The organism is Rhizobium atlanticum (assembly GCF_030182485.1).
Classification (GTDB): Bacteria; Pseudomonadota; Alphaproteobacteria; order Rhizobiales; family Rhizobiaceae; genus Rhizobium.
In genome coordinates this window covers 170,898-225,984 of sequence record NZ_JAQJCJ010000012.1, presented here as the reverse complement: position 1 = coordinate 225,984, position 55,087 = coordinate 170,898, and the positions used below count along the sequence as shown (strand labels likewise).

General features: G+C 58.4%; 55 protein-coding genes and 2 pseudogenes (1 of these 57 running past the window's edge). 32 read left to right on the top strand and 25 right to left on the bottom strand.

The window, feature by feature from the left end; genetic code table 11:
• Nucleotides 1–298 (top strand): integrase core domain-containing protein (locus tag PH551_RS19025; RefSeq protein WP_285194367.1); only part of this gene is annotated, 298 nt, incomplete at its 5' end.
• Between the two features lie 18 nt (nucleotides 299–316).
• Here the strand turns inward: PH551_RS19025 and PH551_RS19020 are convergent.
• A pseudogene (locus PH551_RS19020) lies at nucleotides 317–669 on the bottom strand (hypothetical protein).
• A gap of 204 nt (nucleotides 670–873) precedes the next feature.
• On the opposite strand from PH551_RS19020, the gene PH551_RS19015 reads away from it, so the two are divergent.
• From PH551_RS19015 to PH551_RS18945, 15 genes are all read left to right on the top strand, one after another.
• Nucleotides 874–1,947 (top strand): endo-1,4-beta-xylanase, encoded by a 1,074-nt coding sequence (locus PH551_RS19015; RefSeq protein ID WP_285194366.1) that lies wholly within the window; start codon nucleotides 874–876, stop codon nucleotides 1,945–1,947.
• A gap of 32 nt (nucleotides 1,948–1,979) precedes the next feature.
• Nucleotides 1,980–3,131, top strand: coding sequence for a glycosyltransferase (locus PH551_RS19010; RefSeq protein ID WP_285194365.1), 1,152 nt, complete (start codon nucleotides 1,980–1,982; stop codon nucleotides 3,129–3,131).
• Nucleotides 3,131–3,637: an acyltransferase gene (locus tag PH551_RS19005; RefSeq protein ID WP_085779104.1), complete on the top strand. Its 507-nt coding sequence runs from the start codon at nucleotides 3,131–3,133 to the stop codon at nucleotides 3,635–3,637. The genes PH551_RS19010 and PH551_RS19005 overlap by 1 nt, the downstream gene beginning before the upstream one ends.
• Nucleotides 3,634–4,536 carry an exopolysaccharide glucosyl ketal-pyruvate-transferase gene (gene pssM, locus PH551_RS19000; RefSeq protein WP_085779105.1) on the top strand — a complete coding sequence of 301 codons (903 nt, stop codon included), beginning with the start codon at nucleotides 3,634–3,636 and terminating at the stop codon, nucleotides 4,534–4,536. Before PH551_RS19005 ends, pssM begins: the two co-directional genes overlap by 4 nt.
• 99 nt (nucleotides 4,537–4,635) lie before the next feature.
• Nucleotides 4,636–6,138 carry a lipopolysaccharide biosynthesis protein gene (locus tag PH551_RS18995; RefSeq protein ID WP_085779106.1) on the top strand — a complete coding sequence of 501 codons (1,503 nt, stop codon included), beginning with the start codon at nucleotides 4,636–4,638 and terminating at the stop codon, nucleotides 6,136–6,138.
• Nucleotides 6,139–6,168: 30 nt separating this feature from the next.
• The gene (locus tag PH551_RS18990) at nucleotides 6,169–7,200 is read left to right on the top strand and encodes a polysaccharide pyruvyl transferase family protein (RefSeq protein ID WP_285194364.1); all 1,032 of its coding nucleotides are present in this window, start codon (nucleotides 6,169–6,171) and stop codon (nucleotides 7,198–7,200) included.
• Between the two features lie 10 nt (nucleotides 7,201–7,210).
• A complete protein-coding gene (locus PH551_RS18985) occupies nucleotides 7,211–8,032 on the top strand; it encodes a galactosyl transferase (protein ID WP_285194363.1) in 822 nt (273 codons plus the stop codon).
• Between the two features lie 76 nt (nucleotides 8,033–8,108).
• Nucleotides 8,109–9,053 (top strand): glycosyltransferase family 2 protein, encoded by a 945-nt coding sequence (locus PH551_RS18980; RefSeq protein ID WP_285194362.1) that lies wholly within the window; start codon nucleotides 8,109–8,111, stop codon nucleotides 9,051–9,053.
• A gap of 171 nt (nucleotides 9,054–9,224) precedes the next feature.
• Nucleotides 9,225–10,193, top strand: coding sequence for a glycosyltransferase (locus tag PH551_RS18975; protein WP_285194361.1), 969 nt, complete (start codon nucleotides 9,225–9,227; stop codon nucleotides 10,191–10,193).
• Between the two features lie 88 nt (nucleotides 10,194–10,281).
• Nucleotides 10,282–11,259, top strand: a complete 978-nt coding sequence (locus tag PH551_RS18970; protein WP_285194360.1) for a glycosyltransferase family 2 protein — start codon at nucleotides 10,282–10,284, stop codon at nucleotides 11,257–11,259.
• Nucleotides 11,256–12,137: a glycosyltransferase family 2 protein gene (locus tag PH551_RS18965; RefSeq protein ID WP_285194359.1), complete on the top strand. Its 882-nt coding sequence runs from the start codon at nucleotides 11,256–11,258 to the stop codon at nucleotides 12,135–12,137. Before PH551_RS18970 ends, PH551_RS18965 begins: the two co-directional genes overlap by 4 nt.
• Nucleotides 12,137–13,111 (top strand): glycosyltransferase family A protein, encoded by a 975-nt coding sequence (locus PH551_RS18960; protein ID WP_085779113.1) that lies wholly within the window; start codon nucleotides 12,137–12,139, stop codon nucleotides 13,109–13,111. The genes PH551_RS18965 and PH551_RS18960 overlap by 1 nt, the downstream gene beginning before the upstream one ends.
• 24 nt (nucleotides 13,112–13,135) lie before the next feature.
• On the top strand, nucleotides 13,136–14,509 hold the full coding sequence (locus tag PH551_RS18955; protein WP_085779114.1) for an O-antigen ligase family protein: 1,374 nt from the start codon (nucleotides 13,136–13,138) through the stop codon (nucleotides 14,507–14,509).
• Nucleotides 14,510–14,620: 111 nt separating this feature from the next.
• The gene (locus tag PH551_RS18950; protein WP_085779115.1) at nucleotides 14,621–15,079 is read left to right on the top strand and encodes a glucuronosyltransferase; all 459 of its coding nucleotides are present in this window, start codon (nucleotides 14,621–14,623) and stop codon (nucleotides 15,077–15,079) included.
• Entirely contained in the window at nucleotides 15,076–15,552 is a 477-nt protein-coding gene (locus PH551_RS18945) for a glycosyltransferase (RefSeq protein WP_085779116.1), read from the top strand. The genes PH551_RS18950 and PH551_RS18945 overlap by 4 nt, the downstream gene beginning before the upstream one ends.
• Nucleotides 15,553–15,591: 39 nt before the next feature.
• Here PH551_RS18945 and PH551_RS18940 read toward each other — a convergent pair whose 3' ends face one another.
• The 4 genes from PH551_RS18940 to PH551_RS18925 all read right to left on the bottom strand — a co-directional run bounded on the left by PH551_RS18940 (nucleotide 15,592) and on the right by PH551_RS18925 (nucleotide 21,642).
• Nucleotides 15,592–16,287, bottom strand: a complete 696-nt coding sequence (locus PH551_RS18940) for an SGNH/GDSL hydrolase family protein (RefSeq protein WP_285194377.1) — start codon at nucleotides 16,285–16,287, stop codon at nucleotides 15,592–15,594.
• Between the two features lie 209 nt (nucleotides 16,288–16,496).
• Nucleotides 16,497–17,804, bottom strand: a complete 1,308-nt coding sequence (locus tag PH551_RS18935; protein WP_085779117.1) for an HlyD family type I secretion periplasmic adaptor subunit — start codon at nucleotides 17,802–17,804, stop codon at nucleotides 16,497–16,499.
• Nucleotides 17,805–17,819: 15 nt separating this feature from the next.
• Nucleotides 17,820–19,583, bottom strand: a complete 1,764-nt coding sequence (locus tag PH551_RS18930) for a type I secretion system permease/ATPase (RefSeq protein ID WP_285194358.1) — start codon at nucleotides 19,581–19,583, stop codon at nucleotides 17,820–17,822.
• Nucleotides 19,584–20,067: 484 nt separating this feature from the next.
• Nucleotides 20,068–21,642: a right-handed parallel beta-helix repeat-containing protein gene (locus PH551_RS18925; protein ID WP_285194357.1), complete on the bottom strand. Its 1,575-nt coding sequence runs from the start codon at nucleotides 21,640–21,642 to the stop codon at nucleotides 20,068–20,070.
• Between the two features lie 688 nt (nucleotides 21,643–22,330).
• Between PH551_RS18925 and rapA2 the strand changes: the two genes are divergently transcribed.
• The gene (rapA2, locus tag PH551_RS18920; RefSeq protein WP_285194356.1) at nucleotides 22,331–23,035 is read left to right on the top strand and encodes a calcium-binding lectin RapA2; all 705 of its coding nucleotides are present in this window, start codon (nucleotides 22,331–22,333) and stop codon (nucleotides 23,033–23,035) included.
• Between the two features lie 211 nt (nucleotides 23,036–23,246).
• Here the strand turns inward: rapA2 and PH551_RS18915 are convergent, their stop codons facing one another.
• From PH551_RS18915 to PH551_RS18895, 5 genes are all read right to left on the bottom strand, one after another.
• On the bottom strand, nucleotides 23,247–23,951 hold the full coding sequence (locus PH551_RS18915) for a hypothetical protein (RefSeq protein WP_285194355.1): 705 nt from the start codon (nucleotides 23,949–23,951) through the stop codon (nucleotides 23,247–23,249).
• Entirely contained in the window at nucleotides 23,951–26,227 is a 2,277-nt protein-coding gene (locus tag PH551_RS18910; RefSeq protein ID WP_285194354.1) for a polysaccharide biosynthesis tyrosine autokinase, read from the bottom strand. The genes PH551_RS18915 and PH551_RS18910 overlap by 1 nt, the downstream gene beginning before the upstream one ends.
• A gap of 51 nt (nucleotides 26,228–26,278) precedes the next feature.
• Nucleotides 26,279–26,998, bottom strand: coding sequence for a sugar transporter (locus PH551_RS18905; RefSeq protein WP_285194353.1), 720 nt, complete (start codon nucleotides 26,996–26,998; stop codon nucleotides 26,279–26,281).
• Between the two features lie 84 nt (nucleotides 26,999–27,082).
• Nucleotides 27,083–28,294, bottom strand: coding sequence for a polysaccharide biosynthesis/export family protein (locus PH551_RS18900; protein ID WP_183699205.1), 1,212 nt, complete (start codon nucleotides 28,292–28,294; stop codon nucleotides 27,083–27,085).
• A 303-nt stretch (nucleotides 28,295–28,597) separates the two neighbouring features.
• Nucleotides 28,598–30,007 carry an O-antigen ligase family protein gene (locus PH551_RS18895; protein ID WP_285194351.1) on the bottom strand — a complete coding sequence of 470 codons (1,410 nt, stop codon included), beginning with the start codon at nucleotides 30,005–30,007 and terminating at the stop codon, nucleotides 28,598–28,600.
• 302 nt (nucleotides 30,008–30,309) lie between these two features.
• Between PH551_RS18895 and PH551_RS18890 the strand changes: the two genes are divergently transcribed.
• Both PH551_RS18890 and PH551_RS18885 read left to right on the top strand, forming a co-directional pair.
• Nucleotides 30,310–30,909: a transglutaminase-like cysteine peptidase gene (locus PH551_RS18890; RefSeq protein WP_285194350.1), complete on the top strand. Its 600-nt coding sequence runs from the start codon at nucleotides 30,310–30,312 to the stop codon at nucleotides 30,907–30,909.
• 268 nt (nucleotides 30,910–31,177) lie between these two features.
• Nucleotides 31,178–32,497 carry a UDP-glucose dehydrogenase family protein gene (locus PH551_RS18885; protein ID WP_285194348.1) on the top strand — a complete coding sequence of 440 codons (1,320 nt, stop codon included), beginning with the start codon at nucleotides 31,178–31,180 and terminating at the stop codon, nucleotides 32,495–32,497.
• Nucleotides 32,498–32,675: 178 nt separating this feature from the next.
• Here PH551_RS18885 and PH551_RS18880 read toward each other — a convergent pair whose 3' ends face one another.
• The gene (locus tag PH551_RS18880; protein ID WP_097597114.1) at nucleotides 32,676–33,467 is read right to left on the bottom strand and encodes a metallophosphoesterase; all 792 of its coding nucleotides are present in this window, start codon (nucleotides 33,465–33,467) and stop codon (nucleotides 32,676–32,678) included.
• A pseudogene (locus tag PH551_RS18875) lies at nucleotides 33,451–33,744 on the bottom strand (hypothetical protein); the annotation flags it as partial. The gene PH551_RS18880 and the pseudogene PH551_RS18875, both read right to left, overlap by 17 nt.
• A 378-nt stretch (nucleotides 33,745–34,122) precedes the next feature.
• Between PH551_RS18875 and PH551_RS18870 the strand changes: the two are divergent.
• Nucleotides 34,123–34,365 carry a KTSC domain-containing protein gene (locus tag PH551_RS18870; protein WP_064804427.1) on the top strand — a complete coding sequence of 81 codons (243 nt, stop codon included), beginning with the start codon at nucleotides 34,123–34,125 and terminating at the stop codon, nucleotides 34,363–34,365.
• A 203-nt stretch (nucleotides 34,366–34,568) separates the two neighbouring features.
• On the opposite strand, the gene PH551_RS18865 is transcribed toward PH551_RS18870, so the two are convergent.
• The 3 genes from PH551_RS18865 to ung all read right to left on the bottom strand — a co-directional run bounded on the left by PH551_RS18865 (nucleotide 34,569) and on the right by ung (nucleotide 36,954).
• Nucleotides 34,569–35,174: an alpha/beta hydrolase gene (locus PH551_RS18865; protein WP_285194345.1), complete on the bottom strand. Its 606-nt coding sequence runs from the start codon at nucleotides 35,172–35,174 to the stop codon at nucleotides 34,569–34,571.
• Between the two features lie 10 nt (nucleotides 35,175–35,184).
• Entirely contained in the window at nucleotides 35,185–36,117 is a 933-nt protein-coding gene (locus PH551_RS18860) for a VOC family protein (protein WP_285194344.1), read from the bottom strand.
• Between the two features lie 135 nt (nucleotides 36,118–36,252).
• Nucleotides 36,253–36,954 (bottom strand): uracil-DNA glycosylase, encoded by a 702-nt coding sequence (gene ung, locus PH551_RS18855; RefSeq protein WP_097597117.1) that lies wholly within the window; start codon nucleotides 36,952–36,954, stop codon nucleotides 36,253–36,255.
• A gap of 230 nt (nucleotides 36,955–37,184) precedes the next feature.
• Here ung and PH551_RS18850 point away from each other — a divergent pair, with 230 nt between their 5' ends.
• The 3 genes from PH551_RS18850 (at nucleotide 37,185) to PH551_RS18840 (ending at nucleotide 40,517) form a co-directional block, all read left to right on the top strand.
• Nucleotides 37,185–38,609: a phosphomannomutase gene (locus PH551_RS18850; protein ID WP_285194343.1), complete on the top strand. Its 1,425-nt coding sequence runs from the start codon at nucleotides 37,185–37,187 to the stop codon at nucleotides 38,607–38,609.
• 40 nt (nucleotides 38,610–38,649) lie between these two features.
• Nucleotides 38,650–40,077, top strand: coding sequence for a mannose-1-phosphate guanylyltransferase/mannose-6-phosphate isomerase (locus PH551_RS18845; RefSeq protein ID WP_285194342.1), 1,428 nt, complete (start codon nucleotides 38,650–38,652; stop codon nucleotides 40,075–40,077).
• A gap of 134 nt (nucleotides 40,078–40,211) precedes the next feature.
• Nucleotides 40,212–40,517, top strand: a complete 306-nt coding sequence (locus PH551_RS18840; protein ID WP_097597120.1) for a hypothetical protein — start codon at nucleotides 40,212–40,214, stop codon at nucleotides 40,515–40,517.
• Between the two features lie 24 nt (nucleotides 40,518–40,541).
• On the opposite strand, the gene PH551_RS18835 is transcribed toward PH551_RS18840, so the two are convergent.
• Nucleotides 40,542–41,498: an endonuclease/exonuclease/phosphatase family protein gene (locus PH551_RS18835; protein WP_285194341.1), complete on the bottom strand. Its 957-nt coding sequence runs from the start codon at nucleotides 41,496–41,498 to the stop codon at nucleotides 40,542–40,544.
• Nucleotides 41,499–41,756: 258 nt separating this feature from the next.
• Between PH551_RS18835 and PH551_RS18830 the strand changes: the two genes are divergently transcribed.
• A complete protein-coding gene (locus PH551_RS18830) occupies nucleotides 41,757–42,773 on the top strand; it encodes an NAD-dependent epimerase/dehydratase family protein (RefSeq protein WP_285194340.1) in 1,017 nt (338 codons plus the stop codon).
• 18 nt (nucleotides 42,774–42,791) lie between these two features.
• On the opposite strand, the gene PH551_RS18825 is transcribed toward PH551_RS18830, so the two are convergent.
• Together PH551_RS18825 and PH551_RS18820 are read right to left on the bottom strand one after the other, a co-directional pair.
• A complete protein-coding gene (locus PH551_RS18825) occupies nucleotides 42,792–43,178 on the bottom strand; it encodes a hypothetical protein (protein WP_285194339.1) in 387 nt (128 codons plus the stop codon).
• Between the two features lie 166 nt (nucleotides 43,179–43,344).
• The gene (locus tag PH551_RS18820; RefSeq protein WP_285194338.1) at nucleotides 43,345–43,626 is read right to left on the bottom strand and encodes a hypothetical protein; all 282 of its coding nucleotides are present in this window, start codon (nucleotides 43,624–43,626) and stop codon (nucleotides 43,345–43,347) included.
• A 214-nt stretch (nucleotides 43,627–43,840) separates the two neighbouring features.
• Here PH551_RS18820 and PH551_RS18815 point away from each other — a divergent pair, with 214 nt between their 5' ends.
• The 6 genes from PH551_RS18815 (at nucleotide 43,841) to PH551_RS18790 (ending at nucleotide 50,062) form a co-directional block, all read left to right on the top strand.
• Entirely contained in the window at nucleotides 43,841–44,545 is a 705-nt protein-coding gene (locus tag PH551_RS18815; protein ID WP_285194337.1) for a CerR family C-terminal domain-containing protein, read from the top strand.
• Entirely contained in the window at nucleotides 44,542–45,555 is a 1,014-nt protein-coding gene (gene hlyD, locus PH551_RS18810) for a secretion protein HlyD (RefSeq protein ID WP_285194336.1), read from the top strand. Before PH551_RS18815 ends, hlyD begins: the two co-directional genes overlap by 4 nt.
• A complete protein-coding gene (locus tag PH551_RS18805) occupies nucleotides 45,552–47,297 on the top strand; it encodes an ATP-binding cassette domain-containing protein (protein ID WP_285194335.1) in 1,746 nt (581 codons plus the stop codon). Before hlyD ends, PH551_RS18805 begins: the two co-directional genes overlap by 4 nt.
• On the top strand, nucleotides 47,294–48,421 hold the full coding sequence (locus PH551_RS18800) for an ABC transporter permease (protein WP_221113527.1): 1,128 nt from the start codon (nucleotides 47,294–47,296) through the stop codon (nucleotides 48,419–48,421). Before PH551_RS18805 ends, PH551_RS18800 begins: the two co-directional genes overlap by 4 nt.
• Nucleotide 48,422: 1 nt before the next feature.
• Entirely contained in the window at nucleotides 48,423–49,535 is a 1,113-nt protein-coding gene (locus PH551_RS18795) for an ABC transporter permease (protein ID WP_285194334.1), read from the top strand.
• A 131-nt stretch (nucleotides 49,536–49,666) separates the two neighbouring features.
• Nucleotides 49,667–50,062, top strand: a complete 396-nt coding sequence (locus tag PH551_RS18790; RefSeq protein ID WP_064705948.1) for a DUF1236 domain-containing protein — start codon at nucleotides 49,667–49,669, stop codon at nucleotides 50,060–50,062.
• 149 nt (nucleotides 50,063–50,211) lie between these two features.
• On the opposite strand, the gene PH551_RS18785 is transcribed toward PH551_RS18790, so the two are convergent.
• The 4 genes from PH551_RS18785 to PH551_RS18770 form a co-directional block, all read right to left on the bottom strand.
• Entirely contained in the window at nucleotides 50,212–51,255 is a 1,044-nt protein-coding gene (locus tag PH551_RS18785) for a Gfo/Idh/MocA family protein (RefSeq protein WP_097601836.1), read from the bottom strand.
• A 9-nt stretch (nucleotides 51,256–51,264) separates the two neighbouring features.
• Complete coding sequence (locus PH551_RS18780) at nucleotides 51,265–52,050, bottom strand: ThuA domain-containing protein (RefSeq protein ID WP_285194331.1); 786 nt, start codon at nucleotides 52,048–52,050, stop codon at nucleotides 51,265–51,267.
• Between the two features lie 193 nt (nucleotides 52,051–52,243).
• Entirely contained in the window at nucleotides 52,244–52,570 is a 327-nt protein-coding gene (locus tag PH551_RS18775) for a DMT family transporter (RefSeq protein ID WP_483315431.1), read from the bottom strand.
• A 34-nt stretch (nucleotides 52,571–52,604) separates the two neighbouring features.
• Complete coding sequence (locus PH551_RS18770; RefSeq protein WP_221113531.1) at nucleotides 52,605–53,168, bottom strand: TetR/AcrR family transcriptional regulator; 564 nt, start codon at nucleotides 53,166–53,168, stop codon at nucleotides 52,605–52,607.
• Between the two features lie 166 nt (nucleotides 53,169–53,334).
• On the opposite strand from PH551_RS18770, the gene PH551_RS18765 reads away from it, so the two are divergent.
• Together PH551_RS18765 and PH551_RS18760 are read left to right on the top strand one after the other, a co-directional pair.
• Nucleotides 53,335–53,724: a group II truncated hemoglobin gene (locus PH551_RS18765; RefSeq protein WP_285194376.1), complete on the top strand. Its 390-nt coding sequence runs from the start codon at nucleotides 53,335–53,337 to the stop codon at nucleotides 53,722–53,724.
• A 2-nt stretch (nucleotides 53,725–53,726) separates the two neighbouring features.
• On the top strand, nucleotides 53,727–54,098 hold the full coding sequence (locus PH551_RS18760) for a DUF423 domain-containing protein (RefSeq protein WP_285194330.1): 372 nt from the start codon (nucleotides 53,727–53,729) through the stop codon (nucleotides 54,096–54,098).
• A 302-nt stretch (nucleotides 54,099–54,400) separates the two neighbouring features.
• On the opposite strand, the gene hmuQ is transcribed toward PH551_RS18760, so the two are convergent.
• The 3 genes in view from hmuQ to PH551_RS18745 are tightly spaced (at most 9 nt apart) and all read right to left on the bottom strand, a layout consistent with a single transcriptional unit that may run on beyond the window.
• On the bottom strand, nucleotides 54,401–54,670 hold the full coding sequence (hmuQ, locus tag PH551_RS18755; protein WP_285194329.1) for a heme-degrading protein HmuQ: 270 nt from the start codon (nucleotides 54,668–54,670) through the stop codon (nucleotides 54,401–54,403).
• Nucleotides 54,671–54,679: 9 nt separating this feature from the next.
• A complete protein-coding gene (locus PH551_RS18750) occupies nucleotides 54,680–54,952 on the bottom strand; it encodes a hypothetical protein (protein WP_285194328.1) in 273 nt (90 codons plus the stop codon).
• A protein-coding gene (locus PH551_RS18745; protein ID WP_285194327.1) for a DUF2325 domain-containing protein crosses the window boundary here: on the bottom strand, nucleotides 54,949–55,087 show its 3' end. 269 nt of this gene lie beyond the right edge of the window; 139 of the gene's 408 nt are visible here — the last part of the coding sequence; the start codon falls outside the window, past its right edge; its stop codon occupies nucleotides 54,949–54,951. Before PH551_RS18745 ends, PH551_RS18750 begins: the two co-directional genes overlap by 4 nt.

Here is a 55,087-nt window from a genome sequence, read left to right as displayed (position 1 = left end):
TGGTCCCTGCTACACATCAAAGCCATTCGGCCAAGCTTGTCGCGACAACGGCCTCAAGCACGTTCGCACCAGACCATATACGCCTAAAACCAACGGAAAGGCCGAACGCTTCATCCAGACCGCCCTCAGAGAGTGGGCCTACGCCGTCGCCTATCCCAACTCGGACATGCGCGCCGCCGAACTGCCACGATGGCTTCATCGCTACAATTGGCACAGGCCTCACGGAAGTCTAAACTCAAAACCACCAATCACTAGGCTCGCTCTTACCCAGGACAACCTGTTGAGGCTCCACATCTAGAGCCGCATGCAGCGCACCTCAGGCAATGCGACTTGCATCACCGTGATGCCGGGACAGGATCCTGTAAAGCTCCGTCAAGCTGTCTGGACCTGGCCGTTCGGCCCCTTCACCACCGGCCAGACGCCAGAGACGCTCCACATTGAGGTCCTGAGTAGCTTGCGCAAGTTCGTCGTTGAGCGAGCGAACGACGTGTGCCGATTGACGCATCGCAACGAGGTTCTGACGAGCGCGCCGAAGAGGAGGAGAATGATGCCGACAACGCCGAGAGCAAACGCCGCGAACTGACGATCATCAAGAAGGAATACGCCGCTGCGAACAGTCGCCATAAAAAAAGCGGCATAGCTCATCAGATAGTTAAGCCAATCTTCCATAGCGAGCTCTCTCCCGCAGCGGCTCAATATCTTGGCTTATGCAAAGAAATCTAGAAATTGCCGTCGTTATCAACGCCGCTGAAAATACGTCGGAATTTGTACCGATCTATTAATTAAGGTCGAAGCCGCGATGGATCGTAATCCGCAAGTTTGGCCCTTCGATTCCGCCGAAGACGTTAAACACAGCCAACAGTGAGAGAAAGAATGAATAGAAGACGCTTCCTCGCCTCCGTTCCGCTCGCCCTGTTATACGCGCGCGCGGGTCAGGCTTTGGCGCAGGTGCCGCCGTCCGCGGGGCTGCGCGCCCTTGCCGACAGAAAATCGTTTCGATTCGGTTCGGCGATCGACCCGGCGGATGTCGGCAGTCCGATTGCGTCGCAGATATACATCGATAACGTCAATTCGATAACGCCGCGAAACCAGCTGAAGTGGAAGGCAACGGAAAAGATGCCAGGCGCCTTTTCCTTCGGCCCTGCCGATCAAATCGTTGCGTTTGCGCGCAAAAACAACATGCGGGTTTATGGACACACGCTTGTCTGGTATCGCACGCCCGACTGGGTGTCCGCCATCACCGATGCTGAGACCATTCGGGCGGCGATGAACCGTCATATAAAACAGGTTGTCGGTCGCTATAAGGCGTCGATCGATGCGTGGGATGTGGTGAACGAGCCGTTGGAATATGATGTGCCGGATCTGCGGGACTGCGTTTTCCGACGCCTTCTTGGCGACGACTATATCCGCATGAGCTTCGACATGGCACACGAAGCCAATCCCGACGCGATGCTGGTTCTCAATGAGACGCACCTGGAGAAAAAATCCGACGTGTTCGAACAGAAGCGTGCACGCATCCTGAAAATTGTCGAGGATCTCGTCGCCAGAAAGACGCCGATCGGCGCCGTCGGGCTGCAATCGCATTTCCGCCCCGGTCTCGATCGGATCGATCCGGAGGGAATGGGCCGATTCTGTGCAACGCTGAAGGATATGGGTATCGGGGTTTTTATCACCGAACTCGATGCGTCCTGCCATTTCCTCAATCGCGACAAGAGTTCCACGCCGGTCTCCTATGCGGAGATTTTCGGTGACGTGATCACCGTCGCAGCCGAGCGTGGTGACTTGAAAGGCGCCACCGTTTGGGGCATGTCGGAGAGATATGGCGGGCTTGACGAGAAGGACACCAACCCCGGCGCGGCATGCACGAAGCGCGTTAATCTTTACGACGATAACAACGATCCGAGAAGTTCGATTGACGGCATCAAGCGGGCAATAGAGGCAATGTGATCGCCAAAGACAGTGGAGACGCGAACAGATTCATGAGAAAAGCCGTTATTTATGTGGAAAAATTCTTGCCTGCCAGCCAGGCATTTGTTCTCAATCAGGCCGTGGCATTTCGTTCCTTCGAAGCTGAAATTCTTGCCGGTTCGCGAATCTCTTCCGCCCATACGAAAAAATCGACTGTCCCGGTTCATGACATTCGTCGGTCTCCCGTTGCGCGGGCCGGTGAACTGCTTCTGAAAATCCCGCAGGTCGGCCTGCCTTTTCTCTTTCCCGCGATCAGCCAAGCCGATCTTGTCCATGCCCATTTCGGCAAGAACGGCTATGTCATCGGTCCGCTCGCGCGCGCCGCCGGCAAACCGCTCGTCACGACATTTCACGGCTTTGACGCCACCTATCGCGGCGATCCGAAAAAACCGGGCGGCTTCAATCAGGTGCGTTTCTTCGCCAAGGGCCGGAGCGAGATGGCCGGCTGGAACAGCTGGAACATCGCCGTTTCCGATTTTATCCGGGAGCGGTTGCTGGCGCTCGGTTTCCGCGCCGACCGCGTCTTTCGCCATCACATCGGTATCGATCTCGATCTCTTCAAAATGGAACCGCGTCCACGAAAAAAGGGGTTGGTGGTTTCCATTGCCCGTTTCGTCGACTATAAGGGCCACCGCTTCATGATCGACGCGCTCTCACGCGTGGCGGCCGCCGGCACCCCGGTTGAATTCGTCATGGTCGGACAGGGACCACTGAAGGAGGAAATCGAAGCCATGGCGCGTCGTTCCTTGCCAAGCGTCACGATCCATGAAAATCTGTCGCAGACAGAGATAAGGGATCTGCTCGCCAGTGCGGAACTCTATCTTCATGGCAGCGTGACCCTCGACAATGGTCACGCGGAAGCCTTCGGCCTCGCCAATCTGGAGGCCGAAGCCGTCGGTACTCCGGTCGTCGCATTCCGCTCGGGAGGCGTGGGCGAAGCGATCGAAGAGGGGAAAACTGGTTATCTCGTGGAGGAGCGGGATGTCGCGGGCATGGCGGAAGCGGTTGGAAAGCTGCTCAACGACCAGGCCCGGTGGACAGCCTTCAGCGCGCGGGCACCGCTTTTGGTGGCCGAGCGTTTCGACATACGTCGTCAAACGGGGATGCTAGAGGACTATTACAGTTCCGTTCTAGACGAATTTGCCAGCCGGGGTCGGACTTGATGGTGCATACAGGAAAGAAGCCGAAGTGGGGACTGAACGTATTTCGGCCGCTGCGGAACGGGATCGTAAAGGCCAAATGGCTCTATTACACGAAATTCTGGGGTATGGACATCGATCCGACTGCCAGCTTTTCGTTGAGCGTGCGCTTCGACAAGACCAACCCGAAGGGACTGCATATCGGCGCCGAAACCTATGTCGCCTTTGAGGCGGCGATCCTGACCCACGACCTGACACGCGGGCTCTATCTTCACACCAGAATCGGCAAACGCTGCTTCATCGGCGCCCGCAGCATCATCCTGCCCGGCGTGGAGATCGGCGACGAATGCGTCATCGGCTCCGGCTCGGTGGTGACCAAGAGCGTGCCGCCGCGATCGCTCGTGGCCGGCAACCCGGCAAAGATAATCCGCAGCGACATCAAGATCATTTCGCGTTACGGACGCATGGCCCGCGAGGACGAAACCGTCACGCAGCTCGTGACGCACTTGCCGACTGGAGAAGCACGATGAAGATGTTTGCCTATCGCGGGAAACATGAAAATTTTGGCGACGAGCTGAACCATTGGCTCTGGGAACGTCTGCTGCCCGGCTTCTTCGACGACGATGAAAGCCAGCTCTTTCTCGGCATCGGGTCCATCCTCTACGACAATTTCGACCCGAACATACAGAAGATCGTCTTCGGCTCGGGTTATGGCGGTTACACCAACGCGCCGAAGGTCGACGGTAACTGGACCTTCTATTTCGTGCGCGGAAAAAAGACCGCCGAGGCCCTCGGCATCGATCCGAGCTACGCCATCGGCGATTCGGGCATCCTGACGCGCAGTTGCTGGGATGCAAAAAGCGTTGAGAAGCGCTACCCCGTCTCTTTCATGCCGCACTACGAAAGCGCCATGTACGGCAGCTGGGACAAGGTCTGCGACCTTGCCGGCATCCATTATATCGATCCGCGCTGGTCGGTGGAAAAGGTTCTGACCGAACTCAGCGCATCGCACAAGGTCGTTTCCGAGGCAATGCATGGCTGCATCATCTCCGATGCGCTGCGCGTTCCTTGGCGCGCGATCCGGCCGATTGCGCCGGGCAATCGCGCCAAGTGGTACGACTGGGCGAGTGCGCTCGATCTGGAGATCGATTTCGACCCGATCGGCCCGTCCAACCTCGTCGAAGCAGGCGCAGCTTTGGTGCGCAAAAACACATATCTGTTGAAGAACATAACGTTCCGTCACCGCCGCATCCGGCAACTGACCGGCAACTTTGTCTTCGGCTCGACTGTCAAGACGCTGCAGCGGGTGGCCGAAAAGCCGGGACAGCTCAGCTCCGACGAGGCTATCGTGAGGGCGCACGAAAAAATGCTGGTCCAGCTGGATCGGCTGAAACAGGATTTTTCCAACAAGACGGCCAGCGCCCTTTGATGATCCCGTGACGAGGCAATAAGGCATGATGCTTTCTAATTCCGCCGATACCGACTTGCTGAAATGGTCAATGTTATCGACCTCAGGAGCCGTTCGCCCATGAGCAGTGTTACCGACCGGCTGATTCAGGGCAGCATGTGGCTGAGTTTGTCCCGCGCCATCGTCAACGGGCTCTCGGCGCTCAGCACCTTCGTGCTTGCCTGGTATCTGGTGCCGGCCGATTTCGGTCTCGTCGCCATTGCAACGACGATCCAGGTGATCCTGAGTTCGGTCACCGAACTCTCCCTCAATCAGGCGCTTATCCGCCACGAGTCGCCAAGCGAAACGCACTTCAGCGCGGTCTGGACCTTGAGCGTGACGAGAAGCGCGATATTGGCGCTGCTGTTTGCCGCCGCGTCCTATCCAATCGCCGAATTCTATAACGAGCCGCGGCTGACGAGCGTGATGCTTGCCTTGAGTTTCAGCCTGCTCCTGAGCGGGCTCGCCAATCCGCGCCGCGTCATGCTCCAGCGCGATCTGATCTTCTGGCAGGAATTCGTCCTCAACGTCTCGCAAAAGCTGGTCGGATTTATCGTCACGGTGGGAATTGCGGCCGTCTATCATAGCTATTGGGCGCTCGTGATCGGCACCCTCGCCTATCAGGTGACCAATATCATCGTTTCCTACACCGTCCTGCCGTTCTGGCCGCGCATCACCTTTCGGCACGCGCGCGAATTGTTTTCGTTCTCGGTGTGGCTGACGGCCGGTCAGATCGTCAACACGCTGAACTGGCGGATCGAATATCTGCTGATCGGCAAGATGCTGGGCGCCACGCAGCTTGGCCACTATACTGTCGGCAACACCCTTTCGACGCTGCCGACGCGCGAAGCCACGGCGCCCTTGAACCAGACGATTTATCCAGGCTTTTCGAAAGTCCGCAATGATCCGATCCGGCTGATCGCAGCTTATCAGCGTGCCCAGGCGCTGCTGGCGGCCGTGGCGCTCCCGGCCGGGATCGGTATGGCCGTGGTGGCCGAGCCGATGATGAGGCTTGCCTTGGGTGAGAAGTGGGTCCCGGCAATCTTCATCGTCCAGGCGCTAGCATCGGTCTTCGCCTTGCAAACGCTGGGTTCGCTCGTTCAGCCGCTCGGCATGGCGAAGGGCCATACCAAGATGCTGTTCATCCGCGACACGCAAATGCTGGTGGTCCGCATTCCGATTATCATCGCCGGTCTGATGCTGTACGGGCTGCCGGGCGTGGTCTATGCGCGCGTGTTGACGGGTCTGATTTCCACCGTGGTCAACATGCTTCTGGTCAAGCGCCTGATCAATCTGCCGTTCTTCCAGCAGCTCGCAGCGAACTTCCGCGCGCTTGCCAGCGTCGCCTTGATGGCGGCCGGCGTGTGGGGATTGTCGCATATGGTCAGCATGCCTGCCGACAAGCTGCACTTGGCCGTGTATCTTGCCTTCCTCGTCATTACGGGCGGCATCATTTATCTCGGATCGAGCTTTGTTCTTTGGGTCGCTATGAAGAAGCCCAACGGCCCGGAAACCGAAGTCCACCGCATCATTGTCAAGTTCCTGTCAAAAGCAAAACGTATTGCCGTACCTAAGTCGGCCTGAAGTTAAACGAACACCAACAAGAGAGGCAGAATGACCAGCCAATCCAGATCGGAGCTGATCGCAAAACTCAACGGCATGATCCATGATTGCCTGAAGGACTATGTCTCGCGCGATGAACCGCTTGCGATTCTCGATTTTCCTGACATTCGCAATTGCGGCGACTCGGCGATCTGGCTGGGTGAGATGGCCTATCTCCGTGATCGCTTCGGCAAGCGTCCGGACTATGTTTCCAGGCTTCACGACTTCTCCGTCGAAGAACTGAAACGGCGGGTTCCCACAGGCCCGATCTTCATTCACGGCGGCGGCAATTTCGGCGATATCTGGGTCGCCCACCAGGATTTCCGCGAGATGATCATGGAACGTTTCCCGGATCGGCAGATCATCCAGTTTCCGCAGTCGATCCACTACAGTTCGGCTGAGCGCATCGAGCAGTCGAAGCGGGCCATCGGGCGCCACAAGAATTTCGTGCTGCTGGTGCGCGACGAAGAATCGAAGGAGTTTTCCGAGAAGCACTTTGACTGCACCGTGCGGCTATGCCCGGACATGGCTTTCGCCATCGGTCCGCTGCCGGAAAGGGCAACGCAGATCCCCGTCCTCGCCATGTTGCGCGAGGATGCGGAACGGGTTGGCGGCGGTGATCGCAAGATTCCTTCCGATATTCCTGTGGAAGACTGGATCACCGAATCGAAGCGTAAGGTAAATATCGCCAAGAAACTGGGCGTAGCTTCGGCTTATTTCGCATTGAAGCCGAGCGAAGTTGCCTTGCGCCGACTGGACGCTGCGGCTCATAACCGCTTCGAGCGCGGCATCAGCCAGATCTCCCGTGCCCGCGCGATTGTGACCGATCGCCTGCACGTCCATATCTGCTCGCTGCTGCTCGGCCGTCCGCATGCGGTACTGGACAACAGCTATGGAAAGATCCGCCGCTTCATGAATGCATTCTCCGGCGGAACCGACCTTTCCTATAAGGCGACATCGCTCGAAGACGGGATCGAGTGGGCGCGTCAGCAGGCTGGCCAGGACCGCGCCGCTGAGAAAGAAGCTGTGGGCCTGCGGGCTTAAGGGGAATTCGATGCCACTTGTCACCTTCATCATCCCGGTCCGACATCAGGACAACGCGCGCGATTGGAGCAAGCTGAAGGCAAATCTCGGCCAGACCGTGGCCTCCATTTCCAATCAGACCAATGGAGATTGGCGCGGCATCATCGTAGCCAACGAAGGCGCCGATCTACCTGATCTGCCGGAGAAATTTTCCGCCGTTCGCGTGACCTTTCCCCCTAACGACATGCATGAACTCGGCAAAGGCAGCAAGGAAGACTTCCTTGATGCGTTCCGCGCCGACAAGGGCCGGCGCGTACTGAGCGGGATGCTGGCCGCCGCCGACAGCCGTTTCTTCATGATTGTCGACGATGATGATTTCGTTAGCTCCCGTATCGTCCAGCATGCTGCGGAAAATCAGAACGCCAACGGCTGGACGATTGACCATGGTTACATCTGGGACGACGGCGGTAATTTCCTGCTTGGTCATGATGACTTCAGCCATCTCTGCGGGACGTCGCTGATCATTCGCGCCGATCTTTATGAATTGCCGCAGCGGTTCGAGGACGCTTCGCTTGACTGGATCAAGTCGATGCTCGGCAGCCATGTGCGCATTGCAGATATTCTCGCCCAACGCGGAGCGCCGCTCGCCAAACTCCCCTTTCGCGGGGCGGTCTACCGGGTCGCCCATGGCGGATCGCATAGTCGGGCGCCGAGTCTGATGCGGCAGTATTTTCTCAATCGCGGCGTGCTTCTGAAGCCGCGACGCTTGTTGCGCAATTTTCGCAGGCTGAGGGTTCTCGGCCAGGGTTATCGGCGCGAATTTTTCGGCGGGGCGCGGTCGAATCCTGCATAGACTCCGATGCACATAGCGAAGGCAACTAAATTATGAGGCTTTTCTCGTTCGATTTCACCAAAAGGGTTGGTTAAAGATGGCGAATCTTCTCGTCAGCGTGCTCTTTTCATCTTACAACGGCGCCAGCCGCCGGCTGCGCCATACTCTGGACTCCCTGGTGCGCCAGGAGCTTCCCCACGATCAGTGGGAACTGATTGCTGTTGACAACAACAGCAATGACCGCACGTTTGATCTTTTGAAATCCTATTGCGACAAACTTCCCATCACCATCCTCCAACAGCACAAGCCAGGAAAGTCCGGTGCGCTGAACATGGCCCTGGACCGGGTTAAGGGGGATCTCATCGTCTTTACGGATGACGATGTCCGCGCCGAACCAAACTGGCTGAAAGCAATCGTCGACTGCGCCGCAGCCCATCCGAGTTATGGCATCTTCGGCGGCAGAATTGTTCCTGATTGGGAGAAAGAGCCAAAAGACCGATTTATCCAGTGGATTCCGATGGGTTCCACCTTTGCGATCGTCGACGAAACACAAAGCGGGCCCTGTGACCCGACAAAAGTCTGGGGTCCGAACACAATCGTCAGACGAGAACTGCTCGGAACAAGCGTGCGCTACCGAGAGGATATAGGTCCCCTTCCCGGAAAGATATTTGCCATGGGTGAAGATGCCGAGATCGTCATTCGCTTGGCAGCCAATGGCGCCAAATCCTATCGATGCGCCGAGGCCGTCGTCCATCACTGGATTCCAGCGTCGAGCGTGACGGAGGATTGGGTACAGAAAAGAGGGGAGCGGCTTGGCTACGGCATGCCGGCGCTCTTTCCCGACGAGGTACCTGGAGGGCTGAGGTTAAGCGGAGTTCCGCTTCCGACCTGGATCGAAAGCGCGCAATGGGCTTTCCGGGCAGCAATGCTCTATCTCCTGCCGCAATCGAAGAAACGTTTCTGGGCGATCTGGAAATATTACTACATGCGTGGCTATCGCGCCGGAATTCGCCGGTACGTGTCTCAAACGGTGGTACAGTGATCGATTGCCCAGGAGGCAGGAATTTGAGACTATCAGTGCCCATCAGTCATTTTTGGCAGTATTTGCGTCCACGCATCGACAGCGTTCTATCGGAGGCCCAAGTCACCGGCAAGGCGTGAGCTGAAGCCGTACTGTGAGGCGATCCGACCGAAATGGGGTCCGGAGCAGCAAATGAGCAAAGTCAAGGTAACAATACTTTTCTCGACTTACAATGGAGAGAAGACCCTGCCAACGATGCTTGACGCACTCTGCGCTGCCACCATACCGAAAAAAGAATGGAAAATCGTCGCGGTCGATAACAACAGCAGCGACAACACTGCAGCAGTCCTGAATTCCTATAAGGAGCGGCTTCCGCTGGAAGTTTATTTCGAGCCAAAACAAGGCAAGCAACATGCATTGACTTTGGGCTTCCGCCACCTGGAGGGGGAACTCGTCATTTTAACTGATGACGATGTCATCCCCGCGCCGGATTGGATCGAGCAGTTTCTGATCTTGGCGGAGGAGCAACCTCAGTTTTCCATTTTCGGGGGCTTGATCACGCCCGAATGGGAGGAAAAGCCGGCACCGTGGTTGATCAAGTATGGGCACCTGGGAATTCTTTATGCTCTCAATGGCGATCTTCCCGAGGGTCCGATTTCGGCGGCATTAATCTCAGGACCGAATTCCGCCTTCCGCCGTTCCATATTGGGGACTGGTTATATCGTACACGACGGCCTCGGCCCGGATGCCACTATCGCTCAGTTCCCCATGGGTGAGGATACGGCTTTTGCCCTGCGGTTGGAGAAGAATGGAGCCAAGGCGTTTCATTCGCGGCATCCCGGCGTTCGGCACATTGTAAGGAAGGGCTATGTGAAAGAAGGCTGGATTCTGCGACGCGGCGAACGTTATGGCATGGGTCTGGTTATCGTTCGGCCGGACCTGTTCGAGAGCAAAACGAAAATCGCCGGTATGCCGGTCGTCAGCGCCCTGAAATGGCTTCTGATGGCGCCGGCCAGTGTCATCATCAAGCGATTCCCCTTAAGCGGCCCTCGCTTCAAATTGCTGTGGGCGCAGTCGGTGAGACAGGGAATCCTGCGCCAATTTCTGAAGCAGCGGTCTGCGACGAATAAGGCGATCTATTCTCAGGTTGGCGCTAAATGATGTCAGTCCTAAACCACGGCATCAACAGGAAGCGCTCCAACTGCGGAGGCAGGGGGCCGGATTTTCGCACCTCAGGAGGCGAGCGGGTTTGACGACGGATTTAAAAATTAGTGTCATCTTTTCGTCCTTCAACGGCGCTACTAGACGGCTTCAGCAGATGCTGGATTCGATGCTGGGCCAAAACCTTCCGGCTGAACAATGGGAACTGATTGCCGTCAACAACAACAGTGAAGACGGAACACAGCAGCTTCTCGATCGATATGCGGAGAAGCTTCCAATGGTTGTTGTCAATCATGCCCGGCCAGGAAAATCAGGAGCTATGAACGCCGCTCTGGCGATAGCTCGAGGAGCGTTGATCGTTTTTACGGACGACGATATCGAGGCGGATGCGAATTGGTTGAGTTCGATTGCGGCGTGCGCAGAGGCGAATCCGGATTATGGCGTTATCGGCGGTCGGATTCTTCCAAATTGGGAGCATTATCCTCATGGAGATCCGCTGTTGGATTGGATTCCCATGGGATCAACCTTCGCCATAGCGGACCAGGAATCGAGCGGCTCGTGCGACCCGACAAAAATTTGGGGTCCGAACACGACCGTGCGTCGTGAACTGCTTGGCAGCACTATACGGTTCCGCGAGGACATCGGGCCTCTTCCAGGAGGTCTTTTCGCGATGGGAGAGGATACGGAAATTGTTACCCGCCTATCCCGAAACGGCGTGAAGACATATCGGTGCGCTGAGGCCACCGTTCATCATTGGATTCCCGCCTCGAGCGTGACAGAGGCTTGGGTCCAGAAACGTGCGGAACGTCTTGGCTATGGAATGCCTGCGCTCTTCGCCGAGGACATTCCCAAAGGTGTAAGGATCGGCGGGGTGCCCTTGCGGACCTGGATCGAAAGTGCCAACTGGGCGGTTCGGGCGGCGCTTCTTTATCCTTTCCCCCGATCAAAGAAGAGGTTCTGGGCCATTTGGAAGTACTACTACATGCGTGGCTACCGCGCCGGGCTGCGCCGATACGCACCGGCAGGAAATCATTCTGGTCGACTGGTGCAGGAGGTCGTGCGGTGAAATTATCGGTGCTCATCAACAATTTCAATTACGGCCAGTATCTGCGTCCCTGCATCAACAGTGTTCTGTCGCAGGCCTATCCGGATTTCGAAGTGATCGTCGTCGACGATGGCTCCACTGATGATTCCCGAGAAATCCTTGCTTCATACGGCGAGCGGATCCTGACCGTATTGAAAGAGAATGGCGGCCAGGCCTCAAGCTTCAATGCCGGTTTTGCGGCCGCAAGCGGCGATATCCTTTTTCTCCTCGACGCCGATGATGCGTTTCTGCCCAGCAAACTCATGCGCGTCGCCGAGATCTACGACCGCAACGAGATCGACTGGTGCTTCGACCGCGTCACGACCGATGAGGGCGACCAGCCTCCCGCGGACCTGCAAGTGACGCTGTTCGACAAGCGGGACACTCTGCGCAGAGGCGGTTTCCCCTCGCTCCCCGTGCCGACTTCAGGCTTGACCTTCCGCCGCGAACTGCTGTCCCAGATCCTGCCGATGTCCGTCGCGAAAGACGTCGTCCTCAGCGACAATTACATCAAGTTTGCGGCCGCCTATCTGGGTCGCGGCGCCATCGTCGAAACACCGCTGACCTTTCAGCGCATTCATGCTTCGAACCGCTATACGGGCACGAGCAGGGCGAAAACACTGCGCCCGCGGATCATGATCGCCACAGGATTGGAACTGGCACGTCGCTATGATGGGCTGCATGCGCTCGGCAAGAGCCTGGTGGCCGGCGGCATCGCCGAAACGACGTCGCTCCTGAAGCTGAGGAGCGAAGCTCGAAGCACGGTGGCAGGTGGTCCGTTTGGTGATGACGCCGTAAACGAAGTGGCCCTGATGGCCGCGCGCAAGCGTTTGGGCGCTATGCTGCGGAGAGGACAGTGATGGACCAGCAAGAGACCTTGGCGCCTTCATCTGATCGGCAAGGCGCGTCGCCGTTGAACATCGCCGTCGGCGTGCTGACCTATCGGCGGCTGGATGGCATCGCCAAGCTGCTCGACGTGATGACACGCCAGACCAAGCATTCGGATCGTCCCTATCATCTGACGATGGTGATCGTCGACAATGATGCCGCTGGCAGCGCAAGAGCCACGGTAGAGGGCTTCGGCCAAACGGGCGCCTATGATCTTATCTATGTCGTCGAACCCAACCAGGGCATACCCTTTGCGCGCAACCGCGCGCTCGATTCGGCCCCTGCCGGCACGGACCTCTTCTGCTTTCTCGATGATGACGAATGGCCGGTCGACGGCTGGCTCGATGCGATGCTGGAGACCCGGGAGAAAAACCGCGCCGATTGCGTCTACGGTCCGGTCCAGCCGGTCTATCCCGAGAACCCGCCGGAATATTTCATCAAGGCAAGGGTTTTCGAGCGCAAGAAGAACAAGGACGGTCAGCGCATTTCCTATGCGGCTTCGAACAATGTCATGTTCGATTATCCCCTCATCCGCTCATGGAATCTGCGTTTCGAGGAGAAAATGCGCTTCACCGGGGGCACTGACTATCTCTTCTTCAATCAGGCAATTCGTCGTGGCATGCAGGTTTTCTGGGCTGACAAGGCGCTCGTCTATGATATCGTTCCTGCCAGCCGAATGACTTGGAAGTGGGTGTTGCAGCGGCAATACCGGCTTGGCAACACTTTCGCCGTCAGCGAGGTCCTGCACGGCAACCTCAAGCGCCGGCTCTATCGCGCGGCCTATGGCGCCACGAGAGTAATGCTCGGGGTGGCCATGCTGCCGGCGATTCTGATTTCACCCTATTGGGGCATGCGGGCGCTCACTCATGTTTTGCGCGGCGCAGGCATGGTCAACGGGATCCTTGGGCATGCCTACCAGGAATACAGACCCAATGCCGCCCTCTGATACTGTTTGCAGGAGCGCTCTCGGATGAGTTTCGGCCCTACTTACGTTCCGAACGGGAACATCAGCTTGACGCGGCAAGCGGCGCGATCGCGACCACGTCATGGCATCGAGAAAGAAACCTTGGTCCGTTGGCTCCTCACGGTCATGCTTTATATCACGCTCTTGCGTGCAACCGGAATGTGGTACGGTTATCCCTCGAACTTCGATGACGGGATATCTGTGGATCCGCTTCCGCAGAAGCTGATGCTCTATTCCCTGATTCCGATGATGGGCGTTTACTTCATCCTGGAGCCAAACCGGTTTCTGTCCTATTTTCGAAGGATTCCGGTTCTCGTCATCGTTGTGGCTGGCTTTTCGCTCATATCCCTCGCTCTATCGATCAGCTTTGGCGCATCCGCGCGCGGTGTCGCCGCCGTGACGGTGCTGACAATCGCGCCGCTGCTCTACCGACGTCGCTACGGCAGCGTCGAGACATTCAGGCTACTTACAAACTTCGCGATTTTTGCAGCCTTTGCCAACGTCCTGTATACGGTCGCCTTCCCGCGTTTTGCTATCATGGGCGGTTCTTATGCCGGCATGGTCAAAGGGCTTTTTTACCATAAGAACACGATGGGGCAATTTTTTGCGGTCGCGTTCGTCGTCGTGGTTTCCATCGGCTTGCCATCCGCCAAGCTTCGATATCGGACGTTGCTGCGCTGGACCGCTTTGTTGTTGATGCTTTTGTTGATCGCCGTCTCGCGATCGTCGACGGCCGTCGTCATGTTGGCAATGGGGCTTGCGACACTCGCGGGTCTGAAGATGATGTTCAAGATCGGAAATTCCGGCGTTCGATCGTTCTTTCTGTTCTTTCTCTGTCTTATCCTCGGCTTTGTCGGCGCGTCGGCCTATCTCGGCGCCGCGCAACTGATCGCGGATGCCTTCGGCAAGGATTTGACGTTCTCCGGCCGAACGAACATCTGGGAGCAACTGATTCCGCTTGTCTACGACAAACCGATTTTCGGATATGGGTTCGCTCTGTTTCGACAACCCGAGATCATGGAACAGTTTGTCCGTGTGACGTTTGATGCGAGATCGACGCACAACACCTATCTGGAGCTCGCGCTCAACATTGGCGTGCCCGGGACAATCGCCTGGGTTGCATTCTTGTTCAAACGGCTTGGAGAACGCATAACGACGGTATCGTCGGGCGCCGCGCTAAACGAAGTTCAGGCGAAGGAAGTCGCAGTCATGCTGATGATCATGATCGGCGCGATGATGGAGGCTGGTTTGATGTTGGCACCGGTCGTGCTTTGGCCGCTTATGGTCGTGTGCTTGCCAAAGGATTCTTCGCCGAGTTCCTTCAGGCGCAAGCCACGAAAACCGATTATGCCGAATTCTGGTCGAAGACCAGCAGTATGAGTTCATATTAAGAGCTGGTATCCGACCCGAAATGTAGAGTATCGAAACAATACACGGCGGTCCGCTTCAATGCGGACCACTTTAGCGCAATTCTCAATACGAGGTCTCTCTATGGCTGAGAAAAAGTTGAAAGTCCTCGCCGCCTCCTCCGGCGGCGGTCACTGGGAGCAGCTGATGGCCATGCGCGGCGCATTCGAAGGCTGCGATATCGTCTTTGCAACGACAATCCCGGGACTGCTCGCCAAATACGACATCAAGGATGGACTGGTGCTTCCCGATTGCAGCCGCGACTCGATCACAATGTCCATCCGCTGCTTTTTCAGCGCCTTCTCCATTGTCATCAAACACAGGCCGGACGTTGTCATTTCGACAGGTGCAGCACCTGGGCTTTTCTGCCTGCTTGCCGGCAAGTTGACGGGCAAGCGGACGATCTGGATCGATAGCGTCGCCAATGTGGAGAAACTGTCCCTCTCCGGAAAACTGGCTGGCCATATTGCGACTCTCTGGCTGACGCAATGGCAACATCTTTCGCGGCCGGATGGCCCACATTACGCAGGAGCTGTCCTTTGATCCTTGTCACCGTTGGAACGCAGCTGCCCTTTGATCGCCTCATCAAGGCTGTCGACAGTTTCGCACAGGGATTGACTAGGCCGGTTCTGGCGCAGATCGGCAAGGGCACCTACACGCCACAGAACATGAAATGGATCAAGAATATCGAGCCTGCGGACTTCGATAGGGTCTTCCGCGATGCGACTGTCATCGTCTCTCACGCGGGGATCGGCACCGTCCTCACGGCGAAACGTTTCGGCAAACCGATCATTCTCGTTCCACGGAAGGCGGCTCTTGGCGAGCACCGAAACGATCACCAGCTTGCCACGGTCAGCCAGCTTGTCGGCCGGCCAGGCATCTATGTCGCCCAGAATGACGACGAACTCAAAGACTATCTCCTCCAGGACCTGGAGAGCCCCTCTCATCAAGACGTGTCCGATGCCGGCCGGACGTCGCTGGTCAACTATTTGAAGGGTTATCTCGGAGCAGGTTGATCCCGTCGACAGGTGCAGACATCCTCAGGCGGGGGAGATTCATTCTCCGCAATCGTGGTCGGCTATGTGCCGGACGAGTTGGGGCACAATGATTTTAGAAGCGACTTCGGGTCGCGGATGTGCGCCGTCAGGAATTGCAGCGGCCAGATCGTCAGGGGTCAGACTCTCCCAAACGGGGCGGTGGTCGATAAACTCCAGGCCCCGTTTCCGTGCCTCCGCCTGATGAGCCGAGATATAGCTACCGACAAAAGGACGGATCAGCCCCCGCAGTCCTGAAAATGGATTCATCGCCATGAGAATGATCCGTGCCCGCGGCAGGCGTTGATGAAGCTGATCGAGAATATCGGCAATATTCTTTCGGCTTTGCGCCAGGGACACGAACCGATGCAATGTCGAGTCATTGGCGTAGAGCTCGATCAGAATAATATCCGGCTGCTCGGCAACGACCCGGTCCAGCTGGGTCAAAGCCCACTCCGACGTCTCGCCGCTCTTTGCGACGCTCTCGACTTTCACGGATCTCTGCAGGCAGGCAGAAAGCCTTGTTTGGAGGTCGGGCTGCCATCCCCCGCGCGCTGTCAGCGATGTTCCGAAAGCCACTATTTTCAGCGGTGGAAGGTTCTCGGCATCACTGTTTTCAGTCATCAAAACCATCACGAGGCAGGCTAAAAGCAGAACCAGACCCGATACCGGTCGCCTCTCGGTCGGCGCCGCTCGCCAAAGCCGCAAACATATCATGACAAAAACCATATCTCGGCAAGAGCTATACGTCACCCGGCAGGAGAACCTTGTGGAACGGCTGGCAGGCCCTTGAAGCCAAACTTGCAGCAGGCTTGAGACTCATCAAGCACAGATAGTCACGCCCGCTTCAGTGCGCAAATCAGCCTTACATCCAACCGGGGATAGCAGCTGCCTCGACACGCCGCAACGGTGCCGAGGAGCGCCAATCACTCCTCACGAAATACGTGCTGCATCTGATCGGTCAGCGGTTTTGTGAGATAAGAGATGACGGTGCGGTCGCCGATCTTGATAAAGACTTCGGCCGGCATGCCGGGATAGAGCTTTATCGATTTCAGCTTCGCGATACTTTGAGCCTCCGGCTTGACGCGCACAGGATAATAGCTGATCCCCGTCCGCTCATCCTTGACGATATCAGGCGCAATTGAGGTGATCACCGCCTGCACATCGGGCGTCGTGCGCTGATCAAAAGCGCTGAAACGCACATCGACGGATTGGCCGACATGGACCTGATCGATATCGCGGGTGGCGATTTTCGCCTGGACGGTAAGATCGTCGTTTTCCGGAACAACGAGCCCCAGCGTCTGACCCGCTTCGATAACGCCATTGACGGTGTGCACCGACAATTCGTGAACGCGGCCGCTGAGCGGCGCGGTGATGTCGAGACGGCGGAGTTGATCGAGCGCAGTGCCGCGGCGCTCCTCATTCTCGGCGATCTGAGCTTCGACATCGGTCAGGTCCTTTGCGATCTCCGAACGACGATCCTCATCCAGCTGAATCGACTGCCGGTCGATTTCGATCGCCTTGCCTTCGGCCTCCGCCTTTGCAGCGATTTCCTGACCGCTGTTACCCTGGAGATCGGCGCGGGCTCGCTTGAGCGTATTCAAACGCTGAAGCGTCACCAGACCCTTCTTGTAGAGAACATCGACGGCTTCGAGCTCCTGTTCGATCAAACCAAGGGAATCGCCGGTGGCGTTGATCTGAACGACCAAGCCTTTGATCTGCTCTCCCAATTGATCCTTGCGCGACGCCAGCTGACTCTTCATTCCAATCAGCGCTGACCTGCGGCTGTCGAACAACTTCCGCTCGCCGTCGAGCAGCTGCTGCGCCGCGGTGCTGGATGTCAGATCGCTGAGGTTTTCGTCGACTTCGAACGACTCGGCGCCGACCCGCTCCGCCTTGAGACGGGCGCGGCGCGCATAAAGCTGAGCAAGCGTGCTCTCGACAATCGACAGCTGTGCTCTTGTCGCCGTTCCATCAAGCCGTATCAAAACCTGTCCGGCCGACACATGCTCGTTTTCAGAGACCAGAAGTTCCGAGACGATACCGCCCGTCAGATGCTGGATCTTCTTGACGTCGCCGTCGACGACAACGACGCCTTCGCCGATGACGGCGCTCGAAAGTTCCGTCGTCGCCGCCCACCCGCCGATGCCGCAAACCAACGCAATGGACAGCGCGCCGACAACCGCCACATGGCGATTGAGGGAGCGTTTGGATTCACTAATAACTTTGCTCACGATCTTCCTTCCGGCCTATTCCGCCGCATTCCCGTCGACCACGACCTTAAGCTGAGCCACGCGCTCGGCAATTGGAGTGCGCGCTGCCTCGGTCCGGCTGACCCGCGCCAGAACTTCTTCCTTAGGACCGAATGCGATCATCCTGCCCTCCTGCATCATCAGCACGAAGTCGCACACTGCCAGAACGCCGGAACGATGCGCGATGACAACGACGATGCCGCCACGTGCACGCACGCTCATGATCGCAGCACTCAGCGCCCGCTCGCCTTCCTCATCGAGATTGGAATTCGGTTCATCGAGCACGACGAGGAATGGTTCGCCGTAAAGCGCTCTCGCAAGCGCGATACGCTGTCTCTGCCCGGCTGAAAGCGCAGCACCGCCCTCGCCGATTTCGGTCTCGTAACCGTTCGGCAGACGCAGAATGAGGTCGTGAACGCGCGCCGCCCTCGCTGCGGTAACCACCGCTTCCGGCGACATCTCTTTCGCGAAGCGGCAGATATTCTGCGCGACCGTGCCTGAGAAGAGCTCCACATCCTGTGGAAGATAACCGATATGCCGGCCAAGTGCGTCGCCATCCCATTGGTCGAGCGCCGCGCCATCCAGACGAATGGACCCTCTGACCGTCGGCCAGATGCCTATCATCGCCCGCGCCAGCGACGACTTGCCCGAGGCGCTGTAGCCGATGACCCCGAGCGCGCTCCCTGCTCTCAGGCCGAAGCTGATATCGGAGATGACCAACCGCTGGCCGGCCGGCGGTCCGCTGGCGACGCCTTCGACCGTCACCTGCTTGGAAGGTGCGGCCAGCGCGAGAGGGGCTGGAATCTCCGGAATTGTCTTCAGGAGGTTCGCAAGCCGCGCCCAGCTTTGCTGGGCGGAAACGAAACCGCGCCAATTTCCAATCGCCGCCTCTACAGGCGCCAGAGCGCGGGACGTCAGGATGGAACCGGCGATGATAATACCTGAAGAGGCTTGACCTTGAATGACTAGGATCGCGCCTGTTGCCAGCGTTCCCGATTGCAGGGCGATACGGAAAATCTTCGAGAGGGTCGCATAACCATTGCCGACATCCGATGACTGCCGGGTGATGTTCCGGTATTCGCCGTTTTTGCGATCCCAGATCTCAGCCATCGTGCCTGCCATGCCCATGGCATGAATGACCTCGGAGTTGCGGATCGAGCTCTGCGCAAATCCGTTGCGCATGTTGGCGGCTTCCGATTGCCGCTTGGAGAGCGTACGCGTGCCCTGGTTGGTCAGGAACGTCAGCATGGCGAGAACGAGCGATCCGCCGATGGCGATATATCCAATAGCCGGATGGAACAAGAAACAGATGACGAGATAGAAAGGGAGCCAGGGCAGATCGAACATTGCCGTCGGGCCCATGCCGGACAGGAACGTTCTTATCTGATCGAAATCCCGCAGGGGCTGAAGCCCGTCGCCGCCAATCTTGACCTTCAGCGGCGCTTTGATCAACGCCCGAAACACCCGCCCATTCACCATCTCGTCAAGCGCACCGGCAACGCGAACGAGCATTCTGCTCCTGAGAACTTCGAACGCGCCCTGGAAAGCATAAAGAGTCAACGCAAGTATTGCCAAGGCGGCCAGCGTCGGTATGCTTTTGCTTGGAATGACTCGATCATAAACCTCAAGCATAAAAAATGAACTTGTGAGGTAGAGGATGTTGATAAGTGCGCTTGCTATGCCAATAAAGATCAGGCCCCCTTTGCATTTCCGCAATGCTTTGGACGGTTCATTGACGTCAGCTGTCGAACTTTGAAACACGAAGCAATCCTCTCTTACCGCATCGCTAACCCGGCGAAGCCGCGGATACACATTGCAGTTGCGGGCTTATCAAGCCCAATCATTGACATGCTGCCTTCGGAGCCGGCACCGGTGCCGCCCCCGCTTGCAGCCTATAACTTAGCTCATGAGTGCCACTGAAAAATGACCGAAAATACAAATTTATCACGAACAATTTCAGAGGCTCTAACATTAACGCTACGATAATCATACCGGCCGAAGCAAGAGATAATCGCAATCCGCCCAATAACGGCTCAAAGCGGCGAACATGTGGCGCACTTATATCGATATTTACTAGGATGTTAACTATAAATGCAATCTATAGTTAACTTTTATGAGTGCCTGTGGAACATTTCCATAATCACCGCGTGACTTCAGCGTCCGCCGATAGCGACGACCTTCGCGACCCTTGAAAGTTGAAGCATTTCCGCCACGCGCGGGAAACGCTTCGGGATCCGCTGCAGTTTCAAGCCAGCATTTGTGAGACGTGACTGCCGTGGAATGCGTCGACGTTGATGGAGACGCTCAAGCTGTCGGTATCGATATGCGAAGCGCCATCGGAGATCTTGTATTGGAAGGTCTCGCTAACTTTTCCGCTCAAACCCGCGATTTTCGCAGCGTCGACCGTGTAGGTGTAATCGCCATCACTCTCAACATGGATGACGCCGTATTTTCCGGTCAGCGTCAGGCCATGCTTGTCAACTGCGCTATCACCGAAGCGGCGAAGCCATACGATCCCGTTGCTCGCGCTGTCGTTTTCCAGCAGATTGCCATGATAACCGCTGCCGGTATCGGCCGAAATCTTCAGGGTGTCATGCACTGCGACAATTTTGGGAATGACTGCATCTGTGGTGGGAGCAGGTGTTACCGTGGTCGTGGGCGGAGGCATCACTTCAGGCTCGGCGACAGCCGGCGAGGTGTTGTCGCCCGTGCCGCCTACAGCGCTGTCCAACTCTGCCTGCGCCTGCTCGAGGGTTTTGTTCTCTCCGATGGAGAACGTGTTTTGGGCGGCAATTGTCGCCGGCATCGTGAGCGTCGGTACATCGCTGTCGATGATATTGTTGTAGAAGGAGCCTGATGCCGGTTTGTCCACTTTCAATGCGGACGAGGAAAGTTCGTCGAAGACGTTGTCGTGGACAGTGATATTCTCGCGAATATAGCCAGGGTTGCCTACGGCGCTGACCAAAACGCCGTAGACGCCGTCATGCAGATAGTTTCCGCTGATGTCGTAGTTCTTCGCATCGCCTTGGTCACCGAGACCGATACCGTAAGACCAGCTATAGCCGCCATATCCTGAGATATCATTGTCGTGGATGGCGATATTCGTACCCGCCTGCGCGCTCAGTCCAAAGCCGCCACCGAGCAGAGTGTTGCCCTCGACCACGGCATTGGTCGCCCGGATCAGCACCAGAACACCCTTGGCGCTATTCGTGGCCGTCTGCTCAAGGTGGTTGTCCGCGACCAATATATTGCTGCTGTCGTTGAGCTGGATCGCGTCTGCGGCGCTGCCCAGACTGTTGGTGACGGTATTGTTGATGAGGGTGACGCCGTTGACCTTATCCATCCAGATCCCGTCGGAATGCACGCCGGTCAGCGTACAGTTCTCGATGGTGATGTTCTGGCTGCTCTGGAAGCTGACCGAACCAGGTTTACCGGACAGGCCGGTATTCGACACTTCGACATTGCGCACGATCCAGTTTGAAACATTGCCGGCATAGATCGCGTTGGCGCCGGTATCGGCGATCTTGATGTTCTCGATAATGATGTTCGAAGCCTTGGAGCCGTGGATCCCGTCATTGCTGCTGTGAATGACCGGCGCGTCACCGATGCCATAGCTGCCGATGGTGATCGGAGCGTTGGCAGTCCCGGAATATCTCAGATCGAATTGTTCGTTAAAGACGCTTCCGGCAGCAAGCAACACGCTGTCGCCGGGGTTCAGCTTCAAGGCTTCCACGGCGGATAACGTCGCGAATGCCGAACTCTCGCTGGTTCCGCTGTTATTGTTGGATCCTGTCGCCGAATTCACATAATAAACAGTCATGCGTGATCTCCCTCGATGTTAGGAGATCTTTTAATGGCGGACCTCTCTCCGCCTGCTAAAATGAAACACTAAAATGCATTCTATCTCGCGATATTCTTGAGAAAGTGATCATTAATATTTGCTGATGACAAACATTTGCTGCATTGCAAAACACTTCCCGAACAAAATGTGGTTGTATATTTAAACAAGACAACAACCACCGCGAACTCCCCTATCGGAGATAAAGGCCTTCGCAGGTAACAAAACGAAGGCTAATTTCACGCAGAACAACTACTCGCCGCCACCTAGCGCAAAAGCGCTTGTTTGCGTTGAGTACCCACAACAGGTAAGCATGAATAACAAAAGGCACAGATCAGATAGATGATCATAAGGGATTATAATTGGTGTTTCTACCTTTTTCATATTTCTGTCGTACGACACGGGCTTCACGACGGATAAATAAACTTCGCCTGAGAAGATATGAGCGTTATAACGGGCAACAACCATAATCAATTATTATTAACGCAAAATCTTCAACTATTTCATCCTCTTATGCACATTTTACGCGTGAAATTAATAAAGAACGCACCTATGAATGTTTAATTTTTGTTAAGCATATGCTTGACTATTTCTATTAAGCTATCCTTAATCGGGCCGCTCGTTGAAGTTCAAACATGACCAGCGAACAATATTTCAAGGAGAGACCCCGATGGCTATTCACGCAACAGACGATTCTGCGACATTCCTGGAAACCGACGTTATCTCAGGAAATCTGCTGACCAATGATACATCTGATGGCAATCTATTCTTGCGCGCTTTTGATCACCAGAGTGTAGGCGCCAAGCAACCCGGCCAGATTACCGAAATTCACGGCGATTATGGTACTTTCTACGTCAAGGCGGACGGCAGCTATACCTATGTGCTGAGTGATGCCGCGAAGATCGGCTTCATCAACGGCGAAACGCTTCAGGAGAAAGTCTCCTACAAGATTTCCGACGGGGCCGGCCACACCGATTTCGGCCTGTTCACCCTCAATATTCAGGGCGTCACGCAGGTTAAGCCGATCGCAGTGGACGATCATTACAGCTTCAACGAAGGCGATTCCATCGGCGGCAACGTTCTGGACAATGATATTGCCGGCGACAATGGTCACCTCTTCCTCCGCCAATTTGACGGTACGAACGTCAACGCCGAGAGCGGCGCCGTAACCGATGTACTCGGTACTTATGGCACCTTTCATGTCCAGGCGAACGGCGAATTCAGCTATGAGCTGACGTCCGATATCGCCCCGGGCGACCATGTCACCGAAACCGTTCAATACTACAAGATTTCCGACGGCGAAGGTCACACCGATGTCGGCATTCTGACGCTCAACATTACGGGCACGGATGTCGTCTCCGGCCCCATCGTCTGATCGACGACAAGCATCGCACCCCGTTTCCTATGCAAACGGGGTGCCAATAAAAGGCCCGTCACACAATCGGCGGGCCTTGTCACATGGGGAGAGCGCAAGATAGCGCATCGGTGCGAAAATCGGAGTTCGGAAAGCACGATGGTAGATTCATGGTGTCAGGGCGTCCGTGCGAAAGGACGCACGGCGCTCCAAGGAAGAGCTCCACCCCTAATCACTTGCTGCAGCGTTGCCGGAAACGCGCTGTCGCTCCGTCTCCTGCCTTCTCCCAGTTTCTGTCGAAGATCGGGCGGAGTTGCGGGCTGATTTGCTTCATGACGGCTTTGACCCTGCAACGATCCCCAAGCTTCAGCATGGTCATGAGATCGCTGTCGAGCGCGTGGCCCGCCGCCAGGAGCGTTGTATCGGTAAAACCGTTCCAGAAATAAAACCGCGTCAGAATCATCGACTCATCGTAGGGCGCCAGAGCGACCGAACGCTTCATCATGCCAGCGCTCGACAGCGGCTCTTCCGCAATCTTCGACTCGACCGCCGCAAGACGCAGCCAGAAATTACTGTTCGTCGGCATGCATGATAATGCATGTTGCAGATAATGACGTGCACTGGCGGCCGCGGCAACCCAGGCGTCGTAATCGATATTGACGTTCTGTCGATCGAGCTGCGTCAGAACGAGCGTCAGGCCGGCGGCAACAATGTCAGATCGGCAATAGTGTCCGTCGATTCGTTCAATAGCGCGCGCCGCGTATCTGGCCGCGACATTGTTCCCGACAGTTTCGCCGCGTTCTATCCTCTCGGCGACAATCGAAATGCTGGCCGTCCTGATCGAAGCATAGAGCTCGCGGCTGGCCAGCGCCGTAAAGGCCACGGCGACGATGAAGAAAACGATTCTCGTGCGCGAAACGTGCCGAATGCCGAACATCAGCTTTCGGTATAGTATCGGGAATAGCGCTTGTAATAATATTCGCTCGAACCAAATGTCCGGTAGAGCTTCATCTGGGCCGGATCGACCTTGGTTAGTATGGCTCCGACGCACTTCGTATAGAGATCCGGCTCGGACAACAATGTCGATTGGACCACCTTCCGCGAAGTCTTGCCCCACTCGATCACGAACACGACCGCATCGAGCTTCGGGTTAATGGCGCGTGCATCCACCACCGGAGCCAGAGGAGGCAAGTCGACGATAATGTAATCGAAACTTTGACGCGCAATCTCGAGAAGCTGATCCATACCGCGCGACGCGAGCAGCTCCGACGAATGCGGAACGCGATAGCGTGCCACCGTCGGGAGGAATGCGAGCTTTGTCTTGGGGTCGAGGAGAATGAGATCCTTCAGCGGGCGATTGTCGACGATTGCTTCAAGCAAGCCGGCTTCCGCGTGGCGGCCGATCGCCCGCGTCGCTCCGGGATTGCGCATATCGCCGTCGATAAGCAGGCACCGTGCCCCTTGCATGGCCAAGAGCTTGGCAAAATTGATTGCCGTCGTCGACTTGCCTTCACCGGGCAAGCTCGACACCACACCGATGACTTTGCAGCGCTGGTCGGAGGCACTGATATCGATCGCGATTTTCGCGCTTCGAAGCGTCTCCGCGAATGCCGACAGGGGATGCTCCTCGACATAAGTCGTGGTCTTGCCGCCCCTGGCGATGCTTCGCGGGTTCCCGGGATCGACCAGCGTCGGATCATCGACATTGTTCTCGATCAGCGGCATGACGCCAAGGGATTCGACATCGAGCATATCCCTGACATCGTCACCGGTGCGGAAGAAGCGATCGCGGAATTCACGGAAAGCTCCGATGCCGCTACCGAACGCGCATCCCAGGAACATGGCGAAAGCGATAACGAGGCTTCTTTTCGGCGCACTCGGCTTCGTTGGCGTCTCCGCAGTCGTGATGATACGTGCGGCGGTAATTGGGAAGCTCTGCTGCTGGATCGCCTCTTGATAGCGCGCCAAGAAGCTCTGATAGAGGTTCTTATAAGTATCCCGTGTCCGCTCGAGCTCGCGGAGCTGAACCTGCGTCTCGCCCGCCGTTGCGGCCACACCCGTTGCCTTATCAACGCTGTCACGCAGCGATTTTTCGCGGGACTGCGCAACCGTGAGCTCGCTCTGATAGCTCTCGGCGATGCGATTCAGCTCGTCGAACATGAGCCGTTCGTATTCGGCCATCTCGGCGCGCAGCCGGACGGCCTGGACGTGGTCGGGACCAAGCCGCGCCTCGATTTCGGCCTCGAGCTTCGAAGCTTCGAGATATTTCTTGCGGAGGTCGTTTGAAATCGAGCTGTCGAGCACGTCGGTCACGATCGCATCGGTCTGCTTGGCTTCGATGATCGACTTGATGCGGGTATATTTCGCTTCGGCCTGAGCGGTTTCGGCCTGAGCCTTGATCAACTGGCTGTTCAGCTCGGAAAGCTGCTGCTCGCTGAGCAAGTTGCCCTGCCCCGCCTCGACGAGCCCATGCTCACTTCGGAACTTCTGCACTGCAAGGTCGGTGTCCAACGCCTGCTGCCGGAGTTCTTCGATACGCTCCTGCAGCCACTCGCCGGCCCGCCTAGTCGCGTCATATTTCGAATTGAGCTTATCGACCAGATAAACATCGGCAATGGCGGCGGCGATTACTCGGGCCAGATCCGGAGACTGCGAGGTGTAGGTGACGTCGAGAACGTAGGATTTGCCGACACGCTCGACATCGATATTTCCGGCGACGGTTTCCGCGGCCCATCGCCGCTTCATCTCCAGATCGGGAGCGATGGCCGCGTCGTCGGCAAACCAGGAGCGAAAATTCAGCAGAGATTTCAGCGTCCCGACAGAAAAGAGTGAGTTCTTCTGTGCGTTGAACACCGGATCGTCGACAAGTTTCAGCTTGTCGACGACGGCATAGGCGATCGTATCGGACTTCAACAGCTCGACCTGGCTGAGGACCGTACCCTCGTCATCGTCCAACTGGCCAAAAGCCGCCAGCTGGTTAATCATCTGATTGTCGCTGCGGTCGATCAGCACTTTGGTCTCGGCTGTATAGACCGGCACCGCCGTCAGGACATAGACGACACCGAGAATGCCAAAGGCGAAAGCGCATACCGCTACGATCCGCCACTGGCGACGGACGATTGCGATAAGCTTGTCGAAATCGATGAAATCAGCTTCGTTTCCCGTATCGCGGGAAGGGTCGATACGCGGCGTAAGTTTATCTGGCGACAGCAATTTCGATCTCCAACAATGGCGTCAAGCGCTAAGATCTACAGGCAATTCCAGCTATTGTGTGACGGGGATGCTCTGACTGGCCGACTCCGTCGTATCAGAGGACGACTGCCCCGCTCCTCCCGCGCTGACGACTATTGTCGTCGAGGTCGTCGAACTCGTGGACGAGCTTTCCTCATCGTTCGTATCCGAAACCCTCAGCGTGCCGGCAGTCGTGGTGGTGCCGTCAAACGGCGTACCGTCATCCGACCCGGGACCCGTCTGCCCGATCGAACCGGTGTTGCCAATACCGGATGCTGCGGCTGGCGCACCTGTGCCCGGACCGAGCGCCGCCGTCCCGCCTTCAGCCAGAACCTTTGCAAAGGCTGTCAGCAGCGGCGCAAGATTGGGATCGGCGCTGGCCGCCTCGGCAACAGCTTTTTCGATCGCCAGTTTGAACTGCGGATCCGAGACTTGGCAACTGTTTGCGGCTCGCCCGAGACCGGATCCGATCGCCGCCATCTGTGCGGCATTAGCCTTCTTGGCCTGCTCGAGTACCGGCAATAGGGCGTCGTTGCTGCTCCCTACCAGCGCTCGGACACGCGATGACAGAACCAGGGGATCGGACATGTCGAGCAGAACGGCAGGATTGGCGGTAAATCCGCCGACGTCTGCGGGTGTGAGATTTGCAGGACCCAGGCAAGCAGCCGCAAAGGCGCTCGAAGTCATGCCGACAAAAATCCCCGCGGCAATTCCGCTATATGCAAGTTTACGATAAACACTAAACCTTGCCATAAAAGTGGCTTCCTTCATCAAATCCGCTATCGCAAACAGACCACCAGCACCGATCGTTTACGATCGGCGCCGGCTACTCCCCACTTAGTTTCCGAGGTCTTGGACCGCATTACGGGTATCGCGTGCGTCGTCCGTGACGCCGGCAACAGTGGACGATACCGAGTTTACGATGTCAAGGAACTTGACCAGTTCGATAGAGTCCGAATTGGAAATATAGATAATATCCTTGTCTTCCATCTTGAATTGCTGAGCGGCAAACAGGGTTGCCGGATCACGAAGATTGGCGCGGATAATCACCGGAACCGTCTCGCCGGCAAACCGCGTCGTATCTACATGCATCGCTGCCAGCGTCTTCTTCGGGACAAGGCGATAGAGCAGGACCTGGGCTGGATCCGCACGGTCGTCACGCAGACCGCCCGCCTTGGCGATGGCCTCTCCGAGGGTCAGGTCCGACTCCTCGAAATCGAACCGGCCGCTCACGCCGGCGGCGCCGAGCGCCAGGAACGTGCGGCGCTCGTGATCGACGGAGATCGTGTCATCCGGCGCCACATAGATATTCTCCGCCGGGTTTTTCAGCAGCGTATTGTAGGCGACCGTCGCCGTTCTGCCGCGTCGCTGCAGCGTCACATTCGTTTCGATGTTATTCGTCGTCAAACCACCCGCGGCGGAAATGACGTCGAGAATGCGCTCACCGGCAGGGCTGATCTGAACGCGCTGAGGATTGTTGACGTCACCCAGCACGGCTACCTGACTGGAGCGGTTGGTCGTCGTTGTGATAACAACCTGCGGCTCGATTGCGCGGCTAGCCAGACGATCTTCGACGTCCTGCTCTACAGTCTCCTTCAGGCGACCGGCAGCCGGAACGCGACCCGCATAGGGGATCGTGATCGTTCCGTTTCTATCGATGGTCTGCTCTGGCAGAGAGATATAATTGCCAGGCCGGCTACCGGCGTCGGACGGAATGAAGAGACCACCGGACTGGGCTTCGAAAATCGCAACCTGAACGACGTCGCCATAACCAAGGGGGATTTCGGGCGCGCCACCGCGCCCACCGCCAAAACCCTTGAACGAGGTCGGCTGCGGAGTCGTGAAATAGGCCAAGACGTTCTTGCTGAGATCAACCAGGGCGTAGTCGATACCGACCCGACGCTCCTTCGTCGTTACCTTTACCGCGGCGTTTCGATCAACATCCTTGTGATCGGGGCCGGACCTTGGCAAGGACGTGCAGCTTGCCAATATACTCGTTAGCGCTACAACAATGGCGACGCGTGTACTACCAACAGGAAAACAACCCATAGACTAACCCGTGTTGACGCCCTTGAAGCTACTGCTCCGCAATCGGACAAATTACAAGACAATCCCTGATCAATAATTACCGAATGCCGTTTATCATTCTCTAACTGTGGCAGCCCGGCAACGCCGCGCCCTTCAGCAAACATACGGCCTCAGCCCGGCTCTCTGACGCCGGCAATAATCTAAAGGCTGGGTCCGCTATAAAATTTCTTAGGTTTAAGAGTCAACCCGCAGCCCTGAATCAATCCGGCATCTTCGAAAAACCTTCATAAATTCCATTCATTTAAGCCATTGCGCATGCACGGGTCACCCATATTGGCGATCCGTCTCGCGGTGACTGCGGCCGAGGCTGACTGCAACAACGGCGCTCAGGAATGCGGAAAAAAATACTGCGAAACCGGGGATTTGCAGCGAGAAATCGACCGCAGCATGAAGAGCGACCAGAACCGTCGCCGCTATGCCGAGCAGAACATAATGTCGCAGGCGCCGCCTCTCGGAGAGCCCGCGCCAGAAAACCCTCGCGAGCACTGCGAAAGCAAGAAACGTCGCAACTGGAAACGCTACCCCCAAGCCCAGAAATCCTTCGAGGTAGAAATTATGTGCACGGTCAAAAATCCCGAAGATGCCGCAGGCCGGATCACGATAGGCCGAAAAAACGGTGCGAAAGGTCCCGAGGCCCGTTCCGGTTAACCAGTGATCCGAAATGGCGCGCCATATGCCGGGCAGAATACAGAAACGATCATCATCCTCGAGCCGCCGTTCCTGCGCGCGTAAGATCGCTTGCCCTGCAAATATGCTTAGCAAGAGGACGACGAAAATCACTGCCGCGAGAAGCTTTAACACCGAATGCCATTTCGGTGCCGGTATTAAATATCGCCTTGAGCTGTTCCAATTGAGGACCAGCCAGGGAAAATAGAGGAGCGCGGCAACAAAAGTCGCGAATATTCCGGCGCGTGAGCGGCTCAGCATCAACGCGGTGAAACATGCGCATAAGAGCAGAATATAGATCCACGTTCTCAAGAGCAGAAGGTTTCGTCCTGGTTCGCCGGGCGGGTGGGTTGAATAGGAACGGGTAATGTCCCTGACCAGCGTCAGCATGAGCAACGTTCCCAGCCCGAGGAAAGTGGCGGCGGTATTGCGGTTGACGAAGACGGCCGTCAGGCTGTCGAGGTAGGCGTGTTTATCTATGACGATCAGGATGTGGGGAAACATCGAAAATTGCAGCAACCCGAAAGCGGCGATGCCGCCCGCCGCGAGCCCCAGGCTGGCCAGCACCTTCCGCGCTCGTTGATCGGTATCGCACAAGATAAGTCCGGTCAGAAACGTCACCAAAGGCAGGGCCACCCAGAGTAACGAGGCAAGCGTGTCGGCCGGTTCGACGGAGATCGCCGCATATTGGACGCCCGCCAGATCGCGCGCAGCGCTCCAGGCAGGGTTTGCCAGCAAATTGGCCGGCAGCTCGATCGTTTGGATAAATGTCCAGCTCGTCAGCACGACGAGCAAAAGCAAGGCGATCTTGAACACCCACCTGCTTTGTCTTGGCTCCGCAAACAGCAATACCGAAACGATGGCAAGAGCAAACATTCCGATTGCGGCGAAGGCGAAGGGCAAAGGTGTGACACTTCCAAAAGGAATGAGCGTCAATATCACCAGGCCAATGAAGGCAACGAGAATCGCTTCCCGCAAGACCTGCCTGTTGATGAGGTTGGATAACATTTGACTTCACTCACCAGCACCCAAAACGAGGCAATCACAACCAGTACGGTTAATATACTCGTACTAACATAAGTTGCAGATCAAGCGCTTGCGTGTTAAAGTGCAACAGAATTCCACATCGTTAAAATTGTCGCGAATGGCTTAAGCCAATCGAGACAGGACCCCGCTTATGCTCCTTCAAGCAGCAGAAACGGGATAGACGTTCTGTGCCCAATACTTGGCAGATCACTAAATCGCCATGCCATTGACTGAGCCAAAAGGCAAGCCTGATCTCAATCGCTTGCCCTGACGGGGATTAAGAGATGAAGAAAACCTTCGTTACACTTCTGGCACTGGCTTTTACAGCGGGGAATGCCTGCTCTGCATTCGCGGCCGGCCCCGCAGGTTTCGCCCGCGGCCTGACCAACGAGTCGGAGGTCAGCTATATCTCCGAAAAGGGAAAGATCGTTCCGCCCTTCGCCCAGGTGCTGTTCTGCGCCCAGAACCCTGCCGAATGCCGCGACAATAACGGACTGTCGGTCATCGCACTGACGGACAAAGAAATGCTGCAGCTGAAGAATGTGAACAACACCGTCAATCGTACCATGATCGGCCGCAACGATTCCCGCAACGAGCTGAACGGCGATGTCTGGAAGGTGAATGTGCGCAGCGGCGACTGCGAAGATTTTGCGTTGACCAAGCGCAGCCGCCTGATAGCGATGGGCTGGTCATCGCGCGCCTTGCGGATCGCAACAGCCTATACACCCTCCGGCGAAGGGCACGCCGTCCTCGTGGTCAGAACCGACAAGGGCGACCTGGTGCTCGACAACAGGCAAAGCAGCATCAAGAACTGGCGCGATACAGATCTGCGCTGGGACAAGATCCAATCGGGAACGGACCCCTACGTCTGGTACCGGCTGTAGCCGCCGAGGCAGCCGATAGAGCAATTCGTCTCATTCCCGGATTGAAGTCGAGCCGGCGCTCACGAACGGCTCGACTTGTCATATCGCCCACATAAACCTATGTTTTTGCCGTCGAGCGGGTGCCCGGCAGCAAACAGCGGCACCCTCGATACGACTTCCGATGTGGGTATTAAGCGATCTTCGATATTGTCTTTTGGCCCAGATTCAGTATGACGAACGCCATGCTGCGACGCAGCATGACGTTCTACTCTAATGATTTGAGGGAAATATGCGCATCACGATGATTGGATCAGGCTATGTCGGCCTCGTTTCAGGCGTTTGCTTTGCGGATTTCGGCCACGACGTCATCTGCGTCGACAAGGATCTGAGTAAGATCGAGGCCCTTCGCGAGGGCCGTATTCCGATCTACGAACCGGGTCTCGATCAGCTGGTTGCTGAAAATACCAGCACCGGCCGCCTCTCGTTTTCGACGGATGTCGGCGAAAGCGTTCGTGGCGCCGACGTCGTGTTCATCGCCGTCGGCACACCGTCCCGTCGCGGCGACGGCCATGCCGATCTCTCCTACGTCTATGCCGCTGCGCGCGAGATTGCCACCTATGTTGAGGGCTTCACCGTCATCGTCACCAAGTCGACGGTGCCGGTTGGCACCGGCGATGAGGTTGAGCGCATCGTGCGGGAAACCAATCCTTCGGCTGACGTCGCCGTCGTCTCCAATCCCGAATTCCTGCGCGAAGGCGCGGCGATCGAGGATTTCAAGCGTCCGGATCGGATCGTCGTTGGGCTGAATGACGACCGGGCACGCGAGACCATGACTGAAGTCTATCGTCCGCTCTACCTCAACCAGGCTCCCCTGGTCTTCACGAGCCGCCGCACCTCCGAGCTCATCAAATATGCGGCCAACGCCTTCCTGGCCATGAAGATCACCTTCATCAACGAGATCGCCGATCTCTGCGAAAGGGTCGACGCAAACGTCCAGGACGTTTCACGCGGCATCGGCCTCGATGGCCGTATCGGCTCCAAGTTCCTGCATGCCGGTCCGGGTTACGGCGGTTCATGCTTCCCCAAGGATACGCTTGCCCTTGCCAAGACGGCGCAGGATTATGACGCACCGGTCCGTCTGATCGAAACGACGATCTCGATCAACGACAACCGCAAGCGGGCGATGGGCCGCAAGGTCATTTCGGCCGTCGGCGGGGACATTCGCGGCAAGAAAGTCGCCATCCTCGGACTGACCTTCAAGCCGAACACCGACGACATGCGCGACAGCCCGGCCATTGCCATCATCCAGACCCTGCAGGACGCCGGCGCCCAGGTCGTCGGCTATGATCCCGAGGGTATGGACAATGCCCGCAAGGTCATCGAGAACATCGAATATGCGAACGGCCCTTACGAAGCCGCTGCCGACGCCGATGCCCTCGTCATCGTCACTGAATGGAACCAGTTCCGCGCACTCGATTTCAACCGCCTGAAGCAGTCGATGCGCGCTCCGGTCCTGGTCGATCTGCGCAACATCTACCGCAGTGACGAGATCCGCAGACACGGCTTTACCTATACCGGTATCGGCACCAACCTTTACCAGGACGCCTGACGAGCCTGGCAACTATGTGAACCTTCTGGCGCCGCGGGCACAAGTCCGCGGCGATTGTTTTTGAAGCGTGCCCCACGCTCTCTTCGCCCAGCGCATCGGCTTAAAGATCGGAATCGATTTTCGAAAAGGACGACAGAGGGATTCAGAGGGAAGCGCGTCCTTGGAGCGTCCAAAGACTCTAAAGCAGCCCTACCCGCGTCCCCTTGATCGTCAGTACGGTCAGCCGGCCCGTCGCCGAAACGGCGGTGTCGATGCCGATGCGTTGCGGACCGAATGTCGGGGCTCGTCCCGGAGTATGTCCGTGGATCACGAGGACAGGAAGCTGCGGTCCCTCGTCCAGGAAGGGCTGCCGGATCCACATGAGGTCGCTGTCTTTTTGTTTCTCAAGATCGATGCCGGGTCTGACGCCTGCATGCACAAACACCACCCTGCCCATTCGCACCATGATCGGCAGCGATTCGAGGAACTGGATATGCCGCTCGGGTATCATATTGCGAATGACGCGGGCGATCGTTTCGTTTCCGGCCGCCGACTGCAGGAGATGCTCGATATCGATGCCGTATGAGTGCAGCGTCTCCGTCCCGGCGAAACCCAGCCATTCGAGAATACCCGCCGGTTTGCGATAGAGCTTCACCAACTCAGCATCGTGATTGCCGCAAAGGACCAAGCGCTGAAATCCTGGCGGCGGGTTCTTGCTCAGGAACTCCAGAACCGCGCTTGAATCCGGTCCACGGTCGACATAATCGCCGAGCATGACGATGAGTTTCGGCCCCTGGATGCGTGCTGCGTCCTCTTCGATACGGCGATGTACGTCGAGGAGTTCGTTGTAACATCCGTGAACATCGCTCATGGCGTAGACCGCAGCGAAGTCGCCTTCGGCAAAGGTCAGCCGAGCGCGCTGCTTACGATTGCCGGCCAGCATCGGTATCTGTTGTCGCCACCGTCCTAGATAATTAGACATGTAACCCATTTATGAGACCCGACCGCGTGGCGGGTTGATCGATTTCCCATCTATCGCTGCAATGGCACGAATCGCAGTGTTCATAAGAAGTTGGCCTGATCGCGGCGTCGACAATGTAGCCGCAACCTCTTGCCATATTCGGAACGACATGATCCTTCGCGGTTTGCTGAACCGCGCGCGCCAGGCTCGCCTGCGCGGCCGCTACAGAACGCTGCGCTCCCACATCAGGCAACGGGGACGGTCCATCCTTGTAGCTCGCAGTTGAAAGCGCAAGGGTCTCCTGCGTATCTTCCCCTGGGTGCAAAGCGCCGCAGCTCACCGGCGATAGCAAAACGGCTGCCGCGGAAATCGGCGTTCTGTACTTATCCATAGATGGGAAGACATCGCGATTAATAACAGGTTGTATTTTATTACATGATGCTTAACCACTGGTTAAACTTATGTCTACTGGTTCGATTCTTTCACATTCAGCTGTGTCATCCAATATTTCCACCCCTGGAAGAACTCGAAATGATTGACTTTCCACAGGTGAGGACTTCGAAAAAGCTGCACACATCAACTATAGCGAGAGGCTGCCGGAAAAAATGAACGTTAAAGCAGATCACGCTTGACGACCCTGCGACGCCGCATAAATATGGTGCGCTGCGAGCGTGAATGACAATTCTTGATCAGGAATCTCAGATCCAAAACTGCGGGGTGCAAAGTGGAAACTGCGGTTGATTCGAAACTTATCGAGGCGATCAGCTACGACGAAGACAGCCGGCATCTACGGGTCTATCTGACCAACGGTCAGAGACGAGAATATGAAGGAGTCCCCAAAGGCGTCGTCGTCGGTTTGACGATGGCAGAATCACCGGGGAATTTTTACATGAAGGCGATAAGAGGCAAATATCCTCATCGCCCATAAGCATGTCGCGCAGAACTGCGCTGCGGTTTTGCGGCAACGACACGCGTAATCGGGGACCTAAAGCGCAAGGAGCGAATCTGAAAGATCGCGACGCGCTTTGGATAACTTGTCGATCAACGACGCCATGATCGTCGTTGCAGCAATGATGCGGGGCCGGCATTCGCCGGCCCCGCTCAATATCTTGGCCACTGTGCCGGCACAGATCAATAGCCGCCGAGGAAGTCGCCAACCGCATTAATCTCCGATGGAGCGATCTCGTGCCCACCGGCATGCCAGACCGTCCTGACCTCCGCGCCCCGGCCCTCCAGGTGCGCAGACAGCGCCTGGGTCACCGCAATCGGAGCGATCGGATCCCGCTGCCCGGCTGTCACCAGCACCTTTCTTCCCGCGAGTGTCGAGCGAGCCTCCGGCTGAAACGGAATGAGCGGATGCATCAGAACCGCGGCGTCGAAGATGCCCTTTTCGATCAGCACATTGGCAAGAATATTTGCGCCGTTCGAAAAACCCAGGCCGAGAATGTGAGAAGCCCGGTATTCGTCGGCAAATGCCTTGACGTAGGCCGCCATCTTCTCCGTCGCGCGTGAGAGGTCGGACATGTCGTAGACCCCTTCCCCGGTGCGGCGGAAAAACCGCGCCGCACCATATTCGGAAACATCGCCGCGCGGCGAAAGAATCGTTGCTTCGGGCAGCAGCCGTCGGCCGAAATCGAAGAACTGGTTTTCATCGCCGCCGGTGCCGTGCAGCACGAGCAGAATAGGTTTGTCAGGTGCACCGGCATGCAGCCGGTGCACATATCCTGTTTCGGTCATCTTGCCCTCCTTACGCTTCGAGCGGCTGCAGATGCTGCTCGAGCAAGGCGCGAAGATGCGCGTGCTGCTGCGGCAGCTTCAGCGCTTCGCCGAGATGAGCCGTGTCTTCGTCCCGGTCGAAGCCGGGCTCATTGGTCGCGACCTCGAACAAAACGCACCCCGGCGTGCGGAAGTAGATCGCCCAGAAATAATCCCGGTCGATGACAGGCGTGACCTGATAGCCGGTATCCATCAGCGCCTTGCGCACTTCGAGCTGCTTTTCGCGATTCTCGACGGCAAAGGCGACATGGTGGACGGAGCCGGCGCCGGGAAGCGCGCGGGCAATGTTCGGCATCGTCTCAAGGTCGATGAGGTGCGCGCCGTTGCCGTCAGGCTTGATCAGCCGCTTGATGCCATCCCGCTCCTCAGCCACTTGATAACCCATGAATTTCAAGAGTTCGGCCGTCGCGCCCTCGTCTCTCAGCCGCAAGGCAACGGAGTGGAAGCCGCGAATGGCGTGATCCTCGCTGATGCCGCCATGCGTCCACGGCTGGCGGTCATCGTCCTTGACCTCGACGAGCGCGAAGCCGTCGCCATCCGGGCCGGAGAAGTTGAGGCGCTTTTCGCCGAAGCTTTCCTCAGCCTTCACGCCGCCGAGACCAAGCGTAGCGAAGCGGTCACTCCAGAAGCCGAGCGAGCCTTGCGGGACGGAAAATACCGTCGTGCCGACCTCACCGGTGCCGGGGCGGCCCTGCGCCATCTTCGGGAACGGGAAATAGGTCATGATCGTGCCGGGCGCACCGGTCTCATCACCATAGTAGAGGTGGTAGACATCAGGCGCATCGAAATTGACCGTCTTCTTGACGCGACGCAGGCCGAGCGCATGGGTGAAAAACTGGTTGTTGGTGCGGGCGTCCTCCGCCATCGACGTGACGTGGTGCAGACCCTTGATCTGATCGAGCATGTGAGACCCCTTTCTTGCCCGCCTTTCGCGGGCTTTTCATGGATCATAAATGCGCCTCACCCGGCCTCCGGAATAGACCCTGAGACCAAAACGCATTGTCTATTATTAGTGAACAAAGATCAGGCCGCGTTCACTTCAGGCGCCGTGAGGATCTGCCGGCAATTGCCAGTCGATCGGGGCCCGCCCGCGGGACTGGAGGAAGGTATTCGCCTTGGAAAAGTGTTTGCACCCGAAGAAGCCGTTGTGGGCGGAAAGCGGCGAGGGATGCGGCGCCTTGAGCACCAGATGCCGCGCCGTGTCGACAAAGGCGGCCTTGCGCTGGGCATAGGAGCCCCAGAGCATGAAGACGACGGATTCGCATTCGTCATTGACTTTGCCGATAACGGCATCGGTGAAGCGCTCCCACCCTTTGCCTTGGTGGGCGGCCGCTTGCCCTTCCTCGACCGTCAGCACGCTGTTCAGCAAAAGCACGCCCTGCCTTGCCCAATGTTCGAGAAAGCCGTGACGCGCCGGCGATATCCCGAGATCGGTCTCCATCTCCTTGTAGATATTGACGAGCGAGGGCGGTATGCGCACGCCCGGCCGGACGCTGAAGCACAGGCCATGGGCCTGCCCCAGCCCGTGATAGGGATCCTGTCCAAGGATGACGGCCTTGACATTGGCAATCGGCGTCAGATCAAGAGCGCGGAAATATTCGCTGCCCTTCGGGAATATCCGCTTGCCCACTCGTTTCTGCGCGACGAGGAAGGATTTGAGTTGTTGCATATAGGGGCTTGAAAACTCCCCCGCAAGCGCGGCCTTCCAGCTCTCATCGAGACTGACGGATGTATCGCTCATCAGGAACCCTTCAGCATAGGACGAAACAATGGACACACGGTTCTAACAAAATCGATCTACGCTGCAATGCCTGTCGGCAATGGGTCTACGTCTTTAGGATCGGCGAGAGAAGACTGCGAGAGGCTGTCCGAGGCATCGTCGTTCGTGTTTAACTATATGATGGCTTCGGTATTTACGCCGGCAGGCGGCCTGAGTAGAACCTTGATTGTAAACTGGAGACACCTCTTCAAATGAAATTCGGCACGAGCGGCCTTCGCGGACTTTCAGTGGATCTCAAGGGTCGCGCCTCGGCTCTCTACGCGATGGCGTTCGGCAAATATCTGCTGAAAAGCGGCAAGGCACAGACCGGCGACATCATTTTGATCGGCCGCGACTTTCGCGATTCGAGCCCCGAAATCTCGGGCAATTGCGCTGGCGCGCTTGCCGCGCTCGGCTTCCGCATTTTCGACTGCGGCAATGTCCCGACGCCAGCCCTTGCTCTTTATGGTCTTGAAAGCAAGGCCGCATGCCTGATGATAACCGGCTCTCATATTCCGGCGGACCGCAACGGCATCAAGTTCTACCGTCCGGACGGCGAGATCGACAAATCGGACGAGGCTGCAATTACCGCCTTGGCGGCCGAAATCGAGAAAAGTGGCGAAGCGGTGATCCAGGCGCCAGCGGCGATGGAAGATCGTGAGGCGATCTGTCGACAGCTCTTTTTCGAACGCAATACGGCCCTGCTTCCGCAAGGCGCGCTGTCCGGCCTGAAGATCGGCGTCTACCAGCACAGCACCGTCGCCCGTGATCTCCTGGTCGACGTTCTTGCCCATTATGGCGCTGAGGTCACCGTTCTCGGGCGTTCGGATAGCTTCATTCCGGTCGATACAGAAGCCGTTTCCGAGGAGACCATCACGCTGATGAAGCGCTGGGTCTCCGATCACAGCTTCGATACAATCGTCTCGACCGATGGCGACGGCGACCGCCCGCTGGTCGCCGACGAAACCGGCACGCCACTGCGCGGCGACCTCCTCGGCCTTATAGCAGCCAATTTCTTGGGAGCTCGCATCGTGGTGACGCCCGTCACCTCCAATTCCGGCATCGAGGTCGCGGGCTCCTTCGCCGTCAAGCGCACCCGTGTCGGCTCTCCCTTCGTCATAACAGGCATGGAAGAGGCCGTGGCGGCCGGCGACAATCGGGTCATGGGCTTTGAGGCCAATGGCGGTTTGCTGACCGCCAGCCCTTTCGATGTCAACGGGCAGAACGTCCGCGCCCTGCCGACGCGCGATTGTTTTATTCCCATGCTTGCAGTCCTGTCGCTTGCGGCCGCTCGCAGGCAGCCGCTCTCTGCCATTGCGACCTCCTATAAGCTGCCCTTCGCTGCTGCCGATCGTCTGGAGAATTTCCCGGTGGAGACGAGCGCCGCGCTGATGCAACACTTGCGCGCCTCGGATCAAAATCTCCGTTCTTTCCTGCAGCCGATCGGCGCTGTCGCGACCAAATCCGATATTGACGGGCTTCGGATGACACTGACGGACGGCCGGATCATCCATTTCCGCCCATCCGGCAATGCGCCGGAAATGCGCTGCTACGTGGAAGCCGGCAGCGAGCCTGCAGCTCTCGACCTGCTGCACGCCGGTCTCAACAGAATAAGAGGCTGGGCAGCCGCCCGCTGACATGCAACCAGTAAGGTCGTCTATTTCAAGGAACCCGCCTATGACGCAGAAAATCGTTCCCGTGATCATGGCCGGCGGCAAAGGCACGCGGCTCTGGCCGCTTTCCCGTGCGACCGCGCCGAAACAATTCATCCAATTCGTGGGTAATAAGACGCTGTTTCAGGAAACGCTCGAACGCGTTTCCGATCCCGAGCTCTACGAAGCTCCGATCGTCGTCACCAATGAGGAGTTCCGCTTCCTGGTCGCCGAGCAGGCCCGCGCACTTGCCATTCCGCTCGCCGCCGTGCTGCTCGAGCCCGTTGCCCGCAACACCGCCGCAGCGGTCGCCGCTGCCGCGACGCTCGCCGCCGAGCTCTTCGGCAAGGACACGATCATCCAGATGCTCGCCTCGGATCATGAAATCCTCGCCGACAAGAGCTATTTCGACTGTATCCGCATCGCTCGCGAGGCGGCGGCCGACGGCAGGCTCGTCACCTTCGGCATCAACCCGACCGAGCCGGCGACGGGCTATGGCTATATCGAGATCGGCGATGCGCTTGTTAATGGCGCCCACAAGGTGAGCCGCTTCGTCGAGAAGCCGGCATTGGATGAAGCCCAGCGGATGCTCGCCGACGGCGGCTTCTACTGGAACTCGGGCATCTTCATGTTCCCGGTGACGGAACTTCTTGCCGAGCTGCAGGAATATGCGCCCGAGGTGCTGAAGGCTTCAAGCAAGGCTCTTTCCAAGGCAAGCCGCGATCTCGACTTCACCCGCCTCGATGCCGACCATTTCGCCAAGAGCCCGGATATATCGATCGATTATGCGGTCATGGAAAAGACGTCGAAGGCCGCGGTCGTCCCCTCACCATTCCGGTGGTCGGACATGGGAAGCTGGGATGCCGTTTGGAAATCGGGCAAACGCGACGATAACGGCAATGTCGCCGCCGCAAACACGACCGTCGTCAATACCCGCAACTCGCTGGTCATGACCCATGGCGTGCACCTTGCCGTCCAAGGCATGGAGGATGTCGCCGTCATCGCCAGCGAAGACGCCGTCTATGTCGGACCGCTCAAGGACAGCCAGAACGTCGGGCAATTGGTCAAGATGCTGGCCTCCTCCTCGGCGACGGCGAAATTTGCCGAAACGCATCCGACATCCTACCGACCGTGGGGCGGCTATACCTCTATCTTCAACGGCGACCGCTTTCAGGTGAAGCGCATCTTCGTCACGCCGGGCAAGAAGCTTTCGCTGCAAAAACACCACCATCGCTCCGAGCACTGGGTCGTCGTCAAGGGAACGGCCGAGGTGACGATCGGCGAAAATGTGCAGATGCTGCGTGAGAACGAAAGCGTCTATATCCCGCTCGGAGAAGTCCATCGTCTCGCCAATCCCGGCAAGATCGTTCTCGAGCTCATCGAGGTTCAGACGGGCTCCTATCTCGGCGAGGACGATATCATCCGCATCGTCGACGAATTCGGAAGAACGTAAGCCAAGCGTCGGAACGGCCGGCGGGCCAAGTCAGCCCGCCGGCGCTTGCGGCATGCCCACCATCCCTGTTGAATTCCCTGCCGGGATTCTCGTAGAATGAATGAGCCGACAGACCTGACAGGAGATGTCCTCTGATGCGTACCCTGCCCGCCCTCGCCGGATTTCTTTCAATCCTGCTGCCGGCAATGACCTTTGCCCAAACGGCGAACATGCGCGCCGCAAGCGAGGCGGAAATCCGACAGCATCTGCCCGGCACGTCGGAGCTGAAAGAAAGCAGCAACGGCTATGAATATCGCGAGGGCAGCAAGAATGGCTACAAGATCAACAATGGCCAGGTCTGTGTCCGGTTTCCCGATAAGTCGACCGACTGCGTCAACGTGAAGACTGACGGCAAGAATTTTCAGATGATCGACCGCAAGGGCGGCCGGACCAGATTCTAATTTCAGCCCGGCTTATCTTGCCTGTTATCGTGCCGGCGCCGTCTCGCCGCTCTTATCGACAACGAATTCGGCGATCAGCCCTGAATGGTTGGAGCCGAGATTGTCGTCGAGGCGCTTCAACGACGTCAGATGAAGCGGCGCGCGCGCGAATATGTGATCGATGGCAATACCCAACCGACCGGCGGCGATCGGCCATGTCGCCGGTTCGGGCGCCATAGTCTTCAGCTTCTGCTTGCGCAGGAGAGCCTGAATGCTGGGAGCGATCGACGACGAATTGAAATCGCCGGACAGCACCAGCGGACCTGAGATCGCATCAAGCGCTTTGCTGAGATCGTCCAGCTCTTCGATCTGGTAATCGTCGAAATAGGGTTTGGTGAGATGGGCCGACACGAGATTGACGGTATGCCCGCCAAAATCGACGCTCGCTGCGACCAGCCTGTCTTTCCGCAAGCTGCCGATGCTCGCAACCTGGCGGGTCACGAACGGGCGTTTCGATAGCACCAGCGTATCGCAGCTGTCTTTGCCGTTGTCGCAACCGATATGATACGGATAGACCTTGAACAATCGCTGCAGATGGAACGTCAGCGGCTTGGCTTCGAGCAGATTGACGACATCGGCATTCGAAGCGATCACCATATCCGCGATGGCGGTCGAATTTTTCCAGTTATCGATCGCAACGTTGAACGACATCAGACGGAAAAGCGGCGCCGTTCCCGTTCCCCTGTCGTCCCCGGCGAATTCACGGAGCATGATAACGCCGTGCGCGGTGAGGAGCAGCGAGACAAGCAGAAGGGCAAAGCCGTAAGCATGTCTTCTGACAACCAGGATGACGAGGCTGGCGGCGGCGAATGTGAGGCCGAGATGGATCTGAAAACTGTAGATGAAGGAGAGCAGCCAGAAATTCGTGAGATAGCGCAGCGACACGACCGCAATGGCCAGGGTCAGAAACGCAGAGAGAATCCAATAAACTATGTTTCTCATCAATCCCTGGTCTCGCCTGAACAGGATGTCGCCCGAAACCGCTCAACCATTTCGGCATCATGCTCAAGACGACCGCCGCCCATAACATGCAAGCCGCTATGTTGCAATGCAGCATAGCGTCCAGAAACGACGACAGCAGCGCCGCGTCAGGTGCTATCTTTCAATGGCCTATCGACTCGGCCTCTTTTTATCCTGTAAGTGGGTGCCATTTTACGGAATCGGCTTTTGCCGCCGGCAGGGAGCCGAGAAAAGGTGGGAATGCGCTACTTCATTACAGGTACTGCCGGCTTTATCGGTTTTCATCTGGCTAGGCGCCTGTTGCAGGAAGGGCATGAGGTGACAGGCTTCGACGGCCTCACTCCTTATTACAACGTCAAGCTCAAAGAGATGCGCCACGCCGCACTCTCTCAGTTTCCGGCCTTCCGGCCTGTCATATCAATGCTTGAGGACCGGCCGGCGCTGGAAGCGGCAGTCTCCGCGGCCGCGCCTGACATCCTGATCCATCTCGCCGCGCAAGCCGGAGTTCGCTACAGCCTGGAAAATCCCGAAGCCTATATACATTCGAATGTCGAAGGCTCCTGGAACATCATGGAAATCGCCCGGCGGGTTGAAGTCCGCCATCTGATGCTGGCCTCGACGTCATCGATCTATGGCGCCAACGCGACTGTCCCCTTCCGCGAAACCGACCGTGCCGACGAACCGCTGACCATCTATGCCGCGACGAAGAAATCGATGGAGCTGATGGCACACAGCTATGCCCATCTCCACAAGATTCCGACGACAGCCTTCCGTTTCTTCACCGTCTATGGCCCATGGGGCCGGCCCGATATGGCGCTGTTCAAATTCGCCAAGAACATGCTCGAAGGCCAGCCGATCGAGATCTACGGCGAAGGCAATATGAGCCGTGACTTCACTTATATAGACGATCTCATCGAAGCGATCGTCCGGCTCTCGGCCATTGCTCCGCGCGAAGAGAATCGTTTGGCCGACGCGAGCATCGAAACGCTCTCGCGACAGGCGCCTTTCCGCGTCGTAAATATCGGCGGCGGCCAGCCGGTCAGTCTGATGGATTTTGTTGAAACGGTGGAAAAGGCGCTCGGCCGTCCTGCCATCCGCAAGATGCTGGCCATGCAGAAGGGCGACGTACCGCGCACCTTCGCCGCCCCTGATCTGCTCGTCGCGCTGACGGGCTACAAGCCGGGCACAACGCTCGATGTCGGCGTCAAAGCCTTCGTCGAATGGTATCTCGACGTTCGTCGCGAACTAGACGCTTAATCCGAACATCCTCGCGACTTAGCGCAGAAACGCGAGCGCTTCCACGGTGCCGATAGTCTTTGCAAACACATAGTCGATGGCAAAACTCAGGCTCTTCGAATAGGCCTTGAGCCGATAGCCCTCGCCTTCGATAGCAGCCGGGCTGCGTAGAACGAAGGGAACGCTCGGCCGCACGAAACCCACACGTGTCGTCAGCGGAATCTCGGGCGAACGGCCGATGGCAGACGTATACATCAGGTCTTGGGCAAGACCGGCAGGCCCGATGGCGAGGGCCGGCCCGGCAGCCGCAGTGATGCTCAAGGTCAAGGCGATGGCGGCAAGAGTTTTCTGCATGTCGAAGTCCCCGTTTTCGGATCGCAGGGCTTTCGTTTCGCCCTGATCCAAGCGGTCGATGCGTCTGTCCACGCTTCGGCCGCCTTCATGAGAACACTCTACACACCAGAATTTGCAGGGCTTTTAAGCGGATCGGTCAAATTTTAGGAAATCTGGCTTTCTGTCGGAAGGCCATCGACATGCTTGACGAAACCAGCCACACCGCGGCTGGAAGCGATGCCCCGACGCGGACCGCAGCTTAGAGGATGCGATCCAGTTTCTTGTTGATATGCAGGTTCGGCATCAGGCCCGCGCTCTGCGCGGCATGATAGGATTCTCGCGCCGCATCGAACGAGATCGACCACATGATGGCGCTGAGCAGGAGCGCGATAATATAGATTTGGATACGCATCGCATTGGCGGTACGGAAGGAGCAAGGCAGTTTTGTGTCAAAAAATGAGCGCATAACGAGAAAAACAACGGCTCTTCGTTTCGCCGCGGGCGGGCGCCGGACACACATCCCCGCGATGGCGCTTCCCACCTAGAGCAATTCCAGGCAAAGCGCGAAGCGGTTTTCCTTCCGGAATGGCACAAGGTTGGAGCGGTCCTGCGCTTCCGTGAAAAGCTGAACCGCTTTAGCCGCCATCCCGACGTCTGAAAGGACGCACGTGCCCTTTTCCGCGTCCAGACAGGCTCGCTACCGAAAATATATCATTCGATTGACTTACTTTGGCTTTGGTGTTATGAATTCCGTCATGACCCAGAACAGTGACACTCCAAATCCACCGGCCTCCGCCCGCGCCGAGATCGCCCGCCAGAAGATGCTGACGGCCGCTCTCGACGTATTCGGGCGCTACGGCTTTGACGGCGCCTCAACCCGCCAGCTGACCGAAGCCGCCGGCGTCAACCTGCAGGCGATCCCCTATTATTTCGGCAGCAAGGAAGGCCTCTACATCGCCACCGCCGAACATCTGATGATGCAGATCGACGCCCATGTCAGCGGCATGCGGGCGCACATCGGCGCGCATCTCATGGCACTGGACGCAGCCGGCAAGCCGCTCGGCGAAGCCGAGGCGCGCGCCTTCCTCACCGAAGTCCTCCAGACCATGGTGACGCTCTTCGTCGCCAGGGAATCCGAACCTTGGGCCCGCTTCCTGATCCGCGAGCAGATGGAGCCGACCGAAGCCTTCCGGCGGGTCTATCAGGGCATCATGCGTCCGATGATTGAAATGGGCCGGCGCCTGGTCGGTGCCATTCTCGGCGAAGATCCGGCGTCCGAACATGTGCGCCTGCGCACCTTCAATCTCGTCGGCAGCATCCTCATCTTTCGTTTTGCCCGTGCGGCCGTTCTCGCCCAGATGGAATGGGACACCTTCGGCCCGAAGCAGGTGGAACTATTGCGCGGCCTTGCCGCCGAACTGGTCGATGTCATCGGCCCGTCGAAACGAGGTGCGGCATGAAACGCATTCTTCCCATCGCCGTCCTTCTCTTCGCCAGCGCAGGTGCTGCAGCCTGGTGGTACGGCTTGCCCGAGCGGTTCGGCTGGCGGCCCGAGGCCCGGCGTGAATTCGTCCTTTACGGCAATGTCGATGTCCGCCAGGTCTCGCTCGGCTTTCGCGTCAGCGGCCGTATCTCCGAACTTGGGGTCGACGAGGGCGATATCGTCAAGAGAGGAACGCTTTTGGCGAAGCTCGACGCCGCACCCTACGAATTCGCCGTCCGCTCCGGCGAAGCCAACGCCGCGGCCCTTCGCGCTACGCTCGATAAGCTGACGGCCGGCCCGCGGCCGACCGAAATCGCCCAGGCGCGCGCCGCCTACGACGAAAGCCTCGCGGATCTGCAGAATGCCAACCTCGCCTATGAGCGCGCCCGCCAGCTTCGCCCGCAGGGCACGATTTCCGAAGCGAACCTCGACCAGGCGACCGCCGCAAAGGCGATGGCCGCCGCTCGCTCGCAATCCGCCAGCGAGGCGCTGAAGCTGCTGCAGGAAGGCTCGCGCGCCGAGGACATCGCCGCCGCCGACGCCCAGCTGAAGGCCGCCGAGGCCACACTCGCCTCAGCCCGAACTTCGCTCGCAGACACCGAACTGCGCGCTCCGAACGACGGCGTCATCCTCTCGCGGGTGCGGGAGAACGGCGCGATCGTCTCGCCGGCCGATACCGTCTTCGTGCTCTCCCTGACAGAGCCGGTCTGGGTGCGCAGCTATGTCGCCGAACCCGATCTCGGCCGCGTCCACCCCGGCATGAAAGTATCCGTCACCTCCGATACCCAGCCGGATAGACCCTATGAAGGCACCATCGGCTTCATCTCGCCGGTCGCCGAATTCACGCCGAAGTCGGTGGAGACGCCTGAACTGAGGACCGATCTCGTCTATCGCCTGAGGATCGTCATCGACAGGCCCGGCCCCGACCTGCGGCAGGGCATGCCGGTCACCGTGCGGCTGTCCGCGCCGCCGACAGGCCGACAATGACTGCCCCGGAACCCGGTCGGGACGCCAGGCCGCTCGTTCGGATCGACGGCGTCACCAAACGCTTCGGCGATGCACCTGCAGCCCTTAACGCCGTCTCCGGCGTCATCGGCGGCGGCGCGATCACCGGCCTCGTTGGTCCCGACGGCGCCGGCAAGACGACGCTAATCCGGCTGATGACCGGCCTGATGCTGCCCGACACCGGAACGATGGAAGTGCTGGGCTTCGACACCAGAAAGAACGCCGCCGGCATTCAGGCGGCGATCGGCTACATGCCGCAGCGCTTCGGTCTTTATGAGGATCTCTCGGTGCAGGAAAACCTCGACCTCTATGCCGATTTGCGCGGCCTGCCGAAGAGCGAACGCACCGGCGCCTTCGACGAGCTGCTGACCTTCACCGACCTTAAACGCTTCACCGGCAGGCTCGCCGGAAAGCTCTCCGGCGGCATGAAACAGAAGCTCGGCCTTGCCTGCGCGCTTCTGAAAAAGCCGCGCCTGCTGCTGCTCGACGAACCGGGCGTCGGCGTCGACCCGATCTCGCGCCGCGACCTCTGGAAGATGGTCGAGAACCTGACTAGGGAAGGCATAGGCGTGGTCTGGTCGACCGCCTATCTCGACGAGGCCGAAGCCTGCGACCACGTGCTGCTCTTGAACCAGGGAAAACTGCTTTTCTCGGGAAAACCGAATGAAATGACCGAGCGCGTCAGCGATCGTGTCTTCCGGGTATCCGATGTGACCGGCCGCCGTCGGCAGGTTCTCGCCGAACTCCTGGAGGCCGATGGCATCATCGACGGGGTGATTCAGGGCGAGGCGATCCGCCTCGTCGCGGCCAGCGGCAAGACGCCCGATATCGGCAAGGCCGGCGACGGCGCATCGCTTTCCCCCGCCCCACCGCGTTTCGAGGACGCCTTCGTCGATAAGCTCGGCGGCGGCCCCGGCGGCCGCTCCCGGCTTGCCGAAGCGCAAGAGCCGCTGAAAGCCGAGGGTGACCGGCCGGTTATCGAGGCCAGGGGCCTGACCAAGCGCTTCGGCGATTTCACCGCCGCCGACGACATCAGCTTCGATATCCGCCGCGGCGAGATCTTCGGCCTCCTCGGTCCGAACGGCGCCGGCAAGTCCACCACCTTCAAGATGCTCTGCGGCCTGTTGAAGCCGACCGGCGGCGAAGGCCGCGTCGCCGGCTTCGATCTCCGTCGCGATGCCGCCGAAGCACGCAACCAGCTCGGCTATATGGCGCAGAAATTCTCTCTCTACGGCGATCTTACAGTCATGCAGAACCTGGAATTCTTCGCAGGCGTCTATGGCCTTCGCGGCCAGCGCAGGCGCGAGCGCATAGAGCTGATGGCCGACATTTTCGATTTCGGCCGCCATGCCCGCGACGCCGCCAAGGATCTGCCGCTCGGGCTCAAGCAACGCCTGGCACTTGCCTGCGCCGTCATGCACGAACCGCGCGCCCTCTTCCTCGATGAACCGACCTCCGGCGTCGATCCGATCACTCGCCGCGAGTTTTGGACGCATATCAATGGCCTGGTCGAAAAGGGTGTCACCGTGCTCGTCACCACCCATTTCATGGACGAGGCGGAATATTGCGACCGCATTTCGCTGATCTACCGCGGCCGTTCGATCGCGCTCGGTTCTCCCGATGAGTTGAAGGCACGTGTCGCGACAAAGGATGTGCCGGACCCGACGATGGAGGACGCCTTCATCGCGCTGGTGCAGCAATCAGAAGCGGAGGATGCAGCATGAGCATTTCCTCCGGCCGGCTCCGGCGTCTTGCAGCTCTGGTGCGCAAGGAAAGCTTCCAGGCGATCCGCGACCCGAGCAGCATCCTCATCGCCTTCGTACTGCCGCTGATCCTGCTCTTCCTCTTCGGCTACGGCGTCTCGCTCGATACAACGCGTACCCGCATAGGCCTCGTGACCGAGGAGATGACGCCGCTGACGCAGGACCTCGCGGCCAGCTTCCGGGCCTCGCGCTACTTCGACGTGGCGATCGGCCGTGACCGCCGCCTGTTCGAAGAAGATCTCGTGATCGGAAAGGTGCGCGGCATCGTCGTCATCCCGGCCGATTTCACCACCCGTTATACCGCCGGCAACCGCCCGCAGGTCCAGGTGATTGTCGACGGCTCCGATCCGAACACGGCGAACTTCGTCCAGAACTATGCGCAGGGCGCCGTTGCCAACTGGGAACAGCAGAGGCAGGCGGACGTCGCCTCCCACAGTCCCGCCATCACAGTCGAGCAGCGCTTCTGGTTCAATCCGGAGCTGACCAGCCGCAATTTCCTCGTGCCGGGCTCGATCGCCATCGTCATGACGCTGGTCGGCACGCTGCTGACCTCACTCGTCGTCGCCCGCGAATGGGAGCGCGGGACGATGGAAGCAATGATGGCGACCCCGGTGACGGCCGTCGAGCTGCTTGCCGGCAAGATCCTGCCTTATTTTCTGCTCGGCTTGACGTCGATGACGCTCTGCGTTCTGCTTGCGGTCTTTCTCTTCGGCGTGCCGTTCCGCGGCTCGGTCGCTGGCCTTTATGCCCTGTCGGCCGCCTTCCTGATCCCGGCGCTGGGGCAAGGCCTGTTGATCTCGACGGCGACCAAGAACCAGTTTCTCGCCTCGCAGCTGGCGCTGATCTCCGCCTTCCTCCCGGCCTTCCTGCTCTCGGGCTTCCTGTTCGAGATCAATTCCATGCCCAGGATCATCCAGTGGATCACCTTCATCGTGCCGGCCCGCTACCTGATCCCCAGCCTGCAGACGGTGTTTCTCGCTGGCGACATCTGGCCGATGTTCGGACAGGCAATCTCGGTCATGCTGACGATCGGCGGCGTCATGTTCGTCCTGGCCGCACGCAGCACCAGAAAGAGGATCGGCTGAGATGGGATGGACAAGGCTCTACGCCCTCATCGTCAAGGAATTGCTCGCCGTGCTGCGCGACCCCAAGGGCCGCGCCATCCTGATCGGCCCGCCGATCGTCCAGCTCCTCGTCTTCTCCTATGCGGCGACGCTCGAAGTGCGCAATGTCGACGTCATGATCCTCAACCGCGACAACGGCCATTGGGGCCAGGAGCTGATCGAGCGTATCGATGGCTCGCCGACCTTCCGCAATATCGCGATCGCCGCCGAACAGGCTGAGGTCCAGGTGGCGATAGACAATCAGACGGTCATCGCCGCGATCGAAATCGGCCCGGATTTCTCCCGCAATATCGAAGCGGGAACGCCGACCGACCTGCAGGTGGTGCTCGACGGCCGCCGCTCCAACGCCTCGCAGATCGTCGCGGGCTACCTCTCGCAGATCGGTGCGGCGCTTGCTGCCGAGACGCCGGCCGGCAAACGCGCCGGCGCCAGCACCGTCTCATCCGTGCCGCGCAACTGGTTTAACCCGAACCTCACCTATCAATGGTTCATGGTGCCGAACCTGATCGCCAGCATCGCGCTCCTGATCGGCCTGATCGTCACGGCACTGTCGATTGCCCGCGAGCGCGAACTCGGCACCTTCGACCAGCTGATGGTCTCCCCGTTGCGCCTGCACGAGATCCTGATCGGCAAGCTGATCCCGCCGATGATGATCGGCCTCTTTCACATCACTGTCTATATTCTCGCTGCCGTCCTCCTCTTCGAGGTGCCGCTGCGCGGCTCGCTCTTCCTGCTTTACGGCAGCGCGATCTTCTATCTCGGTTCTGTCGCCGGCCTCGGTCTTTTCATCTCTGCGCTGTCGATGACGCAGCAGCAGGCGATCCTCGGCGCCTTCCTGTTCATGGTCCCGGCCATGTTGCTCTCGGGCTTCGCGACCCCGATCGAAAACATGCCGGGCTGGCTGCAGCCGATAACCTACGTCAATCCGCTGCGCTATTTCCTGGTGATCGTCAAAGGCGTATTCCTCAAGGATATCCCTTTGGGCGAGGTGGTGAACCAGACCATCCCACTGGCGCTGATCGCTACAGTGACGCTCAGCGCCGCTGCCTGGCTCTTCCGCCGGCGCCTGGAATAATCCCAGTCCCACACATGCAGGGGCCGCCTCACAGAATGTAAACCGGTCTTCCAAAGCGTGACTCTTTGCTGCGGGAACCTCGATTTGGCGACGTCGTTAGTCGAGTGCAACCCCAGCAAAGGAGAAGCAAAATGTACAAGATCATACTTGTCTCCGGCGCCCTTGCGCTGTCGTCGCTTGCCACCAATGCTCTGGCTGACGGAGCAGTCACCGGTGCAGCTGGTGGCGCCATCACCGGCGCGATCGTCGGTGGTCCTGTGGGTGCCGCCGTAGGCGGCATCGCCGGCGGTGTCGCCGGTGCCGCTATTGACCCGCCGCCGCGCGAGGTCGTCACCTATGTCGAGCAGCAGCCGGCCCCGACCTCCCGCGTGGTCGTTGAACAGCCGATCGTCGTCGGCAAGCCGCTTCCGGCGGATGTCGTCGTCACTCCGGTGCCCGACAACCCCAAATACGCCTATACGGTCGTCAACGATCGTCGTGTGATCGTTGAACCCCGCACCCATAGAGTCGTGCAGGTCATCGAATAATCAAGCGATCGACACCGCCTGCTGCGGCTCGACTACCTCCGGCCCCGCTTCGGCGGGGCCTTATTTCTACGTTTGCACCAACAATCAATCGGCGCGCGATAGCACGGCAAACCGCCGTCTGAACGGCGCTTCCATATCCCAAGCGGAGATCAGACTTTCAGCTCGCGCCGCTCGCGCTCCGTCACCATGGCGAGATCGAGAACCTTCTGCAGGTTGGCGGCGTGGCGGAAGTTCGGGTCGGGCTGGATGCCGCTTGCCACCGCTTCGGCGAAGCGCTGGTAGTTGGTTGGCACCGGCGGCGCTTCGATCTCCTTCCAGCTGGCGGTCTCGGCATCCTCTCCGAGGCAGCCGCGCAACTCGGACCCAGCCGGGCGATTGATGACTTCAAGGCTGCCTTTTTCGCCATAGATGCGCAGCTTAAGCTCATTCAGATGGCCCGTCGCCCAGCGGCTGGCATGGATGACGCCGAGCGCGCCGTTGGCGAAATCGACGGCCATGGTAAAGCTGTCATTCGCGTCTAGCATATACTCGCCGATCTGGCCGCCCGGCGCCTTGTTGAAGGTTTTCAGCCGGGCAAAGACGTGGTCGATGTCGGTCGCGGCGCCGTAAGCAGCGAAATCGAGGATGTGGATGCCGACGTCGCCGAGCACCCCGTTCGAGCCGTGGCCGGTGGAAAGCCGCCACAGCCAGGTCGATTCGGTACGCCAGTCGCCCCAGGCGCGCGAGACGAGCCAGCTCTGGAGATAGGAGGCCTCCACATGCTTGATCGTGCCGAGTTCGCCTGATAGCACCATCTCGCGGGCACGCTGCAGCGGCGCAACGTTGCGATAGGTGAGGTTCACCATGTTGATGACACCGGCCTTTTCGGCCGCTTCCGTCATCTCCAGCGCCTTAGGATAGTTTTCCGCCAGCGGCTTCTCGCAGAGCACATGTTTGCCGGCCGCAATCAGCGCCATGGTGGTCGGGTGATGGATGCGATCGGGCGTGATGTTCGTCGCCGCATCGAACTCGCCCCAGGCGATCGCCTCATCCAACGAATGAAACCGCTTTTCGATATTGAACTTGTCGGCAAAGGCGGAAAGCCGGTCGGGATCGGTGTCGACGGCGCCAACCACCGTCACCCCGTCGATTTTGCTGAAGTGGGTGAGCTGGCTTTTCGCCATCACGCCCGTGCCAAGAACGAGTAGTCGCATGGATGCTCCTCAGCGGTAACCGGCTTCGCCGGCCTGGTGCAGTTTCGGGCCGCGTTCGACGATCGGCTCCAATGCCTTTTCCACCGGCACATTTGGAGCTTCGGTAATGCCGGTCAACGCGCCTTCGGGGTTGTAGGCCCACTTGACGCCGTTGATCAGCACCTTCTGGACGGTGGCGTCGTGATAGGTCGGATAGGTCTCATGGCCTGGGCGGAAATAGAAGATGTTGCCGGCGCCGCGGCGCCAGGTCAGGCCCGAGCGGAACACTTCGCCGCCCTGGAACCAGGAGATGAACACCGTTTCGAGCGGCTCCGGCACCGAGAACTGCTCGCCATACATTTCCTCGTTCTCAAGCTCGAAATGCTCGCCGATGCCGGCGGCGATCGGATGGCGCGGGTTGATCGTCCACAGCCGCTCGCGCTCACCCGCCTCGCGCCATTTCAGCGCGCAGGGTGTTCCCATCAGCCGCTTGAAGATCTTCGAGAAATGGCCGGAATGCAGCACGAGAAGGCCCATGCCTTCCCAGACGCGTTTGGCGACGCGCTCGACGACGACGTCTGACACCGCGCCGTGATCCTTGTGGCCCCACCAGGTCAAGACATCGGTTTCGGAAAGCCGGGCTTCGCTCAGCCCGTGCTCCGGCTCCTGCAGCGTCGCCGTGGTGGCGGAGATGGTGGGATCGGTATTCAGTGCATTGGCGATCGTCGTATGCATGCCTTCCGGATAGATGCCCCGGACGGTCGCATTGGTATTCTCGTGAATGTTTTCACCCCACACAACGGTGCGTATGGCCATGCTGTGCTCCTCTGGAAGCTGGAAGGATCGTTTAGGCGGGAAAGGCAGAATTCAAAGCGCTTTGGAACGAGGCGCCGGGTGCGCCTCGATCTCCACAACGTCCGAGCAACACATAGCGCTTTGTCAGAAGTTTGACAAAGGGGAAATTTTCTCTCGTGAGACTCCGGAGGACCTTCTGAATATGACAATGAAATCAATGAGAAACGGATTTCGAGAACAGATTGACGACGATGACGCCTGATATGATCAGCCCGAGGCCGACAATGGCCGGCAGGTCGAGGCGCTGCTTGAAAAAGATCAGGCCGACCGACGAAATCAGCACGATTCCCAAAGCGCTCCAAATCGCATAGGCGATGCCGACGGGAATGCTCTTCAGCGTCAAGGACAGGCAATAGAAGGCCGCCGCATAACAGGCGACGACAAGCGCCGTCGGCCCGATGCGGGTAAACTGCTGCGACAATTGCAGCGCCGTAGTGCCGATGACTTCGAGCACGATGGCTGCAAAGAGCAGCCCGTAGATGGCGGCCTGGCTCATGACGAATTCCTTTTTCGGATTACTTTCCCGTGAGCTCGACAAGACGGCTGATGAGATTCCGCCTCAGGGCACTGCTGATGTCATGGCTCTCCAACGTGTCGGCAAACCACAGCCCATCGGCGGCGAACCGCACGATCTGAGTATCGAGCGAGGAGTCGGTGCCGACATATTCCTCAGCCCGCGCCTGCACCCATTGGCGCCAGCGAAGGCGCAGCCTGGGTTCGGCGAGAAGCGCGATCGTCACCTGCGTCCAGCTCCTGGAATCGTCGGGACGATCCTTGAGACCGGACACCGCCCTGAGATAGGCCCGGGTGAAGCGTCCCTGCGGCACGGGATCGCCACGCATCAGTTCCTCGATATCCGCATCGAACCTTTCGAGCAGGCTCTCGAACAGCGCGTCGAGCAGCGCATTCTTCGTCGGGAAGTGATGCAGCAATCCGCCCTTGCTGACGCTGGAGGCGGCGGAGACCGCATCCAGTGTCACGGCCGCCATGCCTTCGCTGGCGGCAAGGCGCGCTGCGACCTCCAGCAATTCCTGGCGCACGAGAGCCGGTTGTTTCTTGCGGTGATGAGCGTTTGACATACGTGATAAAGATACCGTCCAGACGGTTTTGTCAAGGAGAATCGCTGCAAACCCCTGCCCCCAGGCATCATGCGCGAAATGCCGCGGCACCTTGATGACAGTTGCGGTCGTTTTCCATCAGGTGCATGAAGGATCGGGGAGTAGAATGATATCGGGGAATGGTTTCGTGACGGAGAAGGTCACCACTCTATACGAAGCGATCGGCGGCAATGCCGCCGTACGGGCGCTGACGCACCGCTTCTATGCGCTGATGGATACGCTGCCGGAGGCAAAAAACGTGCGTGCCGTACACCCGCCGAGCCTCGAAGGCAGCGAAGAGAAATTCTACGAATATATGACCGGCTATCTCGGCGGCCCGCCGTTCTATACGGACAAGCGCGGCCATCCGCGCCTGCGCAGCCGCCATTTCGTTGCCGAAATCGGGCCTATCGAGCGGGACGAATGGCTGCTCTGCTTCCGCCGCGCGCTCGACGAGACGATCGCAAGTCAGGCGCTGCGCGATCTCATCTGGGCGCCGGTCGAGCGCCTTGCCCATCATATGCAGAACAAGGAATAGTCATGAGCCTGAACGCGCGCATCGAGCCGGTGCTCTATCTCTTCGCCGGCTTGTTCGGCGGGACCGGCGTGGCGCTCGCCGCGCTTGCCGCCCATGGCGGCGGTGAGGCCAACCTTGCGGCATCCGCCTCCGCCATGTGCCTTGCACACGCCCCTGCCCTGCTCGCCTTGGCCCTCGGCACCGCCAAGCTCAAAACCGCCTGGCTGGCCGGTTTTCTGATGATCGTGGGAACCCTGCTCTTTGCCGGCGATCTCGTTACGCTCCGCTTCTCCGGCTCCGGCCTCTTCCCCTACGCCGCGCCGACCGGCGGCTGGGCGATGATGCTCGGCTGGCTGGCTGTGGCGGCAGGTGCTGTCTTTCGCGTGCGGTTTTAGGGCTTGGAAAACTCGGCCGCTTATCGGTACGTTGCATCAGAGTATCCATCCGCAAATTGAGCGGCTGATGGGAGTCCGCTGCCCTCTCTTCCCTGTGCTCGTCACAGGGCTCGAGCGCGCCCAAGTCCTTGGGCGCGGGAGACTCTCTTCAGGCCCTACGGGTCATTCACGGGGCGGACGCGCCGTGGCTGGATTTCTGTGACGGGCACAGGAATGAGCGTGGGGAACGCCTCGCCTTCCACCAGTGAAAACTGCCATCAAATCCCGTCGACCACATTAAAACCCTCAAAAACCGGCGGGCCCTAATACATCGCCTTGCGGTCTCCGGCATTGCGGTGCGCCGCGCGAAAATTCTCGGACTTCGTCCAGTTCTGAAAATCCTCTTCGCTCTTCCAGACCGTGTGCGAGGAATAGAGCGTATACCCCTCTTCTTCATTGACCTTGCCACGCAGCAGGCGGAATTCGACGAAACCGGGCACCTCGGCCAGGCTGGGATCGCGATTGCGCCAGACCGTCTCGAAATCGCCCTCGGTTCCGGTTACCACCTTGAAGCGATTCATTGCGATATACATGAAATCTCCTTACGCCTTCCTCCTGGCGGCCCTTACAGCAGGCGAGGGAAAGGCGAGAATAATATTGCCGTTTGCCGCCGGCGCGCCAAGCGGTCTTGTCGCCGCTTCCCCAGGCATTCGCGCCTCCCAGGTCGGGAACAGCGTCACATTCTGGTAGATCTCCCGGCGTTCGGCATGCTGCTGAAAAAACTCGTAAAGCTCGGGCACGAGACCGCCGCCGCTCTGCGCGGCGAGCTTGTGCAGGCCGATCATGGTGAAGCCGTCGGGGCGCTTGTCGTTCATTGGGAATTGTCTCGTTCGTTCATCGTCTGCAGCGCACGTTCCAGGCTGGACTTGCTGCCGTTTCGAAGCGGGATGAAGGCCTTGCTGAACTTCTTGCAGCCGGTCTTCACGCGCAGGCAGGCATCATGGCTAATA

What these genes read in the sequence shown, in the direction of transcription:
- PH551_RS19015 (WP_285194366.1), top strand. Translation starts at nt 874, where the DNA reads ATGAATAGAAGACGCTTCCTCGCCTCCGTTCCGCTCGCCCTGTTATAC.
- PH551_RS19010 (WP_285194365.1), top strand. Translation starts at nt 1,980, where the DNA reads ATGAGAAAAGCCGTTATTTATGTGGAAAAATTCTTGCCTGCCAGCCAG.
- PH551_RS19005 (WP_085779104.1), top strand. Translation starts at nt 3,131, where the DNA reads ATGGTGCATACAGGAAAGAAGCCGAAGTGGGGACTGAACGTATTTCGG.
- pssM (WP_085779105.1), top strand. Translation starts at nt 3,634, where the DNA reads ATGAAGATGTTTGCCTATCGCGGGAAACATGAAAATTTTGGCGACGAG.
- PH551_RS18995 (WP_085779106.1), top strand. Translation starts at nt 4,636, where the DNA reads ATGAGCAGTGTTACCGACCGGCTGATTCAGGGCAGCATGTGGCTGAGT.
- PH551_RS18990 (WP_285194364.1), top strand. Translation starts at nt 6,169, where the DNA reads ATGACCAGCCAATCCAGATCGGAGCTGATCGCAAAACTCAACGGCATG.
- PH551_RS18985 (WP_285194363.1), top strand. Translation starts at nt 7,211, where the DNA reads ATGCCACTTGTCACCTTCATCATCCCGGTCCGACATCAGGACAACGCG.
- PH551_RS18980 (WP_285194362.1), top strand. Translation starts at nt 8,109, where the DNA reads ATGGCGAATCTTCTCGTCAGCGTGCTCTTTTCATCTTACAACGGCGCC.
- PH551_RS18975 (WP_285194361.1), top strand. Translation starts at nt 9,225, where the DNA reads ATGAGCAAAGTCAAGGTAACAATACTTTTCTCGACTTACAATGGAGAG.
- PH551_RS18960 (WP_085779113.1), top strand. Translation starts at nt 12,137, where the DNA reads ATGGACCAGCAAGAGACCTTGGCGCCTTCATCTGATCGGCAAGGCGCG.
- PH551_RS18955 (WP_085779114.1), top strand. Translation starts at nt 13,136, where the DNA reads ATGAGTTTCGGCCCTACTTACGTTCCGAACGGGAACATCAGCTTGACG.
- PH551_RS18950 (WP_085779115.1), top strand. Translation starts at nt 14,621, where the DNA reads ATGGCTGAGAAAAAGTTGAAAGTCCTCGCCGCCTCCTCCGGCGGCGGT.
- PH551_RS18940 (WP_285194377.1), bottom strand. Translation starts at nt 16,287, where the DNA reads ATGATATGTTTGCGGCTTTGGCGAGCGGCGCCGACCGAGAGGCGACCG.
- PH551_RS18925 (WP_285194357.1), bottom strand. Translation starts at nt 21,642, where the DNA reads ATGACTGTTTATTATGTGAATTCGGCGACAGGATCCAACAATAACAGC.
- rapA2 (WP_285194356.1), top strand. Translation starts at nt 22,331, where the DNA reads ATGGCTATTCACGCAACAGACGATTCTGCGACATTCCTGGAAACCGAC.
- PH551_RS18915 (WP_285194355.1), bottom strand. Translation starts at nt 23,951, where the DNA reads ATGTTCGGCATTCGGCACGTTTCGCGCACGAGAATCGTTTTCTTCATC.
- PH551_RS18905 (WP_285194353.1), bottom strand. Translation starts at nt 26,998, where the DNA reads ATGGCAAGGTTTAGTGTTTATCGTAAACTTGCATATAGCGGAATTGCC.
- PH551_RS18900 (WP_183699205.1), bottom strand. Translation starts at nt 28,294, where the DNA reads ATGGGTTGTTTTCCTGTTGGTAGTACACGCGTCGCCATTGTTGTAGCG.
- PH551_RS18895 (WP_285194351.1), bottom strand. Translation starts at nt 30,007, where the DNA reads ATGTTATCCAACCTCATCAACAGGCAGGTCTTGCGGGAAGCGATTCTC.
- PH551_RS18890 (WP_285194350.1), top strand. Translation starts at nt 30,310, where the DNA reads ATGAAGAAAACCTTCGTTACACTTCTGGCACTGGCTTTTACAGCGGGG.
- PH551_RS18885 (WP_285194348.1), top strand. Translation starts at nt 31,178, where the DNA reads ATGCGCATCACGATGATTGGATCAGGCTATGTCGGCCTCGTTTCAGGC.
- PH551_RS18880 (WP_097597114.1), bottom strand. Translation starts at nt 33,467, where the DNA reads ATGGGTTACATGTCTAATTATCTAGGACGGTGGCGACAACAGATACCG.
- PH551_RS18865 (WP_285194345.1), bottom strand. Translation starts at nt 35,174, where the DNA reads ATGACCGAAACAGGATATGTGCACCGGCTGCATGCCGGTGCACCTGAC.
- PH551_RS18860 (WP_285194344.1), bottom strand. Translation starts at nt 36,117, where the DNA reads ATGCTCGATCAGATCAAGGGTCTGCACCACGTCACGTCGATGGCGGAG.
- ung (WP_097597117.1), bottom strand. Translation starts at nt 36,954, where the DNA reads ATGAGCGATACATCCGTCAGTCTCGATGAGAGCTGGAAGGCCGCGCTT.
- PH551_RS18850 (WP_285194343.1), top strand. Translation starts at nt 37,185, where the DNA reads ATGAAATTCGGCACGAGCGGCCTTCGCGGACTTTCAGTGGATCTCAAG.
- PH551_RS18845 (WP_285194342.1), top strand. Translation starts at nt 38,650, where the DNA reads ATGACGCAGAAAATCGTTCCCGTGATCATGGCCGGCGGCAAAGGCACG.
- PH551_RS18840 (WP_097597120.1), top strand. Translation starts at nt 40,212, where the DNA reads ATGCGTACCCTGCCCGCCCTCGCCGGATTTCTTTCAATCCTGCTGCCG.
- PH551_RS18835 (WP_285194341.1), bottom strand. Translation starts at nt 41,498, where the DNA reads ATGAGAAACATAGTTTATTGGATTCTCTCTGCGTTTCTGACCCTGGCC.
- PH551_RS18830 (WP_285194340.1), top strand. Translation starts at nt 41,757, where the DNA reads ATGCGCTACTTCATTACAGGTACTGCCGGCTTTATCGGTTTTCATCTG.
- PH551_RS18815 (WP_285194337.1), top strand. Translation starts at nt 43,841, where the DNA reads ATGACCCAGAACAGTGACACTCCAAATCCACCGGCCTCCGCCCGCGCC.
- hlyD (WP_285194336.1), top strand. Translation starts at nt 44,542, where the DNA reads ATGAAACGCATTCTTCCCATCGCCGTCCTTCTCTTCGCCAGCGCAGGT.
- PH551_RS18805 (WP_285194335.1), top strand. Translation starts at nt 45,552, where the DNA reads ATGACTGCCCCGGAACCCGGTCGGGACGCCAGGCCGCTCGTTCGGATC.
- PH551_RS18800 (WP_221113527.1), top strand. Translation starts at nt 47,294, where the DNA reads ATGAGCATTTCCTCCGGCCGGCTCCGGCGTCTTGCAGCTCTGGTGCGC.
- PH551_RS18795 (WP_285194334.1), top strand. Translation starts at nt 48,423, where the DNA reads ATGGGATGGACAAGGCTCTACGCCCTCATCGTCAAGGAATTGCTCGCC.
- PH551_RS18790 (WP_064705948.1), top strand. Translation starts at nt 49,667, where the DNA reads ATGTACAAGATCATACTTGTCTCCGGCGCCCTTGCGCTGTCGTCGCTT.
- PH551_RS18785 (WP_097601836.1), bottom strand. Translation starts at nt 51,255, where the DNA reads ATGCGACTACTCGTTCTTGGCACGGGCGTGATGGCGAAAAGCCAGCTC.
- PH551_RS18780 (WP_285194331.1), bottom strand. Translation starts at nt 52,050, where the DNA reads ATGGCCATACGCACCGTTGTGTGGGGTGAAAACATTCACGAGAATACC.
- PH551_RS18770 (WP_221113531.1), bottom strand. Translation starts at nt 53,168, where the DNA reads ATGTCAAACGCTCATCACCGCAAGAAACAACCGGCTCTCGTGCGCCAG.
- PH551_RS18760 (WP_285194330.1), top strand. Translation starts at nt 53,727, where the DNA reads ATGAGCCTGAACGCGCGCATCGAGCCGGTGCTCTATCTCTTCGCCGGC.
- hmuQ (WP_285194329.1), bottom strand. Translation starts at nt 54,670, where the DNA reads ATGTATATCGCAATGAATCGCTTCAAGGTGGTAACCGGAACCGAGGGC.
- PH551_RS18750 (WP_285194328.1), bottom strand. Translation starts at nt 54,952, where the DNA reads ATGAACGACAAGCGCCCCGACGGCTTCACCATGATCGGCCTGCACAAG.